Origin of the sequence: Deinococcus arcticus, from assembly GCF_003028415.1 — a bacterium.
Classification (GTDB): Bacteria; Deinococcota; Deinococci; order Deinococcales; family Deinococcaceae; genus Deinococcus; species Deinococcus arcticus.
In genome coordinates, this window is the sequence record NZ_PYSV01000017.1 from 1 (window position 1) to 57,671 (window position 57,671).

The 57,671-nt window shown below is 65.3% G+C and carries 32 protein-coding genes and 1 pseudogene (1 of these 33 running past the window's edge); 12 read left to right on the forward strand and 21 right to left on the reverse strand.

Going from position 1 to position 57,671, the window contains the following annotated elements:
- Positions 1–452: 452 nt before the first annotated feature.
- The 6 genes from C8263_RS15215 to C8263_RS15240 form a co-directional block, all read right to left on the reverse strand.
- Positions 453–1,592, reverse strand: a complete 1,140-nt coding sequence (locus C8263_RS15215; protein WP_107138990.1) for a hypothetical protein — start codon at positions 1,590–1,592, stop codon at positions 453–455.
- 1 nt (position 1,593) lies between these two features.
- Complete coding sequence (locus C8263_RS15220) at positions 1,594–1,830, reverse strand: hypothetical protein (protein WP_146160711.1); 237 nt, start codon at positions 1,828–1,830, stop codon at positions 1,594–1,596.
- 292 nt (positions 1,831–2,122) lie between these two features.
- Positions 2,123–4,171: a 3'-5' exonuclease gene (locus tag C8263_RS15225; RefSeq protein WP_107138992.1), complete on the reverse strand. Its 2,049-nt coding sequence runs from the start codon at positions 4,169–4,171 to the stop codon at positions 2,123–2,125.
- A gap of 10 nt (positions 4,172–4,181) precedes the next feature.
- Positions 4,182–7,028: a UvrD-helicase domain-containing protein gene (locus C8263_RS15230; protein ID WP_146160712.1), complete on the reverse strand. Its 2,847-nt coding sequence runs from the start codon at positions 7,026–7,028 to the stop codon at positions 4,182–4,184.
- Positions 7,025–9,604: a PD-(D/E)XK nuclease family protein gene (locus C8263_RS15235; RefSeq protein WP_107138994.1), complete on the reverse strand. Its 2,580-nt coding sequence runs from the start codon at positions 9,602–9,604 to the stop codon at positions 7,025–7,027. The genes C8263_RS15230 and C8263_RS15235 overlap by 4 nt, the downstream gene beginning before the upstream one ends.
- Positions 9,605–9,642: 38 nt before the next feature.
- A complete protein-coding gene (locus C8263_RS15240) occupies positions 9,643–10,215 on the reverse strand; it encodes a Rad52/Rad22 family DNA repair protein (RefSeq protein WP_107138995.1) in 573 nt (190 codons plus the stop codon).
- Positions 10,216–10,641: 426 nt separating this feature from the next.
- On the opposite strand from C8263_RS15240, the gene C8263_RS15245 reads away from it, so the two are divergent.
- Genes C8263_RS15245 through C8263_RS15280 form a run of 8 tightly spaced genes read left to right on the forward strand, consistent with a single transcriptional unit; the run spans position 10,642 to position 23,271 of the window.
- Entirely contained in the window at positions 10,642–11,103 is a 462-nt protein-coding gene (locus C8263_RS15245; RefSeq protein WP_107138996.1) for a hypothetical protein, read from the forward strand.
- On the forward strand, positions 11,100–11,780 hold the full coding sequence (locus tag C8263_RS15250) for a vWA domain-containing protein (protein ID WP_199188419.1): 681 nt from the start codon (positions 11,100–11,102) through the stop codon (positions 11,778–11,780). Before C8263_RS15245 ends, C8263_RS15250 begins: the two co-directional genes overlap by 4 nt.
- Positions 11,764–12,522, forward strand: a complete 759-nt coding sequence (locus C8263_RS15255; protein ID WP_158263825.1) for a protein phosphatase 2C domain-containing protein — start codon at positions 11,764–11,766, stop codon at positions 12,520–12,522. The genes C8263_RS15250 and C8263_RS15255 overlap by 17 nt, the downstream gene beginning before the upstream one ends.
- The gene (locus tag C8263_RS15260) at positions 12,519–13,883 is read left to right on the forward strand and encodes a protein kinase domain-containing protein (RefSeq protein ID WP_107138998.1); all 1,365 of its coding nucleotides are present in this window, start codon (positions 12,519–12,521) and stop codon (positions 13,881–13,883) included. Before C8263_RS15255 ends, C8263_RS15260 begins: the two co-directional genes overlap by 4 nt.
- Positions 13,880–17,197, forward strand: coding sequence for a DEAD/DEAH box helicase (locus C8263_RS15265; protein ID WP_107138999.1), 3,318 nt, complete (start codon positions 13,880–13,882; stop codon positions 17,195–17,197). The genes C8263_RS15260 and C8263_RS15265 overlap by 4 nt, the downstream gene beginning before the upstream one ends.
- Positions 17,175–18,740: a hypothetical protein gene (locus tag C8263_RS15270; protein ID WP_107139000.1), complete on the forward strand. Its 1,566-nt coding sequence runs from the start codon at positions 17,175–17,177 to the stop codon at positions 18,738–18,740. The genes C8263_RS15265 and C8263_RS15270 overlap by 23 nt, the downstream gene beginning before the upstream one ends.
- 8 nt (positions 18,741–18,748) lie before the next feature.
- A complete protein-coding gene (locus tag C8263_RS15275) occupies positions 18,749–21,166 on the forward strand; it encodes a hypothetical protein (RefSeq protein WP_107139001.1) in 2,418 nt (805 codons plus the stop codon).
- Complete coding sequence (locus C8263_RS15280) at positions 21,163–23,271, forward strand: hypothetical protein (protein ID WP_107139002.1); 2,109 nt, start codon at positions 21,163–21,165, stop codon at positions 23,269–23,271. Before C8263_RS15275 ends, C8263_RS15280 begins: the two co-directional genes overlap by 4 nt.
- A gap of 51 nt (positions 23,272–23,322) precedes the next feature.
- Here the strand turns inward: C8263_RS15280 and C8263_RS15285 are convergent, their stop codons facing one another.
- The 4 genes from C8263_RS15285 to C8263_RS15300 form a co-directional block, all read right to left on the reverse strand.
- Positions 23,323–24,624: an McrC family protein gene (locus C8263_RS15285; RefSeq protein ID WP_107139003.1), complete on the reverse strand. Its 1,302-nt coding sequence runs from the start codon at positions 24,622–24,624 to the stop codon at positions 23,323–23,325.
- Positions 24,624–27,947 carry a DUF4357 domain-containing protein gene (locus C8263_RS15290; RefSeq protein ID WP_107139004.1) on the reverse strand — a complete coding sequence of 1,108 codons (3,324 nt, stop codon included), beginning with the start codon at positions 27,945–27,947 and terminating at the stop codon, positions 24,624–24,626. Before C8263_RS15290 ends, C8263_RS15285 begins: the two co-directional genes overlap by 1 nt.
- 17 nt (positions 27,948–27,964) lie before the next feature.
- On the reverse strand, positions 27,965–28,474 hold the full coding sequence (locus C8263_RS15295) for a Fic family protein (RefSeq protein WP_158263826.1): 510 nt from the start codon (positions 28,472–28,474) through the stop codon (positions 27,965–27,967).
- 61 nt (positions 28,475–28,535) lie between these two features.
- Complete coding sequence (locus C8263_RS15300) at positions 28,536–29,135, reverse strand: Panacea domain-containing protein (RefSeq protein WP_158263827.1); 600 nt, start codon at positions 29,133–29,135, stop codon at positions 28,536–28,538.
- A 290-nt stretch (positions 29,136–29,425) separates the two neighbouring features.
- Between C8263_RS15300 and C8263_RS15305 the strand changes: the two are divergent.
- Positions 29,426–30,624 (forward strand): annotated as a pseudogene (locus C8263_RS15305) (IS3 family transposase).
- Between the two features lie 175 nt (positions 30,625–30,799).
- Positions 30,800–31,003, forward strand: coding sequence for a hypothetical protein (locus C8263_RS19505; protein ID WP_199188421.1), 204 nt, complete (start codon positions 30,800–30,802; stop codon positions 31,001–31,003).
- 204 nt (positions 31,004–31,207) lie between these two features.
- Here the strand turns inward: C8263_RS19505 and C8263_RS19015 are convergent, their stop codons facing one another.
- The 8 genes from C8263_RS19015 to C8263_RS15345 all read right to left on the reverse strand — a co-directional run bounded on the left by C8263_RS19015 (position 31,208) and on the right by C8263_RS15345 (position 49,620).
- Entirely contained in the window at positions 31,208–32,587 is a 1,380-nt protein-coding gene (locus tag C8263_RS19015; RefSeq protein ID WP_158263828.1) for a Piwi domain-containing protein, read from the reverse strand.
- A gap of 673 nt (positions 32,588–33,260) precedes the next feature.
- Positions 33,261–33,800, reverse strand: a complete 540-nt coding sequence (locus C8263_RS15315; protein WP_233218847.1) for a hypothetical protein — start codon at positions 33,798–33,800, stop codon at positions 33,261–33,263.
- A 32-nt stretch (positions 33,801–33,832) separates the two neighbouring features.
- On the reverse strand, positions 33,833–34,273 hold the full coding sequence (locus C8263_RS15320; RefSeq protein ID WP_107139009.1) for a helix-turn-helix domain-containing protein: 441 nt from the start codon (positions 34,271–34,273) through the stop codon (positions 33,833–33,835).
- A gap of 1 nt (position 34,274) precedes the next feature.
- The gene (locus C8263_RS15325; protein WP_199188420.1) at positions 34,275–34,673 is read right to left on the reverse strand and encodes a type II toxin-antitoxin system RelE/ParE family toxin; all 399 of its coding nucleotides are present in this window, start codon (positions 34,671–34,673) and stop codon (positions 34,275–34,277) included.
- A gap of 52 nt (positions 34,674–34,725) precedes the next feature.
- On the reverse strand, positions 34,726–38,700 hold the full coding sequence (locus C8263_RS15330; protein ID WP_107139011.1) for an Eco57I restriction-modification methylase domain-containing protein: 3,975 nt from the start codon (positions 38,698–38,700) through the stop codon (positions 34,726–34,728).
- Positions 38,697–41,507, reverse strand: coding sequence for a DEAD/DEAH box helicase (locus tag C8263_RS15335; protein WP_107139012.1), 2,811 nt, complete (start codon positions 41,505–41,507; stop codon positions 38,697–38,699). Before C8263_RS15335 ends, C8263_RS15330 begins: the two co-directional genes overlap by 4 nt.
- A 3-nt stretch (positions 41,508–41,510) precedes the next feature.
- Complete coding sequence (locus tag C8263_RS15340; protein ID WP_107139013.1) at positions 41,511–46,619, reverse strand: DEAD/DEAH box helicase; 5,109 nt, start codon at positions 46,617–46,619, stop codon at positions 41,511–41,513.
- A gap of 301 nt (positions 46,620–46,920) precedes the next feature.
- Complete coding sequence (locus C8263_RS15345) at positions 46,921–49,620, reverse strand: DUF262 domain-containing protein (protein WP_107139014.1); 2,700 nt, start codon at positions 49,618–49,620, stop codon at positions 46,921–46,923.
- A gap of 376 nt (positions 49,621–49,996) precedes the next feature.
- Between C8263_RS15345 and C8263_RS15350 the strand changes: the two genes are divergently transcribed.
- Complete coding sequence (locus tag C8263_RS15350) at positions 49,997–50,299, forward strand: HNH endonuclease (protein WP_107139015.1); 303 nt, start codon at positions 49,997–49,999, stop codon at positions 50,297–50,299.
- Positions 50,292–51,413, forward strand: a complete 1,122-nt coding sequence (locus C8263_RS15355; protein WP_107139016.1) for an HNH endonuclease — start codon at positions 50,292–50,294, stop codon at positions 51,411–51,413. Before C8263_RS15350 ends, C8263_RS15355 begins: the two co-directional genes overlap by 8 nt.
- Positions 51,414–51,625: 212 nt before the next feature.
- Here C8263_RS15355 and C8263_RS15360 read toward each other — a convergent pair whose 3' ends face one another.
- The 3 genes from C8263_RS15360 to C8263_RS15370 form a co-directional block, all read right to left on the reverse strand.
- Positions 51,626–52,300 carry an SMI1/KNR4 family protein gene (locus tag C8263_RS15360; RefSeq protein ID WP_107139037.1) on the reverse strand — a complete coding sequence of 225 codons (675 nt, stop codon included), beginning with the start codon at positions 52,298–52,300 and terminating at the stop codon, positions 51,626–51,628.
- Positions 52,301–52,426: 126 nt separating this feature from the next.
- Positions 52,427–53,773, reverse strand: coding sequence for a hypothetical protein (locus C8263_RS15365; protein ID WP_146160714.1), 1,347 nt, complete (start codon positions 53,771–53,773; stop codon positions 52,427–52,429).
- A 7-nt stretch (positions 53,774–53,780) separates the two neighbouring features.
- A protein-coding gene (locus tag C8263_RS15370; protein ID WP_107139018.1) for an eCIS core domain-containing protein crosses the window boundary here: on the reverse strand, positions 53,781–57,671 show its 3' portion. It continues 12 nt past the right edge of the window; only the last 3,891 of its 3,903 coding nucleotides appear in the window; its start codon lies beyond the right edge, outside the window; it ends in the stop codon at positions 53,781–53,783.

Sequence of the window (57,671 nt, forward strand, 5' to 3'; positions counted from 1 at the left end):
GTGACGCTGGGTTTACGGGCCCTGGTTCGCGCCATCAGCCGGAAGGTTGATCACGAAGAGGTGCCCCTCTTACGACTGATTGACCTGTTCATGCCGTCCAAGACGCACATCTGAGAAACTGTCGGGTACTGAGGGCGGCGACGTTCGCTTCTGTGACGGGTGGGCCAGGCTCGTTCAGGACGACGGGTGTCTCCACGCCCAGCAGGGTGACTCGAACCATGCGGCGATGATCCCACATACGGCGAATGCATCTATGACGCGTCTAGGAACGGCGCTCATGACGCTGATCAAACTGAATGGCGCCGGCGCTCTCAGCGGCAGGTGGTCGAATGTGGGGCGAAGCCCCACTGTTCGCGCTGACGGTATTGACGGTGGCTTCAGCTCCTCCCGTCGAGTTCAACGCTGACGGTATTGACTGCTGTCGAGAGCGTGTCTGCGAGCATGAGGCAGCTCTATTCCAGGGGATGGGAAGGCGCGACAAATGGAAGGTCGACCAGCGTGTTCACCTGAAATCTCCTGACTTCAGAAAACGGAATCACGCTCCACATATTGCTGGTGGGGTACTGATAGGCCTCGGTGATCAGGACCCGCCCACTGCGGTCTACCAACACGCCGACCGGCTCACCCGGATTCACGGTGAGGCCCGCCACCTGCAGCTGTGAAAGACCGCCCAACGTCCGCCGCACGACCTCTGGCCGGGCAGTCAGCCAGTACGCATCAACCGGTTCCGGCGTGAAGGCGTCACAGTTCCACCAGACGTACTGACAAGACCACTGCTGGGCATCGTCACCTCCGATGAATTGCAACCAGTCGTCGAGGGTCTTTCCTTCTTCAGACAGAATGGCCTGCACCACGGGTATCAGGTCAGGAGCGAGGGCCAGGCCGACCAGCCGTGGCCACCGGTAGGGACAAGCCCGCAAAGCGGTTTCAGCCTCTGTTCCCAGGTATTCCAGACTGGTTCCACCCACTTGAGGCTCGTCATCGTCCCAGGTGAGGTGGTTGACCAGGGTCCAGTAGCGGGGCCGGCCCCTGAGGTGGGTCCGCACAATGGCGGCGCGGCCCCCTTCACCCCCGAACTCGAGCACGTACTCCAGCGTCTGATATTCCTCCGTGAACGGTGAGGTCTGACGCCACTCGTTTGTCAGGGCGGCACTCTCGGGCACAGAGGATCCGGACGTCAGCGCGTCTTCTGTGAGTTGAATCCCCTGCAAAGCCAGCACGTTCGCCCGGGACTGCCGGAGAGACCAGTCCAATTCACCCTGCTCGAGGGCCTCCTGCTGTGAGAGGAGTTTCTCGTTGCGCAGCATCACGCTCATCCGCACCGCGTCTCGCTCGCGGTGCTCCCCGCGCAGATGCCACACCTCGTGCTCGAGGCCATGGCCCTCGACCCGGTACACCACGTAGTGCGGGTGAAGCTCCTGGCCGTACCGGTCCAGCCGCACCACGCGGTAGGGCAAGGTGTACCGCTCCCACATGGCCATCAAGGCCTGGTCGACGCCCCTGGCGTGCTCCTCAGCTCCAGGAGCCCCCCGGCAGAACTGAGTGCGCAGGGCCTCGTACTGCGTCATGGCCACGTCGATGGGCAACGTCAAATTAGTCCCAGTGATAGCCTTCCCCCTCCTCATTGATCTGCAGCGCCGCCGAGCACACCGGGCACTGTCCGGTGTAGGGCTCCCAGTGGTGTGCGGCATTCTTCGGGCAGCGCAGCCGCAGCTGTTTCCACTGAAAGGTCGACTGACCCTGAGCCTCCACGGCGAACTTTGGCTCCAGCCAGCCCACGTCGTGCAACTCCTCACAGTCCTGGCAGGAGATGGTCAGCGTATAACTCATGGCCATCCCCACATCGGGGCCGCCCGATACGACGGCCTTATATCCGCACCTGGAACAGAAATGCTCGCGGCAATACCCCATCAGCAGCCCCTCCCCCACTGCTTGAGTGAAACTCTGGCTGGCACACCCGGCCAATGCAGCCCTTCAAGTCGGCGCCCGGCCGTCAAGACGCTGCCGCAGGCTTGACGCGGACACGCCAACACCTGCGGGGCAGACCCGGTCCAACGGGTCCATGAGCAGCTTCCACTGTCTGGTGCACGGCGGGAACGTCTGCCGGTCACGACGCCAAGTGTCATGGCTCAGCCTGGATGAAGGGACTGGCGGCCCCGACGTGGGTGATCAGGAGCTGCTCGCGCGCGCGGGTCGCTGCCACATAGAGCAGCTGCCGTTCCTGCTCCAGCACCGCCTCACGGTCCGCCGGGTCCTGAACGTCCTGAAGCGCCGCGGGTGACGGCAGGACGTCTGCACCGGCGTCCATCAAGACCACCGCCCGGAATTCCAGGCCCTTGGCCCGGTGCATGGTCGTGACGGTGAGCCGGTCCAACTGGTGCGGCATGTCGGCCTCCAGCGTTTGAATGTCGGTGCCCAGCAGGCGCAGCAGGGCGTCTTCCCTTGTTGCGGACCGCGCGCGGGTAAAGACCGCGACCTCCCCCGCGCGCAGCCCCTCGCCGAGCCGGGCCTGGATCCAGCGGCTGACGCCGTCGAGCTCCGCCTGACGCGTGTCGAACCGGCGAACGTCGGGGCGCGGCCCGCTGAAGCGGTTGATGGTCCGCCGCGCCTCGGGCAGGTCCTCTTCGGAACGCACCTCTCCGAGGACGCGGTCGGCAAACTGCCGGATCTCCCCGGAAGTCCGGTAGTTGATCTTCAGGCGGCTGGCTCGCCCGCGGACGTCGATGCCGCTCGACAGCCAGGAGCTGCGCGCCCGGAAGATCCGCTGGGCCGGGTCGGCGCACAGGAAGAGGTCGTCCGGCCCAGCGGCCACCAGGGCGCGCAGCAGGCGCAGTTCAGCCGGCCCGAGGTCCTGCGCTTCGTCCACCACGGCATGGTCGAACGGCGGCCCCTGGGTGGCCAGGGCGTCGGCCACGTCGTGGCACAGCAGCCCCCATGTGGTCTGACCCTGACGGCGCAGTTCGGCCTGCAGGGCCTCAAACACCTTCCAGATCGCCAGGCGCTGCCGCGCGCCGAGCGCTACGCCACGGCCCGTCCGGGGGGCCGCGCGGTACTCGTCCCAGGTGCGCAGCCCGCGCGGCTCGACGACCGCCTGCCACTCGGCCCGGAGGAAGGCGAGGGGCAGGTCACTGGCGACCGCCCGAGCGGCCCGGGTGAGGGCGCCCGTCAGTTCCTCGTCGGCCAGGAGCCGGTGGGGCAAACTCCACTGCCGGCCGAGCCGGCTGGCGAGGCGGTGCAGGTTCATCACGGTGACCTGGGCACGCTGCCGGTCATCTGGCAGGAGCAGGGCGAGCTTCTCGTCCAATCGGGATGAGAGGGTTCGACTGAAGGACGTCAGCAGCACCCGGGCCTGCGGGTGCTGCCGAGCCAGATGCGCGGTGCGGTGGAGGGCCACCACGGTCTTTCCGGTGCCGGCGCTCCCGGTGACCCGGGCAGGACCGCTTTGCCGGCGCTCCGCGAGGTGCCGCTGGGCAGGATGAAGGTAGATCATCCATTCTTCCCAGCGGCCGTTGAGGGCGGCCTGCAGTTCGGCCTCGTCGGTGGTCACCTGGAAGTGACGCTGGGCGTCCGGATGATCAAACGGATCACCGCCGGCCGGCACCGGCATGGGCGGCAGCACGAGTTCCCCGTCCATCAGGGCCAGGAGCCGTTCGCTGGCCTCTTCGGGCAGCACTTCGAACAGGGGATCGAAGTTCTCCTCGGTGGCGTGCCGGACGGCCTCCACGTAGGCTTCCGGGACCCCCAGGGACATCAGGTAGCGCGGCTCGTACTCACGGAAAAGGAAGGTCTGCGTCTGGGTGACCTGTCGGGTGACGATCTGCGTGACCTCCTCGATGTCCACGAGTTGCATCGCGCCGGTTTCCGGGTTGGGCTGCAGGCGCCGCCGGGCCGCCCAGTCGTACGCCGCGTCGTGATGATGGGCGTACAGGAGAACGTAGGTTTCACCGGTCTGGTGCAGGATGACGCGCAGGTCCGGGCTGGCCGACACGCTGCGAATACCGGGATCACGGACGGTGCGGTCGAGCTTGTGAAACCGCAGGCCCGGGCGAGGTTTTCCCTGGCTGGCGAGGTCGAGACACAGGTCCATCACGGTGGTTTTGATGAGGTTCTGGGACTGGGCGTCCAGTCGGTCGACGCTTTTCTGGAAGGTGCGGGCGGGAATCAGGCGCATGAGAATCCTTTCACTGGAGGGCGTCCTGCAGCTGCCGCGCGACCAAGTCTGGCGGGTCGTGCAGATGCACGGTCAGGGCACGGGCCAGCGGCGACGGGGCCTGGCCTTCGAGCAGCAGCACGTCACCAGCGCTACGGCGCCACAGCATCAAAGCGCTGGTGCCGGAGACGCGGCCGTCCACGGGCAGGTCCACGTGAACGTCACTGGGTGCCGGCACGCCGCAGTCCGCGAGAGCCTGTGCCCAGGCTGTCCAGGCGGGATCCAGAAGGTCCAGGATTTCTGCCCAGTCGTCGGTCAGGACGTCAGTCAGGCCGGCCACAACCGGCGCGGGACCCGGCACAGGGTGAAGCTCCACCGGGTCCGGCCAGAGGGCTGCGGGCAGGGGAGCGGCCGGAGGATCCGCTTTCACGGCGCGCGCCGGATCCCGCGCTGGGGCGGCGAATTCCTGAAGGTCCACGCCCGCCGCCTGCAGACCAGGGGCAAGCAGCCCCAGGAGCGTGCCGGGCTTGGCCGGTCCGTTGGCGCTGAGGATCAACCGGTCCCGGGCGCGCGTGAGGGCCACGTACAGCAGGCGCCGCGCTTCGGCCTCTTCCCGGGCGCGCCGCCGGGCGGCCATCAGCGTCCAGGCCACGGTGGGCGTCTCGTCCTGCCGCAACCCGACCCCGAGTTCCGCGTCCAGTAGCACGTCGCCCGACTCACCCGGCGCACTCCAGTTCAGATCGGCGACCAGCACCACCGGCCACTCCAGGCCTTTACTGGAGTGCATGGTGGTCAGGATGACCGCGTCCCCCGCTTCCAGCGGGGGGCGGGGCACGACCACGTCCGCCTGAATCATCTCCCGCAGGGCCTGCACGACCGTGAAGGTCTCGTCATGGCCCCGTTCCAGCTGCCGCACCAACTCGGTCAGGCCCCGCCAGTCCGCGAGCCGGCGCTCCGCGTCCCAGAGGTTCGCCAGGACCGCCGTGTACCCGGTGAGGCGATCGGCCTGCTGCAGCAGCACACTCGGCGGCTCCTGGCGGCACAACCGGCGCAGCTCACCCATCAGATGCCGGGCGCGCTCGAGCGGCGGCGCGGTGGAGGTCTCCAGCGCCCGGAACCAGTCGCCGTCCTCGCCGCGCGCGCGCGCCAGGTCCCAGATGACCGCGTCATTCACGCCGCCCAGCGGGGAGCGCAGCACCGCCACCAGCGCGGCCGGGTCGTGCAGTGCGGTGGCCGCCAGGAGGGCCAGGCCGTCACGCGCTTCCTGCGTGTCCAGCAGGGAGCCGCCGCCCGCTTCATGCACGGGAACGCCCGCCTCGGCCAGCGCGCGGCCGATGGGCCGCAGGGCCGCCCAGCCCCGGGTGAGGACCGCGATATCGCCGGGACGGACTGGGCGTTCACCGCGCAGGTGCGGGTCGTAGATCAGGGTGGGTTCGTCCAGCAGGGCCCGCACCCGGGCGGCGAGGTGGGCGGCTTCCGCCATGCGCGCCCGCGCTTTGGGCTTGGTGTCCTCCAGGTGCCACGCTTCCACGGCCGGGCCGGGCGGCCCGGCCCGGTCGGCCGTGAGTGGCGCGTGCAGGGGACCAAGCAAGGTCGCGAACACGCGGTTGGCGGTGTCCACGAGGGCCGCGTGCGTGCGGAAACTGCGGTCCAGGGACACGGCGGCGCCGCCCGACGACGCGATGAGGGCGCCGGCCGCGCGGAAGAGGGCGGGGTCCGCCCGGCGAAAGCCGTACACACTTTGCTTCTCGTCCCCGACCAGGGTCCGCTGCGCTCCTCCCGACAGGAGGTCGAGCAGTTCAGCCTGCACCGGGTTCGTGTCCTGCGCTTCATCGATCAGGTAGGCGCGCCAGCGCCCGTGGTAGTGCGCGCGCACCGCCGGGTCCTGGAGGGCCTGCAGGGCACGGACCTCCAGCGCCGCGAAGTCCAGCAGGCCAGCCTGGCGCTTGAGCCGGGTCAGGGTGTCACGCACCGCCACAAACGCTTCGCGCACGTCCGGGAGGGCCGCGGCCAGCCACTCGTCCGCGGCGGACGGCGTGAGGGTGAGCAGCCCGGTCTTCTGCGCCGCTTCCAGGTGACCCCGCAGCGTTTTGACCGCTTCTTTCACCTGGGCCAGGTCGCCGTTCGGCCAGGCTTTCGGGCTGCCCCCGGTCAGTTTGAGCTCCAGGAGCCCCGCCACGGCGGCCATGAGGCCTTCCCCGGTCAGGGCGGCGAGGTGGGTCAGGGCTTCGCGCCGCACGGCCTCCATACGGTCACCGGGCGTGCCGCTGCAGGTCTGCAGGACGTGAACGGCGGCCTGCCAGCTGGCGGCGCCAGTCAGTTCATCCAGCGCCTGCGCCCTGGCCTGCGTGGCCCACGTTTCCCAGCGGTCCCGGCCGACCGACAGTGCACGCTCCGCGAGCAGGGGATCGTCGAGCAGCGCCGGCAGCAGGCCAGCCATTCTGGAGAAGGACACGTGGGTGAACAGCCGGTCTGGCAATTCAGCCAGCGCGGGGCGCAGATGCCGGGCGCGCCACACCCTGGCCTGCCCTTCGTCGAGAATGGTGACGTCAGGCCGCACGTCCGCCGCCGCCGGGTGATCACGGACGATGCGGGCGCACAGCGCGTGGATGGTGCTGATCTGCGCCGCTTCCAGTTCCGCCAGGGTTTCGAAATCGTCCGGTCGGGACGCCTGAACCCCACGCCGGATCCGGGCGCGAAGTTCGGCCGCCGCTTTCTCCGTGAAGGTGGTCGCGACGATCTCCAGCGGCGAGAGGGTCTGCAGGTGGTGCAGGTACCGGGCGACGAGCATGTGGGTCTTCCCGCTGCCGGCGCCGGCCATCACGGCGACGCTGCCGGGCGCGTGGGCAGCCTGCTGCTGGGCGTCTGTCAGGCTCACCGGTGCACCTTGCCTTCCAGCCGCTCGCCGCCGCGGCACACGCCGGTCCACTGGCAGGTGCGGCAGGTTTTGAAGTCCGTGTCCGGCCGGGGTGGAAACGCGCCCTGCGTCAGGGCGGTGCGGACGCGGTCACCGAAGGCGTCGAGCTCGGTGGGTGAGAGCTTCAGGCGGCTGAGCACTGTGCCGTGCTGCAGCGAGAGGTACAGGGCGCCGCCCAGCCGCCCTTCGGGGTACAGCGCCGGCAGGGCCGCCTGCGCGTACAGGGGCAACTGAATGTCGAGCCCCAACCGGCCGGTGTCGTCCTGAACGCCGAGCGGGCGACCCGAGCCGCTCTTGTAATCCACGATCAGCAGCCGCTCACCCAGCTGATCGACCCGGTCGACCACGCCGCGCACCTGCAGGCCCTGCCACTCGCCTTCGAAGGGCTGCTCGGCGGCCAGCGGCACGGCGCCGGTCTGGAGGAACCCTTCGGCCCGCACCGCCTGGCGTAGGCCGGCGAGCACGTCCCGGCGTTCATGCGCCCACTCGGGCGTCTGGGGCCAGACTTCTGCCTCCTCCGTGTGACGCAGCCCCTCATCCAGCGCGTCCAGCAGCGCCGCGCGCAGGTCGGCGGCGGGTGGTTGGGCGGCGCGTCTGACCGCAAAGGCCAGCGCCCCATGCCGGAGCCGACCCAGGCCGAACGCCTGGTCGTCCACCGTCTGATCCCGCAGCTTCAGGCCGTACTCCAGCCACCAGCGGAACGCGCAGCGGCCGAGCACCGAGAGTTGTGAGGCGCTGAACACCAGGTCGGCCGGCGCCAGCGGCTGACCGGTCAGGCCGTCGTGCTCGTCATACGACGGCTGTTGAATGCGGCGGACCTCCACCTGGTACGCGGCGCGGATCGCGGCCAGCGCAGGATCGACGTACGTGCCTTCACGGCGGACCAGGCCACGCCGGACTTCCTCAGGGCTGCAGGCGGCGGCTTCCAGCGCGGCGGGCGTCAGGGGCAGGCGGGCGAGAAACGGGCTGGGCTGCTGCTCGCCGGCGCCGCCCAGGCGGGCGTAGCTGAGCGTACAGGTCTCCCCTGCCGCGTGAAGCAGCGCCCAGAAGGTCACCGCGTCACGCCGGGCGAGTGCGGCGGCAGTATCGAGGGCAAAACCGGCGCGGGCCAGGCGGCGGCGCTCCGTGAAATCCAGCGCCGGGTCGTCCTTCATCCGCGCGGGCAGGCCCCCGTCGACCGCGCCCAGCACGAACACGTGCGGCACCTGCGCCCCCACCAGGGACGGCGGCGTGAGCAGTTCCACGCCGCGTGAGCCGGGATCCGAGGGCACCATCACGAGCGCCAGCACCTCGCGGAGCTCCTGAATGAACGCCCCTCGTGGGAGTCGGTCACCGGGCGGGGCGGCCAGGACCGCCAGTTCCGCGCGCAGGAAGTTCAGGGCCAGGAGGTCCTGCGTCCGGGTGGCCCGGTCCGCAAGGCCCCGGGCGACGATCAGGGTGCCGACGCGCTCCACCCAGTCGGCGCGGGACGCCTGCGCCGGCCAGTCAAACCCAGCCGCGTCGAGCCCCAGGGCCTGCCACTCCGGCGCGGCCTGCGGGCGCCGCGTGCGGGCCTGCTGCCACACGGCGCCGTCCATGCCGGCGTCCAGTGGGTGCGCGAAAACGCGGCTGAGCGCCTCGAATGCAAGGCCTTCTTCCACGGCGGTCAGCACGCGTTCCAGCCAGCGGCCAGGTCGGGTGTCCGCCAGCGGCACGGAGGTCGAGAACTGCACGGGAATTCCGTATTCCCAGGCCACGGCCCGCACCCGCGGCGCCCACAGGTCGTCATCGTTCACGACAAGCGCAATGTCGGCCGCCGCCACGCCGCGGCGCAGCAGGCCCTTGACCTGCCGCAGGGCCGCGCGCAGTTCGTCGTCCTCCGACGCCGCGATATGCAGGGCACCGGCCCCGGTTGAGCGGCCCAGGAACGCGCCTGAGAGCCCTTCAGACTGGTCCTGGCGCCGCTCCACGGTCCAGCCCAGCGCTTCGAGCTTCGATGCCGCCTGCAGCGTCTCCTCGAAATAGGGATGATCTTCCCAGGGCAGCGCCACAACGCTGCCCTCCCCCGCCGCCGCGTCCAGAAACAGCAGCTGATCCGGGGACAGCCGGGAGTACCCGAAGACTGTCAGCGGCTCCGGCACCGCGAAGCGGGCGGCGAGCCGCACCGCTTCGACGGGGTCGATGACCGCGTGGTCGCGCAAGGCGCGCTGGTAGAGGGCAGCCACGCAGCACAACCGCTGGACCTGAGGCGACTCGTCCTGGGACAGCAGGGCCAGGTCGATGCCGCTGCGCAGCAGTTCACGCACTGCGCTGCCCAACGAGCGGGCAAGCAGCCCCGGGTCGCCACTCCCGAGTGCTTCCTGGACGGCGCCGGTCAGCAGCCGGTGGGCCAGGGTCGGGGAGGCCACCGCCTGCCCTGACTCCAGCAGGACGCGGTGGGCGTACGCGTCAAGCCGCTGGGGGCGGGCCCCCAGACGCGCCGCAGCCCGGCGGTTCAGGGCCAGGACCGTGCCGCGCGCTTCGGGCGGCGTGCCCGTCCCCAGGATGACTGTCCTCATAGGCTCTTAGGATGCACTGCCGGCGCCTTACAGGCGTCCTACTGTGCCGCCGCGTCAAGGGCCGCCCGGACGTGCCGGTACACCTCGCGCAGCTGGCCGACGTCCTGCGGGAGCCCAGCGCGCAGGGCGTCCAGGGTGCCCAGGACATGCGTGGCCCCGTTGGGGCGCTCATCCTCACTGAGCGCCCATTCCGGCAGACGTGGCAGTTCGGCAGGCGCGCGCCGCTCCTCATCCCACGCCACCCAGGGGCTCGGCAGGTCATACAGGTACCGTCCAACGCCAAAATGCACGGCGCAGCGCTTCAACGCGTCGCTCGCGGCGGCCTTGAGCGTGGCCGCGTCGCCTTCACCCGCTTCGCCCACGTCACACCGCGTGAGCCCCAACACCGTGAGGCGACCGCGGGCGGCGGGCAGTGGACCGGGCAGGAACTCCACGTCAAACTCCCAGGCGTCCGGGCAGACCTCGTCCAGCCGGTCCATCACGGTCCGGGCGTCCACGTACGCGACCATGCGGGCGGTCGTGCGGTCGCGTGAGAAGTTCTGCGCCCGCCACAGCACCCGCCGCGCTGGAAAGGGTGCAGCAAGTTGATCCTTCACTCCGGCATAGGTCATGCCAAGAAGCTAGCGGAGCGGTGAGGAAGTTCGTTCGTGCACCAGAGTTAGAGGCGGGTGGACTCCACACTGAACGGACCTGCAGCAGCGAGCTGAACAGAAAGGAAACTGTAGGGAGCCGGAAGACCAGCTTGGTGCCGGCGTACGCCCAGCGATCGTCACGGTGGCGGTGTGGCCACGCCTTCCATACGCTGTTCCCGAGTGTGCTTCTCGATCCAAGTTTTCAGCCGGGCCGCGATCTCACCGACTCTTCTGCCAGCACTTTGATGCGCGCTCCTCTCACGATATGCCCGCTTCCGTTTCTGCTCCCGGATGTACACATGCCTTCAAGCAAGGCTGTCGCTACGCTGAGCGCCACTGATCACCTACCAGGGGTAGACGAATGTGAGGCGGCGATAATTCCAGGTTTGTTTTATCTTGAACGAAATGGCGAAATGGTCGGGCAAAGTGTTCTTCCCCACGATGGGTCAGGCCAGCCGCGCTATGGCGTATGGCCGCGCGCCGGCCCTTCCCTTCGAGGTTTGGAAGCCGCGACCGGAGCGGCAGCGGGTGCCCGTCGCCAAAGTCCGCATCGAAGGTGTGCTGGTCATGCTCGAGTACGGCGTACGCGTGATGACGGACGCCCGGCTGAGCAGTCTGCGCGGCGTGCTTCAAGACGAATTAGAGAGGAATGCAGGGCGCTGCATTCCACAGGATTGTGGTGCGGTGCAGCGCGGCGTGGAGCGGATTAAGCAGGAGCAGCGCCGTCGCCAGTCAATTCTCAACTCTTCTGCAGCCCTCCGGCGGTGGGCGCTTGCGCCCTCGTCAGCCACCAACTGGACGCAGGAAGACGCCGAACGGCTCCGCAGCGGCTGGGAGGCAGTGGTAAAGGACGAAGACGGCTCGTGAGCAGCGGGAGGCTGACCTTAAAGGACATCACGGTGGCGGCGCCGCGGCCGTTGCCGGTCCTCCTGCTGCTCGACGTCAGCGGCTCGATGGCGGAGGACGGCAAGCTGGCAGCGCTGAATACAGCCGTGCGTGACATGTTGCACGCGTTCGCGCAGGAACAGGCGGGCGGCGCGGAGATTCATGTCGCGGTACTGGCGTTCAGTGGGCGCGAAGCGCGCGTTCACGTGCCGCTGAAACCAGCCCGGGACGTCAAGTTTGAAGCGCTGGACGCCAAAGGCCACACCCCCCTCGGCTCCGTATTGACCTTGACCACCCGGATCCTGGACAACCGCAATCTGGTGCCTGGGCGGGCCTACCGGCCCACTGTCGTCTTGGTGTCGGACGGCGTGCCCACAGATGAGTGGGAAGCGCCGCTGGAGGGGCTCCTGACCTCCCCACGGGCTTCGAAAGCCGTCCGGCTGGCCCTGGCTGTTGGGGAGGACGCTGATCTGAAGGTGCTGACGCGATTTGCTGGGGAGGATCATGTGCGGCGGGCAGCGGAAGCGCGCCAGCTCCGGCGGTTTTTCAGGTTCGTCACGATGAGCGTGACGGCCCGGTCCCGTTCGGCCACGCCCGATCAGGTGGTGACTTTACCTGACCTGGGCGCTGATGACGGGTTCGATGACCTCGACCTCTGAGCGCCTGCGCGGCGACCGGGCGTTCGGCGCTTCAGTGGCCGGTCCTGCGCACGTCGCAGCTGACCTTGCCAATCAGGACGCCTGGACCTGGACCCGATGGCGGACCAATTACGGGACCGTGCACTGCGCGGTGGTCTGCGACGGACTCGGGTCCCGCCCGCATGCCCGGGAAGGCGCGCGGGCCGGCGTGCGGGCCGCGAAACGAGCCGCGCGTCAGTGGAGCCGCGCGCCGGGTGCACCTGTCGGCCTGCTGGTGCGGCTCCTGGAAGTCCTCTGGCGGCTGGAAGTCGCGCCGCTGCCGGCCGACGACTGCGCGACCACCTGCCTGCTGGCCCTGGCCCTGCCGGACGGCCTGGAGTGGCGCCTGATCCTCCTGGCGCTCGGGGATGGCCTGGCGGCGGTCGACAGTCCGGAGGGGCTGCGGACCCTCGGTGGCCGCGCGGAGGAACACTTCACTAACACCACGGTGGGGCTCGGCACGCCCCATCACATGAACGACTGGCAGGTACACGACATGAAGACGTCCGGGCAAGTCCGCGTACTGCTGCTGTCAGACGGGATTGCCGATGATGTGCCGGAACACCACGTCCCTGACCTCCTGCAGTGGCTGACCGGCCTGGAGGATCGCCCGGCCGCCGCCCGGGGGCAGGCCCTGCGCCGCGCGCTCAGGCAGTGGCCAGTACCTGGACACAGTGACGACAAGACCGTGGTGTACCTGCGGATAGGGGGAGTTGAGGCGTGAACGTGAAAGACGATGGGGGACGAACCCATGAACTTGTCGGTGAACTGGGGACGGGCGGCCAGGGCAGCGTGTACGCCACGCAAGACGAACGGTACGTGGTGAAGGTGCTGCGGTTGCCGGACGAGGCGGCCCGAGACCAGTGGCTGCGGCGCCTGAGTGCCGTCCGCAACCTGCCGCTCGAGGATCTGAAGATCGCCCGGCCCATCCGGTTGCTGCAACGCCCGCACGTCGGCTACGTGATGGAGCGGGTCCCCGGCGCGCAGCCGCTCGCGTCCCTGTGTCAGGTGCCGCACGTGGAGGCCACGCCCGGGGAGTGGTACGTCAGGACCGGTGGGCTGCGCCGGCGCCTGGCGGTGCTGGCCAGGACGGCGCGCCTGCTCGGGCACCTGCACAGCCGCGGGCTGGTGTACGGGGACCCCTCACCGGCCAACGTGCTGTTCAGCGGCGACGACACCGTGTCCCTGATCGACGTCGACAACCTGCGGTACGCGTCCAAGCCGCTCAGCGAGCGGGTGCTGACCCCGTGGTTCGCGGCGCCGGAGGTGTACGCCGGTCGCAGCGGCGTGAACAGCCTGACCGATGCCTTCGCGTTCGCCGCCATGGCATTTCAGACCCTGACGCTCGTGCACCCGCTCCTGGGGGATCAGGTGTCACAGGATGAGGCCGAAGCGGAGGAAGCCGCGCTCAGGGGGGAGTGGCCGTGGATCGACCACCCGCACGACGACCGTAACCGCAGCTCGACAGGTCTGCCCCGGACGCTGGTGCTCACGCCGGCCCTGAGGGCCCTGGCGGAGCAAACCTTCGGCGAGGGCCTGCTGGACCCGTTGGCCCGCCCTGGGCTCAGTGCGTGGGAAGAAGCGCTCTGGGAGGCAATGGACCGCCTTCTGGCCTGCCCATCGTGCGGCGCAGAGGCAGACCACACCCTGGCGGAGTGCCCTTGGTGTGAGGTCAGTCGGGGCCCCTACGTGCTGGCCGGGGTTCAGGTGACAGATCAGGAGGTGACTGACCTCGCCTCAGCCCAGGGCGTGCCTGCCCCCACCATGAACCTGGGGACTGTTGTGATCGGCACAGACGGCGCCCGGTACATCCAGCCGCGCCACTTCACAGGAGAGGCGCAGGGCGCCAGTCACGTCGAACTGACCTTCAGAGACGGCCGGCTCTCCGTGCGTTCACTGGATAAGGCGACGTACACCTTGCGCCGCGAAACGCGGGACAAAGACGACGTGCCGGTCGAGCAGGAGGGCAAACCCAAGCGGTTTCCCCTTGCGCCGGGCCGCAGCGCCTGGCAGCTGCATCTCGGCGCTCTGGCCGGGCAGCACCGCCTCGTCACCTTCGACCTCGTCGAGAGGGCCCAGCAGTGAAGGTTTCGGATCTGCCGCTCGCCTTTCAGCACACCTGGACCTTCTCGCAGGACCTCACGCTCTCTGAACCTGGCCCAGCCGAACCTCGCGTCGAGGTTCGGGACGAAGTGCGCTTTCATTACTCCGAACTGCTGGAAGAAGTGCGGGTCACCACAGGTGACCTGAGCTGGCCAGTCACGGCCGCCGCAGATGAGGCGGAGGTCAAGCTGCTGTTGGGGCGCGGCCTGCCGTACATAGCCTGGGTCACCAGCCGGCAGGGCCCGTCTTTCACCGTGCAGGTGCATGTCTTCCCCGTGAGTTACCGCCTGCCAGAGCCCTTCGCGCTCGGCGTGGACGACGCTGTGGTAGACCGCATGCGAACGCTGACCGGCGTGAATATCCCCGCCGAGCGGGCTGTGGAATTGCTCGCAGATGACCTTGCGGTGCCCGCCTTGCCGGGCGGCTTGCCCCGCTTCCTATACGTGGGGTCGCCCAACCGGCACCCGAACAGCGAGTCGTTTCTGCGCCTGCTGGGCCGGCGTTACAACGTCGACGTGGCGTTCCAGGACGGTCAGTGGCTGGTCGTGTTCGTTACCATGATCAAGAACAAACGGGTGACGAACAAACCCGTGACCCTGCTGGAGGCTGCCTGGACCTTCACAAACGTCACGCTGGCTGCCAAGGACCGTGAGCGGCTCCAGGCCCTGACGTCCGCCGCCGTACAGGACCAGCGCAGTTACCTGAAACTCTGGGAACAGTATCAAGCGGTAGAGCGGCGCCGAGGTGAGCAGCTGGCCCGGCAGCTCGGCGCCATGCCGTACACCGAACGTCCCGAATACCGCGCCGGCTTCTGGACGTTCAGGGCGAGCGCCACGCCGGAGCAGCTGGCGACGCTCCGGCAGCAGCCTGGCCTGACGCTGCGCGCCACCGAGCTGCGCCCGGTCGATCTGGACACCGACCTGGCGCCGGTCCCGGGCCGCCGTCCACCGCAGGAGTTCATCGGGGAATTTTCAGGGGAGCCGCACGGCACGGTCCGGGTGCTTCCCCTCAATGGGGACGAGAGCATGCCGCCGCCGTCCGGCTGGCTGTCCCTGAGTCTCGCTGGGGATCAGGCGCAGTTCGAGCGCCGGGACCGGGCCCGCCTCGCGATCGAGCAAGCGAAAACCGCCATGCCGCAGCTCGCCCTCCTGCTCGAGGGGCAGGAGGTGCCTCAACGCCGCCTCCACCGGGAGCCGGCCCTGCCGCCGCGCAGCCAGGCGGCCGCCGCCTTCCGCGGGACGCCCACCGCGCGCCAGGTTGAGGCGCTGGACGTCGCGCTCAACACGCCGGACATCGCGCTGATTCAGGGACCGCCGGGGACGGGCAAGACCCGCGTCATTGCGGCCCTTCAGCAGCGGCTGGCCGATATCGCCCAGGACCGCGCCCACCTGCCGGGTCATACGCTGCTCACCAGCGCGCAGCACGCCGCGGTCGAGAACGCAGCGGCCGCCACGCAGGTTTTCGGGCTGCCCGCCGTGAAATTGGGGAAGAGCCGCCGGTTCGCAGAAGAGTTCTCGGATGGGGTCGACCACTGGCGGCGCAACATGATCAGTCAGCTGCAAGCCCGGCTGTCCGACGCTGCGGATCAGCCGCTGGAGGTGAAATTCGTTCAGCTGCGGGACGAGGTGCTGCGCGTCACCACAGCGCCCAGTCCACGGGACGACCTGCGGCAGGTGATCCGGAAGGTCCTGGACACTGGCGGTGAACACCTCAAGGCCAGCACGCGCGATCAGCTGCAGGCGTGGCTCGACAAGTTCAGCCCAGGCGAAGTCGACCAGGAGGAGCGCGAGTACCTGCTCACGGCCGTCCGGGCCCTGCGCACCGTCCCGGAGGCCTTTGAGGACGACGGCCCGCGCATGGCCCGGCGCTGCTTACGCCGCCTGGACGACACCAGTCTGCCGCTGCCGTTGACCGCCGAGGACCGGGCGGTCCTGACCGCCAGCGCCGGGTGGGAGGCTGACGCGTCGCCGCCCTTCCTGCCGGGCCTGGCAGAGTCCAAAGCGCGACTCCTGAGTGCCCTGCAGCCCGAGTTGGCGCCCCCGAGCCTCCAGCGGGCGGAGCGGGCCACTGTGGAACTGCTGAACACCGCGCTGGAAGACCTCCGCCAAGCCGCGCGCAAGGAGAAAGGAGGCCTTCAGACCGTGCTGCACGATATGCTCGCCACACTTGAGAACGACCCGGATGGAGCGCGGGCGGCCGTTAAGAGCTATACCGCCGTGCTGGCCGCCACGTGTCAGCAGTCCGACTCGTATACCGTGCGGCAGATCCGCACGTCGCTGGGGAATCAGACGCGGGTGTTCGAGAACGTGGTCATTGACGAGGCGGCCCGCGTGCATCCGCTTGATCTGCTCATTCCAATGGCTCAGGCGGAACGGCGCATCATTCTGGTCGGGGACCACCGGCAGCTTCCGCACCTGCTGGAGCCAGATGTCGAGCGGGAACTGCAGGCCGACTGGCAGGATCAGAGCGTGCGGCAAGCCAATGAGGAGGCGCTGCATCAGAGCCTGTTCGAGCGGCTGTTCAGGATTCTGCAGGAACATGAGAAACGCGACGGTATCCGGCGGGTCGTTACCCTCGACCAGCAGTACCGCATGCACCCGGTGCTGGGACAGTTCGTCAGCGATACCTTCTACGCCGCCCATAACCCCAGTGAAGCGTTCAGCAGTGGCCGCCCCGCTGAGGATTTCAGCCACAACCTGAGTCCGTATGAGGGGGCTGTCGCCGCCTGGCTGGACGTGCCGCACGCGCGGGGCAGCGAACGTGGCCGGCAGAGCAAGTCCAGGCCGGTCGAGGCGCAGGTCGTCGCGAAGGAAGCGGCCCGCCTGCTGGAGGCCAGACCCGACCTTTCGATCGGGGTCATCTCGTTCTACGCCGATCAAGTTCGGGAGATCCGTAAGGCGATGGAGCCGCTGGGGCTGACCGAGCGCGGAGAGGACGGCGAGTACCGCGTTCACCCGAATGTCCAGGAAACCTACGACCTGCAGGGCCGATCACGCGAGCGGCTGCGGGTCGGGACCGTCGACGCGTTTCAGGGCATGGAGTTCGATGTGGTGCTGCTGTCCCTAACCCGCAGCAACACCCTGCCCGGCCAAACGCCGGAGCAGCAGCGCCGCCGGTACGGGCACCTGACGCTGGACAACCGCCTGTGCGTGGCGATGAGCCGCCAGCAGCGCCTCCTGATCCTGGTGGGCGACGCCGGGATGCTCCCGTCGGCTGAAGACGGCAGCGCCGTTCCAGCGCTCGACCGTTTCCACCAGTTGTGCAAGGGGGCGTATGGCCGCATCGTTTCCGCGTGACGCCCGCATTCTGCGCTTTCATCCGCGCGCCCCGCAGGGATACAAGGGCCGCCGCCGTGACCTGCTCTGGCCAGTCCTGGCCTACCGGGTCGGTGTCCCGGTGTCCCCCCGCGCCGAGCAGCTGGATCTGTTTCAGCGCGCAGTGTTCGGCGTGCTGCTACATGGAATCAATGACCCGCAGCAGATTGCCGACATCCTCAATCTGCATCCCGACTTGGTCCGGATCGTCAAATCCTTCCTGGTCGACCGCGACCTGATCGACCAGGACGACATCGTTAAACCGGACGCGGAGCGCCGCTACCGGGAGGCCCGGTCCGATCTGGGCCAGCGCGCCGACGGTTTCACGACCGGGTACGTGTTTCAGGACCCCTTCAGTGGCCTGCTGCTGCCGCGTCTCGTGGAGACGCTTGAAACGGCCGACTTCACAGTCCAGGAAAGCGGGTTTCCTGAACTGCACCGTGGTGAGCGCGTGTTCCGCCCGTACGTGGAGTTCCTGCCTGCCGAGCGACCGGCACCGCCCCACGCTACGGACGTGATGCGGGCGTTTGAAGCTTCACGCAAGGCACAGAAGGGCCGCTGGGAAACCGATGATGACGAGGAAGGCGCCCAGGCGAGGTTCCTGAACCGCGTAAAGCGCGTGAACTTTATCGAGCGGGAGCCGGAAGTGATGTATCTCTCGACCTTCATCTTCGGGCATGGCCTGAGTGGATGGGAGGTGGCCGATCCCTTCGGACTGCCCACCAGCCCCCTGACAGCGCTCGCCCACAGACGGCTGACCACGTCCAAACACCTGCGGACATTTGTGCAGCATCTTTCAGAGGAGAGGGGCGCAGCAGACACCCAGCATGACCCCTTCGAGGAAGCGCTGGCAAGCCTGCAGCATGAGTTCGGTCCGCAGGTTGACGATCACCCGCTGCTGCAGCCCCTCTTGGACACTGAACTGGCCGTCACTGAGTTCAGGGCCGCGCCGGGCAATCAGCGGCCGCGCCGGGCCCGGCAGGCGCTCGGGGCCATCCGCGCCCTGGCCGAGCATCTGCTGCGTGAAGTGCGCTCCCGGCACAGCGCCGCAGGTGCCGAGCGGCAGATGATCGACCGCGACGCCCTCTATAACCTTCGGCGCATCGAAGCGGCGGCCGACGCGCTGTCGTTCACGCTGCCGCTGCCGGCCACGCTGACCAGCGTCAAAGCCACTGACGTGTACTGGATGGCCAACCGCGAACAGTCCGGAAAGCTACGGCCGCTGCTGGTCAGCCTGCTCCTGAGTGCGGGCGCGCGTCCTGATCATCCGTTCCACGCCGCAGCCCGCAGCGCACCGGACTTTCTCCAGCAGTTTGACGAGATGCTGGGCTGGTGTGGCGAGGCGGCCCATGTGGGCCCAGCACCTGCAGAGCTTGAATCTCGAGTGGAACCTGCCCTGGAGAGGGTCTACCGGGCGACCCATCTGCTGCTTACGGCGAGTGGCCCGTCACCAGCCTCCCCTCAGGCCACGGTTCGCGTGGCGCCTGAACCTCAACACCTTGAATTCGATGACCTCGAGCTCTGAAGGAAATCATGTCCAAAAAGAACAAGAATAAATTTAACCCGCGGTCCACGTCCGGTCAGCCGGCCACGACGGCGCCCGCCGGCGCAGCTCAGGTCCCGTCGTTCAATCAGGCGCTCGAAGTCTTCTCCCAACAGTACGGTGACCTGTTGCGAGACACGCTTCCGGAAGAGCAGGTCCAGCTGGCAGCCGTTCCGACGCCGGCCCTGCCAACAGCCGAACCACAGGCGGAACTCGAACGCCGGTTCAAGCAGGTGGCGGAAGCACTGGTTCTGCTTGAGGGCCGCAGGCGCACGCTGGACGCCAAGGTGGCTGAAGCCGAAACGAAATCGGGCGCGGCAGAGAAACGTGGGGACGAGCTGAAAAAAGAGCGGGCCGCGCTCGACACCGACCGGCAGGCGCTGCAGGCCGAACGCCGTCAACTCGACCAGGACAAGCGGCATCTGGTGCAGCGCGAGGAGGACCTGGTCGGGCGGGAAGCCGATGCCGAGGCGGGATTCCTGCAGAAACGCGAGGCGGCCGTGGCTGAACTGCGCACGGAAATCGAGCGGCTCACCACGGAAGGGCGTCGCCTGCACCAGGACCTGCTGACCCAACGGGAGCAACATGAGAAAGCGCTGCGCGAGGCCCGGGAAGCCCATGCCAGCGAGCTGCGACGCCGTGAAACCGAATTCGAGTTGAAGGTCAATGAGGCGCGCGGCGCCGTGGGCCGCGACATGCAGAAGCTTCAGGCCCGGCAGCTCAAGCTGGAGCGCGACCTGCAGCAGCTGGAATTCGAGAAAGAAGATCTCGAGGAGGAACGCCGGCACCTCAAGACACGGGCCCGGCAGGAAGTGGCCCGTGACCTGGAGAAATTCGAAGCCCAGATCCGTGAGCTGCAAGACCGGCTTCAGTCCGCGCGCGGCGAACGCGACACGCTGGCCAAGATGCTGGACGCCCAGGTGCAGGCCACTTTGCAGTTCGGTGGCCGCACGCCCGACGATGTCCTGCGGGAACTGCATACCCTCCGGTCGGAACGCGATCAGCTGCGCAGCCAGCTCAACGCCCGGCCCTCCGAGGACACCGTGCAGCGGCTGCGGCTGCTCGAGACGGAACGCACCGACTGGGAAGCCAAGCGGCTCCAGGACGGCCAGACCATCAGTGAGCTCAAGCAGCGGCTGGAACGGGCTGGCATCGCCGTGACGGAACTGGAGACCCTGCGCGACCACAAACTCAGTCTCGAAACGCAGGCGACCCTGCTGCGCACCGCCTTACGGGAACTGAAAGCCGACGTGGACAAGCACATCACTTCATCCGAAGGCAAGGTTGTCTTCCCGGCCTGCACGGACCTCGATTCCCGGGAAGCCCTGCACGAGATTCCTCCTCTCGATGAGCAGCTGTCCGACCTGGGCGTCTTTGTCAATGGCCTTCAGGTGCGCATGGCGTCGGATGAGCAGCAACCTCTTCAGTACAGCCTGCACACCTTGCGCACGTTCGTGGCCGGCTTGGCCATGAGCCGACTGCACCTCCTGCAGGGCATCAGCGGCACTGGGAAGACCAGCCTGCCGCTCGCGTTTGCCCGCGCCACCGGCGGCCTCAGTTCACTCACTGAAGTGCAGTCTGGCTGGCGGGACAAAGCCGACCTGATCGGGCACTTCAACGCGTTCGAGCGGCGCTTCTACGAAGCGGAGTTCCTGCAGGCGCTGTACAAAGCCACGCTTCCCCGCTACCAGGACATCCCCGTGATGTTGGTGCTCGACGAGATGAACCTGTCGCAAACGGAGCACTACTTCGCGAGCATCCTGTCGATCCTGGAAAACCCGGAGCGCAAGCAACTCACCCTGATGGAAGCCCCGGTCAGTCCTTCACCCAGGAACCTGAAAGACGGCCGCATTCTGGAACTGCCCGACAACGTCTGGTTCATCGGCACAGCCAACCATGACGAAAGCACCAAGGACTTCGCCGACAAGACCTACGACCGCGCGCACGTGATGGAACTGCCCCGCCACCCGGCACAGGTCCAGCCGCAGCGGGTGACGGAGCGGCTCCCCCTCTCATATGCCGCCCTCAATGAGGCGTTCCGGGCCGCCCAACGGACGCACGAAGCGGCGGCCGATCAGGCTTATTCCTACCTGGAAACGGAGCTCGGCGGCGTCCTGCACGACCGGTTCGGGCTGAACTGGGGCAACCGTCTGGAACGGCAGATGAGGGCGTTCGTGCCTGTGATGGTGGCTGCAGGCGGCACGGTCGCGCAGGCGACGGATCACATTCTGGCCAGCAAAGTTCTGCGCAAAGTTCAGAATCAGTTTGACGTGCGGCCGGATGACCTGACGGAGCTGCAACACCAGCTCCGAACAACCTGGCCGAAATTGGGCGGCCTCCCCGAGCAGTCCAACCGCTGTCTCGAACAGGCGCTGCGCCGACTGGGTGTCAGCACCGTCAGCGCATGAGCGGTCAAGCCGTCAGCCGCCTGACTGGCGCAGCGGCCCCGTTGCCGGGCTTCGGCCTCTCTGGCCTCTGGATCAGCGCCACCAGTGGGCTCCTCAATGGTCTGTCGGTTCCGGCCAGGACGCCCCTTCTTCCGGACGCACGGGGCGTCCTGACCTGGAGCGCCGCCCCGGCCGACCCGGTCACCGTGGCATTCCCGGCGCCCCATGAGACCCGGGCGCCGCTCGGCTCGCTTGAGGCGGCGCTCACCGGACTGGCGCTGGACACGGGTGGCTGGGCAGACTGGCTCCAGGTGTCACCGCTCGACCGTGACCTGACTGACGAACTTCACCGGTATCCCCTGGAAGACGCCATGGAGCGGGAACTCCCGCACCTGGAAGAGGTGTGCCGAAAGCCACGGACGCATCTGGAAATTTTTGAGGAACGTCAACTGGTGAGCCGCGCCCGCCAGATCCCGGTGCGGGCCGTCAACTACCTGGCGTCCCATACGGAAGACTGGGACGCGCGGACTTTACGGGGCGTGCGCCCCAGACGGGTCATCACCAACGTCCGCGATGACCTGTATGACATCTACGAGAACCGGGTGGCGGCGCGGCTGGTGGATCATCTCACCCAGTACGTTCGCCGGCGCCTGGCCCGGGTGAGAGAATTGCTTAACGGCTTGGACACCATTGACCTGAACGCCCAGGCCCCCCCGAGTGGCATGCACTGGCGGCAGCGGCGGGTCTACCGGCTCTGGGGCGAGTCCCTTGACCTTACAGAGGCCCAGCGCCTCGGCCGTGAACGCCTGACAGAACTCGACCAACTGCTCTACCGGCTTGGACGGCTGAAAGCGAGCCCGCTCTACAGCCAGGTGCCGACCAAGAGCCAAGTTCCTGCCCAGCTGCGCCTCACCAACATTCTCGGAAACGACCCCCACTACCGCCGCGTCGCCCGCCTGTGGAGATCCTGGCACCGCCATGCCCACACCGGCCACGCCTCCGTTCAGGAGCAGCAGCAGACCGCGCAGCACGAAGCCGCGCAATTCGACCGCTACGCGCTGCTCCTGACCCTCCACGCCCTGCAGCAGTTTGAGTTCACGCCTGTCGCCGACACTGCCCTCCACCCTGGGGCAACCCTGTCCCTGCGAGGCCCTGAAGGCCCCACTGAGCTGACGTGGCAGCTCGACGGCACTTGTTCCCTGCAGCAGGCGGGGACGTCCATCCTCCGGGTGGTTGCCTCACCTACTCCATTCGGTGACCTGCGCCGGGAGGACGTGAGCCGGGCTGTTGCCGCCCTGAGAGAAGAGGCCAGGGCCCTCACCACCCGAACGCTTCTTCTCTACCCGGGCAACGCGCAACAGACCCTGATTCCCGAATTGCAGGCGGTGTCGAGCGATCCCGTCCGGCTGCACCCGATGCTCAGCTGCCTGCCCGTTTCCGCCGTAGATCTGGAAAGTGTTGAGCGGCTGGCCCGCGTGTTGCGCCTGGTGCTCACCGGCGCCCGCTTTACCGCGTACCCACCCACCTTCGAAACCGGTGCAGCCGTGCCGCGCGCTGAGCTTCCTGACGTGCTGCAGCCACGCGGCCCAGGCGGGTGGGCCCTGCTCGGCCCCCTGAGAACGCGACCAGGCTCCTGGACGGAAGAAGGCCGCCGCCGTCAGCAGGTCCTTGAGGACGTGAAGCGGCAACTGGCCACCCATAATGCCGATCGCCTCACCCAGCGCCGCGCCCAGCGCGAGGTGGAACGCCTGCAGGCCGAGTTGGATGAGTGGACCACCTTCCTGACCGCTCTTGAAGCCAGCGAAGAGCACTTGAGCCGCCTGCGCCGCTGCCCGGTCTGCGGGACGGAGGGCGCTGAGTTCTCTCATTGGCAGGACGATCAGTTCCACTGCGAATGCGGCGACTGCGGCGCAGCCTGGAGTTTGAGGCGGTGCCCGGCGTGCCAGCAGCGTCACCCGTGGCTGCTCCCACATCTCCACACTGTCCCGACACTTGAGGCTGACCCTGGCTGGGCCGACCGCCTCTACGGCCGGGACGTGCTGACGCTACCGGACCCCTTCGACCTGGACAGCTTCATTTGTCCGGATGCCCGGTTGTCAGTCGAAGGAAGACACGACGCACCCTGACGCCTGAAGAAAGGGGGACGGCCGCAAAGAACGCCTGCCGGTTCACCTGAATCACAGCGCCTCAGGCCACTGCTTCTCCAACTCCTCCTGCCCAAGGTCGACGGTGATGATCTTCAAGGACCGCCCCCCTCGTAAGTCGATGGATGAAGCCACGGCGGGCAGGCCGGGCAGGCGAGGGTAGATCAGCCACAACTCCCGCGCTGGTGCAGGGTCCACACCTTGAAAGACGTGACTGTACGCGAGCATCTGGTACACGTCCGCATTGCTGACATCGTAGATAGGCGCCTTATCCGGCCTGAGACGTTTCCACTTGGTGTCCGCAACGATGAGCGCACGTCCAGGCAGATGAAGCACCAGGTCTGGCCGCAGCTTGAAAGCGGGCGTGCCCGCCACGTCGCCCAGCGCACGGTCCGTGACCTGGGTGTCCACACGCCAGTCGGGGTAAAGGGCCGCGAGGAGCTGGGCCACGTACGCTTCGTACACCGCGTTCATGTCGAACAGCAGGGCGTTGGCCCGGTTCTCTGAGCCGGCCGCCACTGGGTTGAGGTCGTGAAGCACCATGCGACAGATGCCTTCGAGAGGCGCGAAGTGCGTGTGGCTCCGCCCAAGCCGCCAGGCGGAGAAGTCCGGGGCCACGTTCCGGCTGGGGGGCACGTCATCCAGGGTGGCGAGCAGCTCCCGGGCCAGGCGTCCACTGCTGGGGACGCGTGTGAGCGAGGCGAGCCGCTCCACGGCCAGGCGGGTCAGCCGGGTTTCTGGCCGGTCAGGCAGAAATTCGTCAAAGGTCACGTGGAGCAGGTGCGCCCGGTGAGGCGGCTGCCGCACCTGGCGCGGCAGGTCCAGTCGGCCCCGCAGGCCCTGGCGCTCTTCCTGAACTGGGACATACGCATGGGGAATGCCGCGCCGCACGGCCGCGCGAATGCCTTCCAGGGCGTAGCGGATGACGACTTCAGAGAGAGGCATCTCTGCGGTCTGAAGCTCCGCTGGAGGGGCCACCCGAAACCGCGCGTCCGTGGCAGCCAGCATCCGCACAAGAAGGGCGCGACTGCGGCGGAGTGAGTCGGGCTGGGCACGGTGGCCAGGGCGCTCATGGGTCTTCGGAAGAATCTCCACGGTTGCGCCGTCTGGCGTGCGCACCACGCCCACCCACTGCGTGAGTTTCAGGGCGGCCTGCCCTGAAAGGCGCGTAGGCGTTGCGACGGGCTTCAGGTCGTAGGCGGGGTCCAGCAGCACCGCCTGCACGGCATCGAAAGTCTCTGGTGGCAGGGCCGTGACGTTCGCCCCTGCCTCTGGTGGCCGGGCTCCTCGGACCAGCGTGTCGTGTTCACGGACCTCGAACCGCTGACCATTCATCAGGCGTTAAAGGGGAAATCCGCATCATTCACCTGCGCATAGACCCCGGTGAACGCCTCAATGTTTCCAAACGCCTGCGGATTGAGACGGTACCGAATCTCGCTGCCTTTGCCAATCTGGTGAATGAACTGCGCTTCGAGAGGTTTGCCCGGATCCCCGAGAACCTCGCGGATCTTGCTCCAATCCTCGAAGAAGTACTCCTCAAGCAGGGGCAGGATGCGTTCACGGACGGCGCTGGCAACCCCCTCCAGGGTGGCTGGCAGGCCCAGCAGGTAGGCGTGCCCAATGACCTGCTCACGGCTGAGGAGACGTTCAATCCGGTCATTGATGACGAAGAGGAATTTCCTGAGGTCCAGTCCAGTGTGCTCCAGGGTCAACACAGGAAGGAGTTCAGGTTCGGGCCAGACGGGTTTGAACACGAACCGCCGGCGCAGCGCGGCGTCCAGCAGGGTGAGGCTCCGGTCGGCGGTGTTCATGGTGCCGATGACGTACAGGCTCTGCGGAATGCTGAGCGTCCGGCGACTGAGCGGCAGGGTCACGCTCAGCGCTTCGGACGCTCCGGCGCGTTTGCTGCTTTCCAGGAGCGTGATCAGTTCGCCGAAGATCTTGGAGATGTTGCCACGGTTGATCTCATCAATGATCAGGACGTGCGGCTGAACAGACGGACCAGGCCGCTGCAGGGGTTCGGGAGGGAGGGCGAGACCAAGCGCCTTCAGGACCTGCTCAGGGCTGACGCCGGTCACCCGTTGCAGGGTGGGCGGGGCAAAGGGCTTCCCTAAGGTGCCGGTCGCACTGAGGTTCAGGCCGGTCGCCAGCCAGTTCACGGACCGGGCGTGGGCATAATCGGTGGCGAACGCCGGATCGCTGTGGGGATCGAAGAGGTAGTCCCCCGTGACGATGCCCACCGCGCCGATCCGGTCCACGCCTGTGGCCAGCAGCACGAGGTCACCGGTGCGCATGCTGTCCTTGAAGAGCAGTTGACGGCCACTCAGTTCCTCCACGCCGAGGTGGGTCAGATCCCGGGGTTTGGTTTTGAAGCTGCCCATCCTCAGTTCGCCGCGCGTGAGACTCAGGTCCCGGATGCGACTGACTGGCACTGAGCCGTCGATGTACATGCGCCAGACCTGTGTTCCTGGCTGGGCCTGGGGGACGGCGGGCGTCGGTTGTTCGTCAGAGGTTGGGCTGTCCAGGTGCCCGCCGGCTGCCCGGACTGCCTTCAGGAAGACGCCGTCGTCCAGGCGGTAAGACAGAACACCACCCGTCATGACAGGCTTGATGCCTTCAATGAAGTCCTCGTACCCGAAGGACTGGTGGAAGGTAATGAACGAGACTCGTCCCTGGGCCACCAGCCCGTCGTACCGCGCTTTCCGCGCGGCGCGGCCCTCACGTCCGGCATGGTCCGCGAGGAACACCGGATCAAGAACCGCCAGGGCCTCTTCCACCACGCGGTAGGTCTTCCCCGTGCCCGGAGGCCCATAGAGTATCTGGTTCAGCGGGACACCCGGAACGGGCTGAAAAGCCTGCGGCTCGTGGGCCAGGGTCTGAGTGCCGGCGACCTCAATGACCGGCTCCGCGCTGCCCGTCGCCGGTGAAGCGGTGGGCGGGGACATGAGGCGGTCGAGCAGGGCGAGAAGCTCATCGATGTACGTCAAGGCCGCGTCGAGAAGATCCGGAAAAGCGTCTGACGTCAGGTGCTGCGGGTGCAGGCTCAGCCCGATGCGCAGGCGGCGATTGAGCCCCGTGCCCTGCCGGTAGCGTTCCAGAGCTGTCTCGGCGTCCTGCCACTGCGCTGGCCCCAGGGGCAGCAGGGTCAAGGCGCCGAATTCTGTGTTCAGGGTCAGGGTGGCCTGCAAACCTTCAGGCAGGGGCGCGTTCAGGAGGGCCAGCAGGTGCGCCCATGTGTCCGGGTCCTGCAGGGCCTGCCGGGGGCCGTCCGCCTTGCCGTCTGGGAGGCCCGCTTCCAGGGTGAGTCCGGCAGGGAACGTCACGTACTCATACCCACCGCCATCGGCGAACAACAACGCGCGCGCGAACGCCCCGCTGTCCGTTTTGGCGCCGCCACCAAGACTCACCTTCACCGCGAGCTGCTCGCGGCCGCTGTAGGGCGAGCGGGACGGCTTCAGCGCCGTCCAGTTCCCCGCCATCAGGTCCAGCAGCAGCGGCGCGTACTTGCGGTCAAGGACCAGGTTGCCTTTCACGCGGTCACCCACGTACTGCCCGGCATCCGCCTGATACTGCGTGAACGGGAAGTGGTCGCTGTCCATCACGGCCACCTGGTTGCCGCTTTGCGCCTGGAGCCAGGCGGCGTGTGACAGCGCAGGAAAGTCTGCATTCAGCCGCCGGGCTAAGCCCAGCACGGTGTCGTAGTCCGCCAGGGTCTGAACCTGCCCGGCTTGTGCCACGCCCCGCCCTTGCAGGTAGGGCACATTCACGCCGTTCAGGGCCAAATACCGCTCTGGATTGAGCCAGAACAGGCCCTGCGTGAGTTTGGGCAAGGCCACTTTCCTGATGTTCAGGGCCGCCTCGAAGGTCTGGGCGTCAAGGTTGCCGTCGACCGCCTGACGGGCCAGCTGCCAGAGCGTCGGGACGTCCCCAGCCTGACGCTTGCTGCGGTAAGCAAAGAACCAGGCGTTCATGGGGTTGCTCCACGGCACGCCGTTCAGGTCTGTCGGCACGTCCGCCTGGATCCCCAACGCTGCGCCCACCTTGGCGAACAGGTTTAGGGCCGAGCTGTTGGACGTGTGCTTCAGAATCAGCGAGAAGAACGTGAAGGGATCCATCTCGGTCAGGGGTTCGCCTTCGTCGTGGTTGATGGCGATGCCCGCAGTCCGGAGTATCTGAATCAGTTCGAGTTGCCGGTCCTCGTAGTCCAGCAGGCGCGCTGCCAGCTCACGGAAGAAGGGCTGCCAGGTGGTCACCATCCCGCCTGCGGGCAGGTGGTCCGTTGGCCCCGCACTCCCGGCCTGGGCCAACCAGTCCCCGTACGTCACCTCTGGCTGATCCTCCCGCTTCCACTCCAGCTTCCCATTGGCCGTGCGGCCCAGCACCGCGACCGCAGCCGCGCTGGGCGACGCGAAAGGCGTGTCTGCCGTGAAACGAAGCTGGCCCGCGCCAGCCTCGACCAGCTGACCTGTGGCGCGGAGGTTGGCGCGCAACTGTGCGTACGTGTGATTCGCCAGGGACGGCACTTCCTCCGCCCGGGCCGTGCTGCCCGCCAGCACCACGAACTGCCCAGCTCGCACCTGGGCCTGGGCCTGCACACCAGAGGTGTTCAACTTAAACGTTGGCCCGGTCGCAGCGCCAGCAGGAGCAGTGGTGTCCATTGCGGCGATTCTATGGGTTACAGGAGGTCGAGGATGACCTTTTTCAGCGGGTCCAGCGCAGGGCAGTACAGGTCATCCGTGCCCAGGTGGTTGTACCGGTTCAACGCGGAGAGGTACACGTCCCTGGAGAGGCGGCTCAGGTTTGGCGGGTCGAACCCAGCCGTGAGGAATTGCCCCGTCAGCACGAGGCGGGCCGTGCGGCCATTGCCATCCTCGAATGGGTGAATGCGGATCAAGCGCGCGTGAACATACGCGCTCACCATCACCACGCCTTCCAGGCGGTCCGCGGCGTCTGGAAGGTAACTCAGGTAGTCCAGATGTTCATTGGCGTGGGCGTAGGTGGCGTGCACCGCCGCGTCAATCTCCGATGGTGGCAGGCCATAGTACGACCCGAAGGTGACGTCACCCGTGCGCCAGGCCCCTGCCCGGATGCCCAACGCGGCCCCCAGCACTGCGTGCCACGCTTGGAGATCGCTGACCTGCAAGGTGGCTGGGGGCGCGTCGAAGAGCTGGTGATGGAGCAGCAAGAGCGCCTGAGTGGTTGCTGGAACCTGCTCAGGCGCGTCGTTTTTACCTCTTGGACTCTCGTCACCCATGCATGCCGGGGAGGGAAACGGCAAGGCCTTCCAGGCGCTGCGTGGCGATCACCTGCTGATCAATGAAGGTGCGGCGGTCCACGCCCCTCAAAGTGCCCTGACGTGCCTGACGGTGAATCACAAGCTGTGCCTTCGCCCGCGCCCATTGCGCGGCTGTGGGGGGGACATGCACCCACTTGCCGTCTGGCCCTTTGGCAAGCTCACGGCCCAGGTAGAACGCCTGCATGGCCTCCTGGGAAATGATCCGGTCGCAGTTTGCCCCGGCGGGCAGATCACCGCGGGTGTCTTTCCACGGCGCGTCCTCGTGGCTCAGGTCGCTGAGCTCGTACGCCGTCAGGTGCCCGTATTTTGCCCAGGTGGCGCGCAGGAGCTCGACGTCCGCAGCAGGCAGTGGAGCGGGCATGACCTGCCCGTCCCAGATGTCACGGTTCACCGGGCCGTGCCGCCACGCCTGAAACTCTTCCGAGAAAAGGGGCAGGCCCCGCTGCACCAGCGCCGCCGCCTGCGCGTAGTACAGAATCTTCTGGAGTTTCATGCCTTCGGCCCCGAATTCCTGTTGGAGTACCGCTGCTGCCGCTGCAATGGTCGTCATGCCCTCACCCCCTGGGACAAGCAGTATACGCCTCCATTCTGACGGGAGCATAACGAAGGTTTGGAGCGGAAGCTGTTGAGGTGTCCGGATAGACGTGAGCATCTTCTGGTGCATGGCCCTGCAGGGAGGAGGTCAAAGACCTCGTCACTCCACCTCACTGTGCTGTTGCAACTATGCCTCCAACTCGGCTTGCCTGGATTCAAATGTCTGCAACGCCGCGTCCACCAGCTCCTGAGGGTGACCCGGTTTTGCGCAGGTGGAGATAAGCCTCAAAGATAGGAGGCGCCATCATGACGAACCGCAGAATTCATACCGCCGAGTTCAAGCGAGATGCCGTGCAACTCGCCCGAACCAGCGGCAACCTCTCGGGCACCGCCCGCGACCTGGGCATCAATGCCTCACTGCTGCGAAAGTGGATGAACGCCGAGGAGGAGAAGGGCGAGTCGGCTTTTCCTGGTCAGGGGAAACAGATCCTGACCCCAGAACAGCAGGAGATTCAGCGGCTGTGCAAAGAGAACGAAATCCTGCGCCAGGAGCGTGAGATTCTGAAAAAAGCGGCGGCCTGTCTTGGGCAGAACAGCACCCGTATGGGGCTTGCCCGCTTCTTCGCCAAAGAGATCACACGCTGAGGTACCGCTTCATCCACGCTCACCGCACGCACTACCGTCTGGACGTGATGTGTCGGGTGCTGGAGGTTTCGGTGAGCGGGTACCACAGTTGGCGAAGAAGGCCGATCTCGAACCGCAAGCAGCAGGATGCGCTGCTGGAGCAGCGCATCCTGGACGCTCATCAGCGCAGTAAGGGCAGATATGGGGCACCACGCGTTCACGCAGAACTGCGAGCCGAAGGCCTGCGGGTGTCTCGAAAGCGTGTGGCTCGCCTGATGCGCTCGGGGGGGCTCCGGGCCAAAGGGAAGCGCCGCTGGGTGCGAACCACCGACAGCCACCACACCCTCTCGGTCTGCCCAAATCTGCTGGAGCGCCAGTTCGAGGTCCACCAGCCCAACCAGGTCTGGGCGTCCGACCTGACGTACCTGCCGACGAGAGAAGGCTGGCTGTACCTGGCGATCACACTGGACCTGCACTCCCGGGCTGTGGTGGGCTATGCGATGGACGCGTCCATGCCCGCCACGTTGCCGCTGGCCGCCCTTCAAATGGCCGCAGGGCGCCGCCTTCCCCCACCGGGCCTGCTGCATCACAGCGATAGGGGCAGCCAATACGCCAGCAGGCTCTTTCAGGAAGAACTGGCCCGCCTGCGGGCCAGGGGCAGCATGAGCCGCAAGGGGGATTGCTGGGACAATGCCGTCGTGGAAAGTTTTTTCAGCTCCCTGAAACGGGAGCTGTTCGAGGAGGTCATCTTCGAGAGCCGTGCTGCTGCCCGCCATGCTGTCTTCGAGTACATGGAAGTCTTCTATAACCGCCAGCGCCGTCATTCCACTCTGGGGTACTTGACGCCCCTGGAGTTCGAACGCCAAGCGACAGCCGCTTAACTTCAACTACGCACAATCGGGGCAGGCCCAGTGCTGCGTCATTCAGACCGCCACGGTCGCCGGTCAGCCACTGCTCCTGCTCCAGCGGCGTCACCACCAGGTCCAGGTCGCGTTCCCCTTGCACGACGCTCATCAGTGAGATGTTGCGCAGCCGCAAGCCCCGCGCCTCCAGCGTATGAATGCAGTGGCGCTCGACCTCGTTCAGCTCCGCCTGTTTCACCCGCTTGAAGGTCATTTGCGTGATGTCCGTGTGGTTCTTGCGGTGATCGTTAAATCGCCGCACTACATCCACGGCCTGGCCGATGTACCGTTCACCGTTGACAAACCCCAACACGTAGATGCCGCAGCGTTCCTTCGGCTTATGCCGGTCTGCGATTGAAGAGCGGCCTGTGATTTCCTGCCACTCTGGAAAGCCCAGCGCCCAGAGGTGATCGTCGCCCGGTTGGGCACTGGTATTGGTCACCAAATCCTCCATTTGTGAGGCGATTTTGCCTTTCTCTTACCTCATTTCGGGAAATTATCCACGATGCTCTCTACCTAGGGATAGAACCGAACAGTGTCGAGGTTACCCACGGCCTACGAGTTACGCTCGCCATCCGGCCAGGGGAACTCGCTTTCCAGTGCGGGCAATCCCGTTGGCCCACTCCACGGTAGACGGGTCACCCCCTGCGTGCTGAGCATTATTCATAAATACCCGTGTCAGCCAGAACACTTGCTCTGTCAGTGTAGATAAATCCGCACGGTCACTATGCATGACCTCCAGCTCAGTGGGGCGCGCCACAACTGACTGGGTATTCGTAACGAGCAGGCAACGCCGGGAATCCAGTGCCAGCACAGTTCCCTCTTCAGCATCCGCCACCATGCTCAGGTTGCTCTTTTTTACAGCCAGGAGGGTCACGCAGGGGATCCCCAGGTCGTTCAGAGCAATCATGAAGTCGTCCACTTCGCCGTCCAAGAATCGCCCATCTCGGTGAACAACGACTTGGTCAGGTCGCTTGCCTCGAAGAAGCTTGCTAAAGCCCTCTTTCAACTCACCCAGGCTTAAGCGCTCATTTCCAACCCGCTTTCGGAGAGTGACACAGTTCACTGGACGGCCCCTGAACTCGTGTAAGGAAAACGCGGGAACACTTTTTCCTTCGCGGTGGTCGTGACCTAGGTCTACGCCAACGAAGAACGTTCGCTCAGTGATTCCGGGAAGATTCACTACATCCCAAGGTATTGCCCCAGCCTTCTGCGCCAGTTTCACGGCGACATTGACCCAGGCCATGTACTCGCTCCGGGGCCGGTTCAGCATCTCACGGCTGATCGGCAGCAACTTGCTCACACCCAGCCGGCCAAGTTGTCCGAACAGAGCGTCCCGTTCCTCGCGCCTCATGGTTTGTGAGAGGATCACCAATCCAATCAATTGACGGCCTGCCCTGTCCGCCTCGGCCGCAACTCCATCAAGCTCCTCTGGAGCCAGTAATCGACCGTTCGTCGATTCATACTTGTGCAAGCCTTTGACGAGGTCAAACGGCTCCAACCCCAGCTTTCGGTAATCTCCAGCGCTCCAGAAGGAGTAAAGCGTGTCATCCGATTCCCGGCGATTCAAGTGCTTTCTCAGACCTTCAGAAGCATCTGGGTGCCGGAGGACCACCTCGCGGGGCAACAGATGCGCCAACAACTCCTGTCGAAGCTGTTGATTCGCAGGCAGGTCTTCCAGTTCTGGAGGCACTACCAGAAGCCGCACTGGGAGGGGCGGTGGCGTAAGAATGCCCCGCTTATGTACTTCAGTGACATCACGCCCAAAGCCACGACCGAATCGCAAGCGTTGCCCTTCGATTACTTTCCCGTCGACCTCCAGCGGCTCTAATGAGGTGACGAACGGTTGCCACAAGCCCGGAAGTTGGACAAGTTGCCGTACTTCAGCCATGCTCAAGGCTGAGCAGTGGTGTGCATCGCCGGAGAGATTCAAGTCGCTCAATGCCTTTGAGGAGAAACTGAGGTGCCACAAATCCTCTGCCCCACGCTCCGAACGACGAAAAACCCAGTTGTCTGCTTCCCTAAGGAGCCGCTCCCGCTGTCCAGAACGGAGGCACACGGCATGTAGCTGAGAAACACTGTGGGCTAAGGTCGAGCCCCACGCCTGCATGGCTTCAGTTGTCCAGGGAAGCGCCGAGAGGAACGTGCGTCCTGGCCGCAGCACCAGCCAGATCTGACCAGAATGCCGTTCCAGCTCCCACTCCCAGCGGAGATGGGCATTGACTGGGATGCCAGCGGCAGTGCGTTTGGGTGTTTGGAGAGGCGCACGCTGTTGGGTTGGGTGAATGGCCGCTCGCGCTCGCTCAGTCAGCACATAACCTGACTGGAGCAAAGCTCCACGGATAAGGGACGAAACCCCACGTTCAAACGCTGGGTCTTCTGGCATAAGCCTTTTAGATAGATCCGCCACCGCACCCCGAAATTCTGGCCGGGGTAGGCCGTGATACACACTAACTTGCCCATCCCGTTGCTCCGCCGTGAAGCCTTCGCGGCGAACAAACCCCAGGAGGGCACGTGGATTTTGGTGCCGGTAGGATGTCCTAAAAAGCGGAATGTCTGCTCTGAGGGGAAAATGGTTGAGCCTCAATCTCTCCGTATCCTCTGTGAATTCCTGGTCAAGCGTCCGATTTCGGAGCTGACCTTCGCGGCTTTTTGGCAGGCACTTTGCTTGTGTTGGTTGTCTCAGCGAGGTGGTTAACTGAGCCGCCCTGACTTACGCCACTTTCGACTACTGCGGCAGCCGACGGTATAAAAAAACTAGGCAGCACAAAGCCTGTCCAACCAAAACGCTGCGTGAGATTTAGCACTAGTTCGCGCATAAAGGGCCACACGTGAACTGGTGCATTGCGCCGTGTAAATTCTTCCAGCACTGAATCTTCGAGCGCCTCCGCCGACAAGTAGGAAAGGTGATAGAGACAAATGAACCGACCCACCTCGAGTCCCTTATCGGTGAGGAACTGCATTTGCAGACGCGCCTCGATATCGAAGGTTCGGGCCTGGGTGTTGCTCTGCACGCATCCCATAGTGAATTTGGTATCTACCCGAACATTGAGTTCTTGCAAATTGGAGGGTTTAGCACTCGCGTTGACTTCGCCTAGCTCAATGCGGGTGGGTTGCACGCCCGCTACGAAACGGTTGTAGGAGGCGGCATTCATTGCAGGAGGGGTTTTAGTGTGGGCGCGTGGCATTAGCCGTTCCGGACTTTAGGGAGCGGCGGGCAGGGGTCCACAATGACCTGAACTGGAATGGGCGGTATGAAGGGGATGTTTGGAGGGGAGCGCCTCAGCACATTCTCTGTAGAGGTGGAAACTTCGAACTGAACGTCAGCGTGTCTGGACCTCACGACCACTTCGACTTCGCAGTCCAGGAACCCCAGCAGTCGCGTGAGCCGCTCAATGGAGAAGCCCTTTAATTTGCCGCGCACAATATTAGAGACATCAGACTGAGACACGCCCATAACGGCGGCGGCTTGTGCCTGAGTCCACGCCCTTTCACGCACTTCACGGGCGATAGCCAGAGCCAGATCAGCTTGTATGAGACTCTCACCTGGATTATCCAAGCCCAAGTCGGCAAAGATGTTTCCACTGCTCTTCTCGAACTCAATTTCGCTGCTAGCGCCTTTTTTCATTTTATCTACCCTTTTTCTTTGCTACTTTTCGCACTTCATTTGACTTGTCTTTTTCTGCTAACAACTCTTCATGTATTTGCTTCGCCTTAGAAAAACGTGCCGCAACCATGTCCTTGTCTAACTGGGATGTTTTTATTCCTGTAGACGATTTTTTCTGAAAAGCGTGTAGCACATAAATTCCGGTAGATAGATTGACTAGGTATACGGTACGAAACGTTGAATCGGAGTTGCTGATACGGATTTCGTATACACCAGCCTCGCCCTTCCAAACCTTGATAGAGGAATGCTGACCGCCATTTTGGACAGCCCGTAAGACGAAGCCAAACTCACGAATCACCTCCTCCGGCATTTCCCGCAGATCCTTTTTGCTGGATCCAACCCAGAACAGATCGCGGCTCAACTGGTCATCACCTTACCAGGAACTATAGCAGATCTACGATAAATTGATTGGCTCATGGCACCCATCCCCCGGCCACCTGCCCACCTGGCACGCGGCTGCGGTACTTATGCAGGTAATCCAGTCCGAGCGCGCTCAGTTCGTCGAAGACCGATAGGATTGCCTGCTTCGTGCGGTACGACCTGTGAGCGGCCACATCTTTGCGCTTGACGATGGGGAACGTCTCCATGATGTACTCCACTTCGTCTTGCTTGATCCCATAGAGGATGAAGTACAGCGCGTCCAGTTCGGCGCGTAGCCAGAAGCGGCGTTCGTCCTCCCAGGTGAAGGGGCCGCCCGCATAGCCCAGGTCGCGGGCAAAGCCTCTCAGGTCATGCGCGGTGTACGTGAGTTCCAATACCCGAGGCGTGATGAAGGCCAGGAGAAGGGGAGTGAAGGCGGAGGGGGGAAGAACGGGGAACTGACGGGTTACGTTGTACTTCAGGTGCGTACCGCCGACTTTTTGCCTTACAGCAAAATCATGAGCGAAAGAGTTCAGCGTTCCGAGCAACCCCGGAATCTGTGCAACTGAACAAGACGGAAACATTTGCAGGAACGTGTCGCCTGCTGCTCGCCTCGGATAGATCGCACCAATGAACGTTCTTTCATCCGTGCTGCGTGCAATATCACGCCATCCCATCAGCCAGTCGCGGGGCCACGCCCAGACCACACGCCCATTCTTATCGCGCTGAATCAGCCGGTCTTCCACCTCTCCTTCCGCCACCCAGTACCTCGGCAGGGGCAGGCAAGTGGGATCAGCCTTTTCCGCACTGGTCAGGTCGCGCGTGTCGCCGCTGTCTGTGTAGGTGGCATAGCGGTGGTCAAACTGGTGCATCAGTTTCGCTTCGTACAGAGGCAGCATGCGGCGTTCGCCCTGGCGGTAGCGGTTGCCGTCCAGGGCCCAGCCTTCGGCTTCAAGTTGCTTCGCTGTTCTAAAGATGCGTGAGCCTGTATTCATCATGAACATAAGCATGAACTTGATGCCCCACGGGTTTTCCTCCGGGACGATGACTTCTTCGCCATTCTCTACGCGGGTGGTCGCCTCGCGGAACAGAATAGGAATGCGCTGGTATATCGCTTTAGTGAGCTCAGCGTCCTTACGACTCCGGAAGACCGGCGTGGTGCGGGTATTGGGATTCAACAGCGCGATGTCGATGGGCGAAAGTTCAAAACGCTTTTCTGAGTCTTGCACGTCGCTGGGCTGCAAGGCGAAGAAGGAAAATTGCGCCGCGTCTGTGGTGCGCTGCTCGCCGCCCACAGTTAAGGTGCAGAACTTGAAAGAACGGTGAACGCCGGGAAACAACGCTTCTCGGTTCTCGAAGTCAAAGAGGCTGATAAGCCGTCGCGAATCCACCAGCGCATTGAAGAAATATTGGTTGAAGGAATCAGTGGCAATTCCGGTCGGCACAATAATGCCCATCGCGCCCTTACCATTGACCCACTGCGTTGCGAGCTCCGAGAACAGCGGAGCGGTATTCAGGCGTCCAAAGCTGGTCGTGGGATAACGTCCCGAGCTGTGAAGAAAGTGCTGCACGCCTTCAAGCTCGCGCTTGGCATCAAGGTAGGTTTTGAAGGCAGTTGGGTCGGTATCTTCCAGTTCAGCAATGAGCTGTTCGCGAGCGGCCATATTAGCGGCGTTTGCCACATCTGGGTGTGTTGCCGCGAAGAATTCCTGCGGGTCAAGCTGCACTTGCTCCCACGGCGGGTTGCCCAACACGCAGTCAAAGCCCCCTTTCCCCTGATCCCCGAACACATCGGGGAATTCAATGTGTGGATGCAGAAAGCGGTACTGACGGGCCGTTTCAGTCACAGCCTGCCGCAGCGCAGGCAGCGCTTCACCCGCTTGGAGGCGGTACAGGTCAGCAGTGGTCATGGCGGGGGCACCCGGCACTTTTGGCAAGACAAAGGCCGCACACCACGCGTCAGCCAGCGCCTTACGCCGCAGGCGCTCGGTATCGACTTCGATGGCCTGAAAGGTGCTGGCCTGGGCCTGCACGTCCTGCAACGTGTTGGGCTCAATGCGGTTCAGGGCCCCCAGCTTGATGCCCAGGCTAGACGCTCCCAGCAGCGTGGGCTGGTTGCCAGCGGCAGGGGCCAGGGCCTTGCGCTCCTGCTTGTTTCGCTTTTTCAAGTCGGCTACCGTCTTTTTCTCGTCGCCTTCCAGCACACTGAAAGCCTCGTCGGTCAGGCCCAGCAGCCTGACGACCGTTTCCTTGTCAGTGGTACGGGTCCTGGAGGTATCCTTCAGCACCTCCTCAACCTGCATGCCCTCTTCTGTGATGCCCAGCAGGCTGTTGCCGACCCTCAGACGGTGGTCTAGGAACGCCAGAGGTTTCCCGGCGTCCTGGCTTTCCAGCCATAAGGCCACTTTGGCCAGTTCAATGGCCATGGGGTTGATGTCCGCACCGTAAATGCAGTGCGCGATGACCGTGCGGGTGGCGCGGCGCAGGGCGCGGGGGCTGGGCTGAGAGGTTTCTTCCTCCAGTTCCGCAAGCCGGACCCCGATCCGGCGCGCGGCAGCGATCAGGAAGTGCCCGCTGCCGCAGGCCGGGTCAATGACCTTCAGGCCTTTCAGGGCGGCCATGGCGTCTTGCGGCAGCTTGTCCCGCACGGCGTCGTCGATCACAGGATCCAGGGCGCTATCGAGCAAGAGACCAATCAGGCTGCTGGGCGTGTAGTAACTGCCGGTACTCTTGCGTTCGTTGCCAGGCAGCACGGTCAGGGAAAAGCGTGGGCCGGGTTCGATGCGCGGCACCAGTTCGAGCAGGCTCTCGTAGATGCTCCCGAGCTCCTCAGAGTCCAGTCCGGCGTAGTTCACAGGACGGAGACTGCCGTTCACACTGATCTCGCTCAGGGCGCGCACGGCGTTGTAGAAAGCTTCGTTGCCCAGTTTCAGACCGCTCAGGAGATTGGTCTGGAACAGCAGGCTCCCCAGTGCGGGGAGGCCCAAGGAAGGAAACCCGGTCCGCAGGTGGTCCAGCAGCCGTTCCCAGCCCACGTAGGCGTCGATGTGCGTGGGGTTGCCATGCAATGCGCCGGCCTTCTGCCGCAGGGACTGGGTCAGGTAGTGCGCGGCGCGGGCGCGGGTCTGCGCGTCGGGAACGTACTCCCCTTGCTCGTCCCGGGCGAAGAGCAGGTCGCGGTCCTCCGTCACGAACAGGAACACCATCTGGTACACGGTGGTGAGCGCTGCGCGGTAGAGGTCCTGCGCCGTCACCTCACCACTTCGGGTGCGCTCCAAGAGGCTCGGGTTGTGCTGCAGGAAGCCGGTGCCCAAATGCTCAATGGCGAGTTGCACCCCGTCGCGCAGGGTGTCGTTCGCCCGCTGCCCAAGCGCCTTGCTGGCCTCGTTCCACTTCTCCAGCACGCCGGCTTTGCCGCCGCGCAACCGGGTGCGGTGCAGCAGCAGCCACAGCACGCGGAAGGCGCGGGCGTCCTCGGTGCGCAGCATCTCCCCGATCTGGAACTCCACGTACGCCGGTCGCGTGACCTGCGCGTTGTCCCGCAGGAGGCGCAGCGTCTCCCCGTTCGTCACCAGTCCCCAGAGGTGCTCGGGCATAGCGTTCAGGTAGCCCTGCATCAGGCCGTGTGGACTGACACGCAAGCCGGTTTCGTCGGTCACCCGGTCGAGGTCGGGCTGCTTTGTAAAGTGCAGCGGCACGTCCCCCGTCTCGCTGAGGTGATTCACGGCGTATTTTCCACCGGTGGCCCCACCTCCTGGGAACGAGTAGTCCAGGGCCTTGAGCAGCGGCCGGATCCACCCGGCCCAGGTATCGGTCCCGTGCGCCGTGTATTTCAGCCACGCCTTGCGCGCGTCGGCCCAGGCGTCCCGAATGGCTTCCTCGAGGCTGGTGCGGGGCGGGAGGTCATAGCTGACCGGCGTCGCGCCCTCCACCTTGGCGGTTTGCGCCCGGTCGGAGAGTTGCAGCAGGAAGTCGTCGGTGAGGCCCAGGCCGTGCACGCGGACGTGCTGGAGTTGTGTGGCGCTCATGCCAGCCCCACGAGTCTGGGCATGGGCAGGAACACGTAAACGCCAAGCAGGTCTGGGGGCCCTGGGGGCTCCACGGTGTAGGTGACGCCCTGGCCTTTGGCGGCCCCGCGCACACGTTCGTGGGCGTCGAGCAGCGCCGCCGCACGGTCACGGGCGCGGCCCATCAGCACGTCATCCATGCCGCCCAGGTCGGTGATGGCCCGGGTCAGCCGGTCTTCTTTTTGCACGGGGTCAAGGTTCCCTTCCGGCGTGAGGGTCAGCAGGGCGCGGGCCTGCTCAGCACTCAGCCAGCTTGGGTTGTCCGCGCGGCCCGCGTAGGCCATCAGGTCGAGCTCTTCGGCCAGGGTCTGCCAGGTGCGGTTTCCTTTACGGCCGGTGAGGTGGAAGCGGTGGCGCAGGAGCAGCAACGTGGTCTGCGTGCTCACCTGTGAGCTACGGATCACACCGACGCGTTTGGCGGCGGCGGTCTCGGCGGTCTCCAGCGCCTGCCCGAGGACCGTGCTGGCGAGTTGCTCGACCAACGGATGGTTGCGGGCCAGCGGCGTCACGCCCCGTTCCGTGCGGGCGTCAAAACGGAAGCGACGCGCGCCCCGCAGGAAGTCGCGGAACTCCGGGCGCACGTCCGCCTGCGCGGGATCCGCGTCGAAGCTGCCGTCCAGGCGTGGAGTCACGCTGACCCCTGCGCCTCTCAGGGCGTCGAGCACGAAGTCCTGGGCGGCATGCGCGTCCCCCAGGGCTTCGCGTACGGCGGCGAGTTCCCCCGCCACTTCTTCCGGGCGGATGCTGTTCTGTGCAAAGCGGCTGCGGGATTTCTTCTCGCTCTCAGCAGCGTCGCGCCACTTCAGGTCGAAGGCCTGCACGTCCTCGAAAAGGGACGGCTGTATGGCTTCGCGCCGGTCGGCGTTCAGCACGCGGGTGAGCAGCACGTCCAGCAGGCTCTCCGCCTCGTCCGGGGCAGGCACGCTGGTGCCCAGCGTGGCGCGGATGAGGCGGTGCTTGCGGACGAGCACGTCGAGGATCAGGGTGTCGATGCGGTTGTCTTCGCCGTACAGGGTCAGAACCCGCACTTCTTTGGACGCCTGTCCATAGCGGTCCACACGACCTTCGCGCTGGTCGAGACGCGTCGGGTTCCACGGCAGGTCGTAGTGCACGACAGCGCTGAACGCCTGCTGCAGGTTGATGCCTTCCGACAGGCAGTCGGTGGCCACCAGAACGCGTTTTTCCGCCTGGGCGAGTTCGTCCACACGCACCACCCGCTCGTCGGGCGTGAGGCGGCCCGTCACAGCCGCGACCTCCACGCCTTTCAGTACGCCTTTGAGATGCTCAGCGACCGCTTCGGCGGTGGCGATGAACCGGCAGAAGACGATGGGGGCCAGGCCAGCCTTCACCAGTTCCTGGACCTGCGCGGTGAGCAGGGCGAGCTTGCGGTCCTTGGCGCCGGCCAGCAGGTCCGCACGGTCCGCAAGAGCCAGTAGACGCCGGGTGGTCTCGCTCTGTTCGGCGTCCACCTGCGCCCCTGGCGTGATGTCCAGCGTGCCTTCAGCGCTCTCCTCCGGGTCGAAGACGAGTTCCCGGCCCAGGCGCTCGATCACAGCTTCGTCGGTCTCGCCTTCCGTCCCGGCGCGCTCGCGCAGAGTGGCTGCGGCCGCCTGTGGACTGCTCGCCAGGGCGCGCAGCAGGCCCAGTGCGGCCCACCAGCGGATGCGGGTGCGGCTCTGCGCTTCCCCAGGCACGTGCACGCTCTCCCGCGCGTACGCAAGGACATCCTCGAACAGGGCGGCGTACTCCGGGTGCAGGGTGTACTTGAGTTCCGCGTCACGCCGGGTGGGGAACGGCGTGTCCTCCCGCAGGTAGTCGCTGATGTCCTTGCGCCCGCGCTGCACGAGATGCCGGGCGAGCGTGGCGCGGGCCCGTTCGTTCTGCGCGCCACTGAGGTCAAGCGGCAGCGTCGCGAAATCCGGATTCAGGAGCCTGAGCAGGCTGCGGAAAGCGTCTTCTTTGCCGCTGTGCGGCGTGGCGGTCACGAGCAGCAGGTGCCGGTCTGGGTTCCTCGCCAGGTCTTCGAGCAGGCGGTAACGCTGGTGCCGCTTGGCGCCCATTCCCTCGCCTTCCGCGCTGGCGTGCGCCTCATCCACGATCACGAAGTCCGGCGCGCCCTGCAGGAACTCCTGCCGCCAGCGGTCACTCTTCACAAGGTCCAGACTGACGACCGTGAACTTGTAGCGGTCAAAGACGCTCTGCCCCGGGTTGCAGCCGCGCTCCAGGCGCCGGGCGGTGCCAGGCAGCACGGCCACGGCGTCAATGCCGAACTTCACGCGGAGTTCTTCGACCCACTGCTCCGCGAGGTGCGGGGGGCACAGGACCGTCAGCCGGTCGATCTCGCCGCGGTCCAGCAGCTCACGGGCGATCAGGGCCGCTTCGACGGTCTTGCCGATCCCTACGTCGTCGGCGATCAGGAGCCGCGCCGGGCTCTGCCGCAGGGCCATCAACAGAGGCACGAGCTGGTACGGGCGGGGCTCCACGCCCAATCGCCCCAGGGACCGGAAGGGGCCCGCTCCACTGCGCACCGCGAGGCGAGCAGCGTTCAGCAGCAGCCGCGCGCCGCTCGCCGTCCCAAACGCTGTTGGGCTGGGCGGGGCAAACGCGGCGGACGTGACCTCTTCTCCCCCGTCGCCGGCGTACACGCCGGTGATTTCCGCGTCACTGCCGCCAAGCGGCTTGAGCAGCAGGAAGTCCGCGCTGCTGTCGGGCAGCACCACCCAGTCGCGCCCGCGGGCACGCACCATCGAACCGATATCGAATGCCATGATTTAGCCTTCCCCAAAGACGAACGCGTACCGGGCCAGGTGCGCCGGCCAGGTGCTTCGGTCGTACGTGAATGAAATAATGGTGTAGCCGGCGAGCTCCAGGTCCTCGCGAACCCGGGCGTCCCGCGCCGATTGCCCTGGCCCGTCGTGGTGCGGACCGTCGATGAACACCAGGGCTGAGTGCGCCGCGTACGCGAAGTCCGGCCGGGCATAGTGGTCCGGCACGAGCAGCTGCGCGTGTGACGGCAGGCGCCGCCCCTGGCCCTGCAGGAAGTGCAGCCACTCACGCTCCAGGTCACTGCCGCACTGCGCGAGCAGGTCACTGAAGTGGGTGTCGGCGCTCTCCTGAACCGTGACCCGCGCCCCTTGCAGGGCACGGAGCAGGTCCCTAACCAGAAAGCGGTCCAGCAGGTCGTGGAAGGTCTGGTTGCCGTAGGTCATCAGGCAGTCGTAGCAGGCGGCCTCGCACCGTTCTGTGGCGTGCGGGGCGTGCCCCTGGTCCTCACCGGTCAACGGGTCGAAGTGCAGCAGGTTCAGCGCTGCGCCGGCGACGTCCGCGAGCGCCCCAGAACGGAACACCAGGTCCTGCAGCACCCCGGCGCCCCCCTCGGACGCCTCGTACAGCAGGATCTGCCTCGGCTGAAAGCTGTCTGGGAGGAGTTCAGCGGCGAGTTCACTGTCCTCAAGCTGGTAGGTGAGCTGGATGGCGTTTTTCAGGGCGCTTTGCAGGGTCGCCAGGCCGGAGGCGTCCATGGACGCCCCCGGCTCGATGAGCAGGGCGTTGCGGGTGTCTTCCACGTACGGAATCACGCGCTGCACCGGCACGTCCCGGCCGCCGGCCGCCTTGACCTTGCGCTCGTAGCCGACGGCGCTCAGCCACTGGGATGTTTCCGGGTCGAACAGGAAGCCCAGCTCCTGCTTGTTCTCGCGGTTGCGCCAGCCGTAGTTGATGCGCCACAGCGTCGCGCCGTCCCCGTACGTGAGGTTGAGGAGGGCGTCTTTTTCCGTCCGGGCCACGACCGGGACACGGTCGGCCTGCCCACCGCGCGTGGCGAAGCGCAGGCCGCTTTTGATGTCAAAGCCGATCCGGCGGCGCTCCTCCTCGTCACTGCCGATGCGTTCGCGGCGGCGCGTGGCGACGGACGTCATCCGGAACAGGTTCGGGCGCGGCGGCGCGAGGGTCGCGCTGCAGTTCTCGCACACGTCCCGCGCGGCCGCGGCGGCGCCGTGATGCAGGTACCCGCACGCCTCACAGCGCTGGGCGCTGACGGTCGGGAGTTCACTCGTCTCCCCTCGCGCGGGCACAATGACCTTGTGTGCCTCGTACTTCGCGCCGTTGTGGTACACGATGGCGTTCGGCCCGAACTCGGACAGGGCCAGGAAGCGCGGCCGGGACAGGTAACTGTCGTTCCGTCCTTTGGCGCCGCGCCGTCCAGGAATGAAGGCGGAAAGGGGCAGGCGCGCGAAGTTGTACCCGGGCAGGAAGCCTTCCGACGCCAGGTAGCGGTAGGTGTAGAAGTCCGAAAGCTCACCTTCCGGGCTGCGCAGCAGCCCGAGCTGCGTGTTCGCCTCGGCATGAAGCCGCCGCGCCTGCTCCTGCAGGTGACGTTTCCCGGCGTCGGCAAGCACCGCGTTGTTCAGATGCAGCTGCGACAGGGCGCTGCGGTACAGGCCCCGCCAGCGGTCGCACGCCCGGTCGAACTCCCGCCCGGCGTGCCGGACGGTATAGGCCAGCCACTCCTCGCTGTACCAGCCGGTATGCGTGAGATCGACCCCCAGGCCAGCGATGAGCTGCCGCGCCCGGTCCAGGGTACGCCGCCCCACGCCCTCATCCTGAAAGGGCGTGAGCAGATCCGGCAGCAGGGTCAAGCTTGGCTCATCACCGTTGACGTCCAGCAGTTCGGCCACGGACGGCGGCAGTTTCTGTCCCGTCTCCGAGAGCCAGATCGCATGGACATGCGAGCGGACGAGGGCCTCGTTGCCCAGTTCAATCCGGGGCGTGGACACGCTTCCGCCCACCATCAGCCCCGGGCGGCGGAAGAAGTACTGGTCGTGGTTGTTCCCGGTGGTGGCGTACGTCATCACCAGCGCCGGCTGCCCGCTGCGCCCCGCGCGGCCTGACCGCTGCGCGTAGTTCGCGGGCGTGGGCGGCACGTTGCGCAGGTGCACGACGTTCAGGTCACTGATGTCCACCCCAAGTTCCATTGTGGGCGAGCAGAACATGGCGGGCAGCGTCCCAGCGCGGAAGTCCTCCTCGCGTTTCTCGCGCTCCTCCGCGCGGATCTGCGCCGTGTGCTCCGCGCCGTGCAGGCCCACAAATTCCGAAGCTGGCTGCTGGTACAGCGACAGGAAGAACGCGTTTACCCGCGGCGCGTCACTGCCTGCTGGCCGGACGACCCGCAGGGCGTCCATGGAGGGCTCCGTGCCAGGACCGGCATGCCAGGTGAACGAGGTGCCCTTGAGCTGGTACGCCCCCGGCTCGACCTGCTCAATGAATTCCGACAGGGCGCCTAACAAATCCTGCAGAATGGCGTCAACGTCGCCCCGTGTGAGGTTTTGGCTCCAGGCCAGCGTTTCCGGGCGGGTCAGGTATCGGCCGACGGCCCCCTGGGCACTGAGGGAGAGCCGCGTGAGATCGCGTCCCTCATCCCGAGTGGCCGTTCCCAGCACCACCCGGCGCGCGGTGGTCAGGTTCTGGGCCTCTTCGGCGGGCAGATAGAGCGGGCTGTCCTCACGGATCAGGCCGAGGTTGAGGACCACGGCGTTCAGGTACTCCGCGTCGAGATACGGCGCCTTGATCGCGAGGTTCTGGCGCATCCAGTCCAGCAGCGCCCGCGCCGCGCGTTCGCGGGCGGCCACGACGCCGTGACGCACCACCGCCAGGGCCGGGTGCGTCCGCTCCCAGAGATCCTGCGCCTCGCACACCTCGCGCAGGAAGGGGTACTCGAAGCGCACGAGGTCCACCCCTTCGAGGTTGGGCAGGGTCAGCCGCCGCCCCTCGGCGAGGTCCGTGTAGAGCGCGTACCCAATCAGGTTGTGTGCGGTTTTCAGTGTGCGCTCCCGCTCTCCGAAGCGGACGTTCGGATCACTCGCGAAACTGGCCAAGTCGAGTTCCAACGCGGCAAAAACCTTCCTGGCCACGTCCTCGAGGGTGAGCGGTCCAACCTTCAGGGCGCGGGCGAGGCCCGCGCGCAGGGAGGCCACAAAGACGAAGTCATTGAAGTGCCCGGCTTGCAGCGAAGCGTCCTGGCGGTTATCGGTGAACGACAGGATCTTGCGGGCGGTGTTCCGCAGGTCGGATTTGCGCAGCCCCTGCACGGCCGCCATGCTGAGCAGCGTCGTGGCCGTGGACCGGCCTTCACTGCTGAGCGTGGCGAGTTTCGTGAGCTTTCCGGTGCGGCCCAAGTAACTCACGCCGCAGCACAGGCAGAAGCGGAACTCCCCCTCGATGAAGGCCGCCTGGACGCCCGTGCCATCTCCAGTTTCGCCTGCCCCCGAAACGCGAAGGGGGCGCGGCAATTGCTTGCGCCGGCTCGACTTCACGCGGAGCGTGCCGTTCTTTTCCTCCACCCAGCCTTCCGGCAGGCGGGGCATCATCTCTTCCTCGGCAGAAGGCCACGGGGCGTCCCCGACGAACAGGTACCCGTCGTCCGGCGTGCTCTCCTGCCGGACGTCCCCGCCACGCGCCACGAACGTCCACCGCCCCGTGCCGTGGTCCTCGACCTTCCGGACCGAGTAGTACTCCTGACCGCAGTTTCGGCAGAATTCCAGCGGGTACAGCCGCAGGGAGCGTCCGCTGTTGGGCGCGTACAGCTGCCCCCGCAGGGTGAGGTGCTCCAGCCGCTCTGATGGAGGCAGCAGCGGGGCGTACACGGTCGCGGCCTTGCTGATGAACTGGTGCAGGCGGAACGCGAAGACAGGCCGCCCCGTCGCCGGGTGGCGCAAGGCGTTCCCCGCCAGCAGGCGGCCCTGCAATGCCTCCAGGCACTGCGCGGGGAGCAGTCCCGTCTCGGCCGCCAGCTGTGCCGCCAGGCCAGCATCCCCCGCAACCGCCTGCGGGGGCTGACGGTCAAACCGCCCCGCAGCGTCATCCCAACGGAGCCCCACCCGGTTTTCCAGCCACACCACCAGGGCGTCCTGAATGAACGCCTCGAACGTGGCGGGCACCGGCTGCGCGGCCACGTCACGCAGCTGTGTCACTGAGGGCACGCCCGACGTGACGCGCTCCAACGTCTCCCCGATCACCTGTTGGGGCGTGATGTCTACCCCGAAGATCCGCGAAGCGACCTGCGCCACGGCCGCTTGACGTTCCGCGTACACCGGACTGGAAGACATGGTCGCGCTTGTCCCAACACAGACTGCTTCAGGCGCGCGCAGACGCTCCCGCAACCGCCGGATCAGCAGGGCGACGTCCGCACCCTGCCGGCCCCGGTAGGTGTGCAGTTCGTCGAACACGATGAACTGCACACCTTCTGCCGCGCGCACCAGAGCCGCTTCGTCCTGACGGGTCAGGATAAGCTCGAGCATCATGTAGTTCGTCAGCAGGATGTCCGGTGGGTTCGAGATGATGCGGTCTTTCTCCTCCCGGTCCTCCTGCCCGGTGTACCGCTGGAATGTCACTGGGCCCGCTTCGCCGAGGAATTTGGTAAGTTCCTCCATCTGGCTGTTCGCCAGGGCGTTCATGGGGTACACCACGATGGCCTGCACGCCCCGGCCACTGCCGCGCCTCAGCACGTGATCCACGATCGGGAGGATGTACGTCAGGGATTTCCCGGACCCGGTGCCGGTGGTCACCACGTACGACTGACCCTGGCGGGCCAACTGGATCGCGGCCCGCTGGTGCGCGTGGAGATTCAAGGCGGCGCGCGGCTCTCCCGCAGCGAACAGGTCCGCACACGTGGGATGCAACGTCCCTTCACCGACGAGTTCGCTGACGCTGCCACCTGGTGTGAAATTTGGGTTCAGCTGGGCCAGCGGGTCTGGCCAGAACACGCCGCTTTGCATCTGCGCGTCCACGTAGGCCCGGATGTCCCGGTCACGGATGTGGACGAAAGACGAGACGTACGACTGGTACTGCCGGATGACGTCCTGACGAAACTCGAAAATGTTCATGCGGCGTTGTTCAGAAGGGCATCGGGCAACTTGACCATGGACGCTTCAAGAATAGGTGATCGTTCAACCCTAAACTGCATCAAAGTCGTGCTGGCACCCTTTTTGGACGCTGGGACTTCCCCCATGCCTCAGGTTGATGGGACAGGCCACCATGACGCCGAAGCCAGGAGAAACGCCATCCCGCTGTACCGCGGCCTGAAGCGTCCAGTCCCCAAGACGAGGCGCCTGATCTCTGGGGATTAAACTGAAAAACGTTCATGGGCACACCGGCAACAGACCAAAAAGGAGCTGGACCGAAAGATCACATCTCATCAGGCTGCATCAAAGGCGCCACAAGAGGATGGAGTGTATGAATCAGGGTCACCAGGGTGACAGCGACATCCTGCGTATGTGCCCGGGTCCTGACCGGCACCGTGATCAGAATTCGGCTCAATTCTGACTTTTCCTCAATCGTTACTTTCCGTGCGGGAAAAGCCTCCTTCGCCTGCTGAAACAGCTGAGGCCAGATGGACTTGAGCCGTGCCTTTGCCGGATGGGCTGGATGGAGCTCTTCGTGAAAGGCGACGATCACCTCGTCCGCCTTGGGACGGATTTCAAAGCGGAGATAGGTCTCCCAGCCCCCGTGACCGACCTGTTGATACGTACTTCCATCCCGCATGTTGCGGCTGTGCAGAAAGTATCCCGCAGGCAGCAGCGGCTGGACTGCCGCGACGACGCCTGGGAGGGCCCAGCCAATGCGCCGGGACCGTATGTAAGGGGCAAGGGCCAGCTCGACAGGCGCTGTCGTCAACAGGAGGAAGCGCATCACGGCACTGACCAGTCGGGACGCGGACGTGTCCTCGGGGAGAAGGATTTCGATGCTGCTCGGTGTAAATTCGACTTGATATTCACCGAAGTGCAGTGCCACTTGTTCGGCGACCTTCACCAGTGCCTTGCCCACATCTTGCTTAAAAGGTTCCGACGACGGCACAAGATCGTAAAGACCCAGTCGAAAGTACTCCCCCTGGTCACCTTCTTCCACGAGAAGCTGATACTTCAGTGAACGGGACCAGTGCCTCATCAGCAGCTGGAAACCATCAACCACCTCTTCAAAATAAAAAGTCTTCGGGAACCACTGTGCGAGAAGTGCCTGCGCTTGATCAAGCTGAGTGGTGGCGTTCGTCAGGCTCTCGGCTTCGGTTGCCGCCTGTACGATGTGCGCTTCATCTGGGGCTCCCCAGATGATCAGGGCGTGCTCTGCAAGGCTCTTGCTTCTGGCCTCAATGACAGCTTCGTCCCACTCCTGCTGATCTTGAAAGAAACGGTTGAGCGGCAAGCGGCTCTGACGCGCGAGCTCTACCCGTTTCCTTTTATAGGGTCCATTCGACAGGCCACTGTTGAGCTTCCCCGTCACGAGGGTCAGGTTGCCCAGTGTGTGTAGCAGCGCGTCGCGGTGGGCATCTGGATTCTCGATGTCCGGCGTGGCTTGCGGCGCGGCCCAGTATTTCCTCCAGCTGCGGGGCAGAACGTGCTCTACACTGAGCGCTTCAGCGATGTGCAGTTTCTCCTGCTTGCCGCTCAGCAGCTGAACATCGATGGCTTCGAGAACCATGCTCACCCCGCGGGCGCGCAATTTGCGGTACACCGGACTGGTCACCAGATTCCGGTGGAATTCAGCGTCATCCGGCCAGCGGACGCTCTCCCCGGCGCCACGAGACAGAAACGTACGCAGGACAGACCGGTTGACGCCATGCCGCCTGAACTCTTGAAGCAACTGCAAGAAGAAGCGGTTGTAATTCTTCGTTCCCAAGTTCGAAACGAAACGTCGGACAGTGTAGGACTCCAAATCCTCCCACAATGGAACCAGCCCAGCTTCATCTAAGGCCGACTCGGTGAGGAGATACAGCAGAACAGGGGTCAGCGTACTGATGTCCATGGCCTCCAGGCGCCGAGTCAGGATGCCGAGACGGGTCGTTGCAGGCGCGTGGTTGAGCTGATCGTACGTGGCTGCGTAGCGGCTCAGTTCGCGCAAGCCGAGTTCCGCCGAATCCGGCTGGTTCACTTCCGGCCGGGCCTGCCACCAGCGCTTGAAGGCGTGGAAAATCGCCGAGTCGGCCACTTCCTCATTGAGTTTGACCGTGAGGAAGGCCGATAAAAACCAGGCCAACTGGTCACGCACCAAGCGGCCACGTGCGGCCGGTGTTCGCCAGAAACTCTTGTCCTCGTCGAACTGAACCCAATAGGTGTCATACAGGCGCTGCTGATGCTCATTCGTTCGCGCCGCATCATTGAAGATGAAGTTACGGACGAGATCCGCAGGTTGCAGAGGTTCGCCGCGGGCGTTAAGAGTCTCGAAGATAACCTGCGGATCGTCATCCTCCTCCAGATCGATGGTCACAACCTGTAAATGTCGTCGCAGCGCCTGAAACAAAGCGTCGGCACGCTGCACAGGATCATTTTCCATAAGCCAGTCACGAATGGCACCAGCAAAATAGACGTAGCCCGCAGCAAGGGCAGAGACGTGCTGAAAGGCAGTGCGGGCCTGTTCCACAGAGGCGGTCACCATGGTCACGTCACGTGCATCGAGAATTTGCTCGAAAGCTGGCTGGTCGAAGCGGGTCGGCCAGACTTTAAACCGCTCGAACTCGTGTTCCCGCATCCCGTCATTGGCCGTAACACGCTCCAACTCGCGGTGAATGTCCGGGTCAATGTCAGCAGTGACGTCCCGGAAAGCGGCCAGCAGGATCTGAAACGTGGTGAGGCGCTGCTGGCCATCAATGACTTCGTAGGCAGGTACTTCCCGCCCTGTGGGACGTACATACGACCAGACCACAGCCCCCAGGAAGTGAGGCCGCACTCGCCTCTCCCCTGACAGGACGGCTTCTGCACGGTGCTGCACATCTGCCCAGAGGGGCTCCCACTGTCTTTGCCTGGACCAGACATAGCGGCGCTGATAGAGTGGAATCACATAACGCTGAGGACGCTCAAACAGTTCCAGCACACCACGCTTGTCAGGACGCATCCTTTTGACTCTATTCGCTCAACTCTTTCAAATTCAGCTCAATAACGCTTTGGCGTTCAGACAACACAGAACAGCCAGTGACCCATGTCAACACGGTTGGAGAAGCCGACCAGCCCTGAGGTCAACCTGCGCCGCCATGTCAAGCAGCTGACGTTCCTACTTGAACACCGCACATTTGTAGGAAAAGAATATGCCCCCTACGACAGAGGGCCGGTGACTGACCGCCTGCTGACCGTGCAACAGGCAGCAGATGCGCGGCCTGTCACGCTTGCGGCAGGCAACCCCCACACGTTGGTGCGTTGCGGATCAACCGATTCCCGCCTGGCCCAGGGGCGTTTCGAGCCGTGGTGACGAACGCCGATGTACCTTGACTAGAGTGAAGCTCCTGCCAGTGCTTGAAGCGGCCCAGGTTCAGCCGTACGCATCGGGCGGCCCGCACGAGGTCGGCAATGGGCTTCTGCTGCGCAGCGACCTGCACTGCCTGGACGATCAGGGCTTCGTCGCAGTGGATCCGGATGACCGGCGCCTCCTGGCGAGCCGCCACGGCCAGGAAGAGGTCCACGATGGCCACTACTGTCACGCCCTGGCAGGCCAGACGCTCGCTAAATCTCAGCGCGGACTCACTCCTCCGAATCGGGAGCGGCTGCTGGATTACGCGGAGCCCCCCTCCTATGCGTGACGGCCGTGACGTGCTTGCGACCCTCCTGCGTCACGAGGCGAAGGCCAACACCTATAAGTTCGCGCTGGTCCGCGCCCTGAATGATCTGGCGCTCGAGTACCCCTGGTGGCCGCAGCAGCCTGTCATCGTGCCGCTGCGCCGGGTGGCGGAACGCTGGCTGGTCTCCTACTGGCCGTTTGTTGGTGAACAGGAAGTGCAGCAAGGCGTCCGCCCCATCCGGGGCGGCGTCCAGCGTCAGGACATGAGCTTCCGTGCGGCGCTGACCCGGCTGCGCCACGCCTGGGACGCGCTGCCCTACACCCGCGGCCACCCGGCCGACGGCGCCCTCCTCCTGGCTGAGTACCGGGCGGGCCGGGGCCGGCTTGAGCCGCACCTCCTCACCCTGACGGAGCAGGCGCTGGACGCCACCACACAGGCCGTGAAGCAGCCGGTGAAGTACGCCGGGACCAGCGGCGCCTACGGCCTCTTCAGTGCACCCGCGCCGGTCCGGACCCTGCCGGGCCACCCACTGCCCGGCGCGCAGCCTGAAGAACTGGCGTTCGTCGTTCCAGCTGATCTCTGGCAGGCCCTGCGGGACTTGTCCCTCTGGGTTGAGGCGCTGAGCCTGCACGAATGGAGCCTGTTCGTCGAGCGGGTCGATCAAACCCCCGCCGTCACCCGCGGCGAGGTGTTCACCCTGCTGACAGCTGCTCCAGAGGCCCGGGTGCCCCTGACCTGGGAGCGGAACCAGGTGAGGATGCTGCTCCTCGAAGGCCACGGATTGACCTGTCCCTGGACCGGGCGTGCCCTCAGGGCGGAGGGCTTCCAGCTCGACCACCTGATTCCAGTCTCGGTTCATCCGATCAACGAATGGTGGAACCTGATCCCAAGTGATCCGCAGCACAACATGCATGTCAAGCGCGCCCGTATTCCTGGGGAAAGCAGGCTCCATCAGGCGCTGCCCATCCTCACGCAGACGTACGCGGCATACACGGCGGTGCCCAGCCTGGCCACCAGCTTCCTGAGCGACGTGCAGGGACGATTCGGCCACGTGCCGGCCCCTGCGCATCTCGCCCAGGAGGTGGTTCAGCTGAGCCACGCCGTGGCGCAGGCGCGGAATGTGCCGCGCTACTGACGCCCCGCCGGAACGCCGACGTCGAACCTCTGGGCCCCCCAGCTGATTCGGCAGCCTCTCAAAGGCAGGCAGGTGGCGCGGCGCCAGGGCCGGTCCACAACGCCGGAACCGGCGAGCCCCCGTGACCTCCCGGGTCCCCTGGCCTGCAGCAGCTCACACCCAGTTTCGCCAGGCTGTCGAGAGGCCAGACGCGCCACCCTGGATCAGGGCCCTCAAAACGACACGCGCTGCTGGTAGCCCTCGTACTCGTACAGCCACCGTTTTCTGGCGTCTGACTGCCCCTTGGTGGCCAGAATGAAATTGAGGTACGACCGGACATCTGTGCCCTTCGACTCGTCCCAGATCCCGTAATGATCGTCGAGCAGGAAAACCGCCGGGTCTTTCTTCCGGGTGAAGGCCAGGATGCACGCACGGTACTCGCTGAACAGGTCGAACGGCCGCATGCTCTGGTGAAAGTCCTCCTCGCTCAGCGCCTGACCGTGAAAGCCCAGCTCAGGGTCGTAGTACACCTCGTCGCCCCACGGCCGGGTCAGCACCTCCCGAAGCGGCAGAATGTGGATCGCCGCCGAGGCGAACGCATCACTGCGGTTCTCGACGTCCATCTCCGGGGACGACAGGAAAAAGGCCTGACGTTCCTGTTCACTGAGGTCAGGGTTGAGAAACCACTTCAGCCTGACCCCATTCATCTGGCCGTAGAAGGCCCGAAGATCGGCCGTCAACGCGTAACCGGTTTCGGTCTCGAGGGCCTGAATGTCGGCGGCGGACAGCGCGTCCCCCAGTTCGAACCGCTCCACCGTGAAGTGCGGATTCCCGTGAAGCTCGTCGGCCATTCGCGTGAAAGCCTGCCGGTAGTCGATCCAGGCTGAGGAGCTGTTCTCCACCGTCATCTCGTTCTCCACGCTCGCAATGGTTTGATCGCTTGGACAACCGTCAGCTGCTGAGCGACCTGAAGGGCGCCCTCAGCTCGGTAGGCCCGTACCGTCTTCCGCAACTGCCCGTTCATCCAGCCGGTATCAGGCTGGGCGACGGGCTGCCCAGACCTCCAGCATCGCCCGCGCAAAGGCCTGCACCTCCAGGTCTTTGCCGCTTACTGCCTCGTCCTCAGCGGCGTTTTCGAGCGCAGGCAGGAACACCGGATCCATTGAAAACGTCGCCCCCAGCATCGCTGCCTTTCGCTGCACTGCTGGGGCGAAATTCAGATGACCATCGATGAAGCGCCGTTTCCACGCTGGATTCAGCGTGGCGGCCGTGATACCCAGCTGCAGCAGCACTTCGTTCAGTTCCGCCCCCAGGGTCGCTTGCTCCGCCGCCGTGCGCAGCTCGTCCTCCGTGTACACACCCTCCAGGAGCCCGATGCCCCGGTCGATTTCGGCTTCGTCGTTCCCATAGAAATCCACGAAGGTCAAGCCCAGCGTCTGGATCACTTCCGCCCGCACGTCAGGGCTGCCGGCACTCACGTACACGTACCGCGCGGCCAGGACCTCGTGGTCCTCTTCTTCGATCTCCCAGTCCACCACCGTCCAGCCACCGGCCCGCAGAAACAAGCTGGCACTCCAGGCTTCGGTGTTCACCAGCACGCGGCGATGGGGACGCACCCAGAAGGACCCCTGCAACCCCTCAGATGTCCCTTTTGCCAGAGGGCTGATCCAGGTGGCGGTCTCCCCCACCGGGGCCGTCAGGGCCGCTTGAATGAGGGCCTGGCGGCGCTCGGTCAACCGGTCGGCAACGGGTTGTTCCGCGCTCGGCATGTCTGCTGGACCGGACAGACCGTTGGTCTCCTGTGTCGGGTGGCCGCCGGTATTCAAAACTTGCAGGAGCCCGGCACTGTACGTCTGTACCTCAGGATCCTCGTCCTGCGCCGCCGCCTGCATCGCGGGCAGGAAGACCGGGTCGACCGCGAGGGTGGCCGCCAGGAGCGCAGCACAACGGGTTTCCCGGGCCCCCTGACGGATGTGCTGCTCGATGAAAGCCTGCTTCCAGGGCGGGTTGTGGGTCAGGGCGGTGAGACCCAGCTTCAGCAGCAGCGCTGGAAGCTCGTCCGGGGCCTGCACGTGCTCCGCCGCGCGTTGCAACTCCGCTTCCGTGTACCCCTCAAGGTGTTCAGCGGCTGCCTGAATCACGGCCGTGTCCTCGCCGTAGAAATCCACGTAGTCCAGCCCCAACGGCTGATCCTCTACCGCAATCGCCTTGAGCGCTTCGTTGTTCCGGAAGACATGAATCATACGAGTCGTGACATTGTTATGTTCTTCCGGATATTCGACATGCTCTAATTTCCAGCCGTTGTACCTCAACGTTTGGTGCGCTTCAAAGTAATCTGTGCTTCTGAGAAGCACCCGACAGGATGGCCGTTCCGAATTCATTCGCACCTCAGTCGATCTGCTCAACAAGCCAAGAGACAAAGACTTGCTTGGAAGGGAAGGCCTTCATTTTGGTATGTGCAATCCAGGCACGTGCCAGGCTGGCTGTTCTTCGCTCAAACTCCACAGCCTGAGGCGTGGCTCTCGGTTGAGTGGCGCTTCCGCTCGCATTCGAGGGAACCCCCTTCAAAATGGCGGTCAACCGTTGCTCAAAGACACGCGCTCCACTTTCCCCACTCTGCATCGAGAAAGGATAGGCCCCGCCCCCGAAGCGAGTGAACTGACGTCCCTCAAACGCTTCCCTAAAGGTCATTTTTCCGGCGCCGATCAAATCCAGCATCATTCGCAGGGACATGATGTTCGTCGCCCCGCGCGATGATTCAGCGCCTGACAGCACACTCATCAACGCGGTGATGCCTCCAACAGACGACCTCAGCTTCGGTGCGAGTTGCCTTGTCTGCGAAAAGATGAGGAGTTCCCGACTGAGCTGGCGCTCGCTGATTCCAGCGCTCTGACAGATCGTTTGAATTTCTCTACACATGAGGTCCGTGGGCTTGTGGTGCCCGCCCGAGTTCTTGACCGAGTACGAACCGCCTTTGGTCACGAACAGGGCAATCCGCTTCGCGAAGATCTTGCGGGCATTGGAGATCACGAGTTCCATCGTCGGGGTCGTGGCCTGCGCCGTGGGTTGATGGTGAACGGTCACCTGCACCTTCAGGTTGAACTTCACGGGCAGCTCCTTGGCCGCCTTGTAGATGCCCTCGAACGACTCGCCTGGGCCCAGGTGAACGGTGACGTTGGCCATGGCCTGGTTCTGCCCTGTACCGGTCCCCAGCTGGCCTTGAATCTGGCCGGTGTGCCGTGCGGTATCCGCCTGAAGCCTTGCGTACGCTTTCGAGCTATGAACGGCCTGCAGGATCAATTGGTTGAGCACGCCGTCCGTCACTGGCGTTCCATTGATCGTCACGACCGCAGACCGGTGTTGCGCCTGATCAAGCGCTTCATACACGGTGATCAGGGCTTGACGCACCCGCTGCACCACACTGTTGGCCTGCTTCTTGGGATCGGCGGCGCCGGTGCCGACATGCGAGGTCGCGACGGCCGGGCCAACCGCCTGAGCCATGCGCCGCTTTTCCTGATTGATGACGGTGGCAGCGGTGGCCAGACCAGCCCGCACGCCGGGTTGCGTGTGAACCCCCAGCTTGATGCACTTCTGCCGCAGCTCTGCGAGGTGCGTCATGGCGTCGGCCGGCGTGGACGCCACCATGATCACCGGTTGACGGCCCTTCATTTCCACCCAGACGCTGTGCTTCTCTTTCCCGACCTGGAACTTCTGAATCGGCGTAATGATGCCTTTCAGGGCCGTGATGGCTTGACGGGCGGCTGCCCGGCCCTGCTGCATGCCGTTGGCCGCTAAGGTCTTCCCGGCCCCCACGATCTTTTTGAGCCGTGCCATGACGGCATCGATGAGCTTGTCGATGCCCAGCTTCCGGCGCATGCCTCCCACCAATTTCCTGATGCGCGTCCCGAGGTTCCCGATGCCCAGGAAGTTCGCCGCGAAGCTGAACATCACGGGCAGCGCTTTCCCGACCGTCTGCTCCACGTACCGGGCCGCGCCCGCCACGTTTCCGGCCGCGATCTCCCGGACACTGCTCAGCGCGGTCATGATCACCCCCATGATCTGCCGGCCCCTGTCGATCACGGTCTGGATGGTGCTCCAGGCGGTCATGAGCGCGCCGATCGCGGCCCCCGCCGGATTGAACATCAGGGCCACGCGTTGAATGCCCTTTTTGACCAGCGTTTCCGTCACCTCGGTCTTGATGCCACTGATGACCTGCCCGCCCAGCTGGGGGGCCACAGCCTTCAGCTCCGGGGCTTTGCCCACGTTGCCCTTGAGCTGCCCGAGGGCCCCGCCTGCCCCTTCCAGGAAGGCGATCTTCTTCTCTGCTCCCGGCCCCAGTTCCTTGAGCAGGCGGGCCCGCAGCGCGTCGTAGCCCAGGTCCATGATGCTCAGGGCCGTCATCAGGACGCCTTCGACATTCAGATTCCTGGGGAACTGGATGTTAGCGCTGCCCATCAGCCAGTCGCCCAGACCCTTCTGAATCCACTGCCCGGACCGCCCCACGAACCCCATGAACCCCTGCTTGAGGGCGTTCATCAGGTTTTTGGCGAACTGGCCGGGGTTCTTCAGCACCTGGGTGATGACGTCGCCCGCTTGGCGCAGCTGCGCCATGATGCGCTTGCCCGCCGGGCCCAGCCCGGCGGTGATGGCGCTCAGGGTAATGTCGGCCAGCTTGCGGGCCGACTGCACCACCAGCGCACGGACCTTGTTCGTGGCGGCCACCAGAATGCCTTTGGCCTTCGCGAGATTTGGCAGCCCGCTCAGGGAAGCCTTGAGGTCCGTCACCACCTTGCCGAGCTGCAATTTGGTCAGCTCGCCTTTAAACCATGTCCAAGCCTTGCCCAAGAGGTTCTGCTCGCGCACGACCTTCACCATGTCTCTGAAGGGCCCCGGCACGAACTGCCCCAGGGCGGTCAGTAGGGCATTGGGATCGGCTTTGACGGCCCTGCCGGCCACCGGATCGAAACCGAGGGCCATCGTCAGCGGCTTATAGCCCGGGATGTTGCCCGCCAGTTCGCTGAGCTTGTCACCCACCACGCTGCGCTGGATCGTCAGGTCCGGGTGCCGCTGCAGGGCACGCAGTGGGGTCAAGAGGGCGTGACTGGCAGCGCCGTCTTGCACGCGAGCCAGGGCGGCGCGTGGACTGTAGATCCCTGGGGCGTATGGGCCATCCTGGTGAGGCACAGGCGGCAGGAGGCTCTTGGGGCTGGGCATAACCTGGGCGAGTTTCGCCCCCGTCCGCTGCGCCTCAGTCTCCAGGCCGCGGTCGGGGTCGATGCCCGTACCCACACGGCCCTGGCCCTGCTGAACCACGTGCGTGACCTCGTGGGCCAGCAATTCAAGACCGCTCTGCGTATTTGGATCAAATTTCCCGCTCTGGAAAAAAATGTCCGTGCCTGTCGTGAACGCGACCGCATGTACGCCTTTGGCCAGCGTGTCGGCTTCGGCGTCATCGTGGATCCGCACCTTGCTCAGGTCATGGTTCAGGCCCCGCTCCAAGTGCCGGCGGATGGCTTCAGGCAATGGACTACCTGCCCCACGCCGCGCCTGAATGCGGGCCAGCACCGGTTGCGTGGCCTGCGCATCCAGTTCGGCCAGTTCACGTTGTAACGCCAGGCCCTGCAGGACCTCAGCGTCCTGGCGCGCCTGCCCCTCGAACCGCTGCGCCGCCGCGTCCACTGCCCGCTGCAGGGCCAGGCGCTCGCCTGCCGGCACCATGCCCAGCACCACCCGCGCGATCGGGGCGCTGAGCGCCTGACGCTGCAAGGACGCCAGATGCTCACCGTAGGCGTCGTAGCGGGCCTGAGGCGGGCCCTTGTCGTGGCGAAACCCCTGGGCGAGCGTGGCGGCCACCTGACGCTGAAGGGCCGTGAAGGCGGCGTACGTCCGGGCATCCAGGGTCTGCCCTTCGACCGCCTCTGCCCGGGCCCGCATCACCGTCACCCACTCCGCCGGCGTCTGAGGCTGAACCACGGGGGAATTCGCAGGCTGGGTCTGCCGTTGGAGAGCGGCCTGCACGAGCTCTGGGGACGGGGCAAGAGGTGACAGTTGTGCCTGCACCGCCTCACGTCGGCTTTGGAGACGTTCAGCCTCCGCCTGTTCAAGTGCCGCGGCCCGCAGTGGCGCCTGCACCACCTGCCGCTGCGCAGCCACGGGCCGCCGGGTGTGCTGCTGCAGGGCCTGCTGGGCCCGAGCCTGCCGGACGTTCTGTTCGGCAAGCTGCGGTAAGACGGGCAGCGCAGCCGGCTGAACGGCGGCCTTGTGAGATTTGCGGCGCTG

Excerpts from the sequence above, each read along its gene's own strand:
- C8263_RS15220 (WP_146160711.1), bottom strand. The coding sequence starts at position 1,830 with ATGAGTTATACGCTGACCATCTCCTGCCAGGACTGTGAGGAGTTGCAC.
- C8263_RS15225 (WP_107138992.1), bottom strand. The coding sequence starts at position 4,171 with ATGCGCCTGATTCCCGCCCGCACCTTCCAGAAAAGCGTCGACCGACTG.
- C8263_RS15235 (WP_107138994.1), bottom strand. The coding sequence starts at position 9,604 with ATGAGGACAGTCATCCTGGGGACGGGCACGCCGCCCGAAGCGCGCGGC.
- C8263_RS15240 (WP_107138995.1), bottom strand. The coding sequence starts at position 10,215 with ATGACCTATGCCGGAGTGAAGGATCAACTTGCTGCACCCTTTCCAGCG.
- C8263_RS15245 (WP_107138996.1), top strand. The coding sequence starts at position 10,642 with ATGGCGAAATGGTCGGGCAAAGTGTTCTTCCCCACGATGGGTCAGGCC.
- C8263_RS15255 (WP_158263825.1), top strand. The coding sequence starts at position 11,764 with ATGACCTCGACCTCTGAGCGCCTGCGCGGCGACCGGGCGTTCGGCGCT.
- C8263_RS15270 (WP_107139000.1), top strand. The coding sequence starts at position 17,175 with ATGGCCGCATCGTTTCCGCGTGACGCCCGCATTCTGCGCTTTCATCCG.
- C8263_RS15275 (WP_107139001.1), top strand. The coding sequence starts at position 18,749 with ATGTCCAAAAAGAACAAGAATAAATTTAACCCGCGGTCCACGTCCGGT.
- C8263_RS15280 (WP_107139002.1), top strand. The coding sequence starts at position 21,163 with ATGAGCGGTCAAGCCGTCAGCCGCCTGACTGGCGCAGCGGCCCCGTTG.
- C8263_RS15285 (WP_107139003.1), bottom strand. The coding sequence starts at position 24,624 with ATGAATGGTCAGCGGTTCGAGGTCCGTGAACACGACACGCTGGTCCGA.
- C8263_RS15290 (WP_107139004.1), bottom strand. The coding sequence starts at position 27,947 with ATGGACACCACTGCTCCTGCTGGCGCTGCGACCGGGCCAACGTTTAAG.
- C8263_RS15300 (WP_158263827.1), bottom strand. The coding sequence starts at position 29,135 with ATGACGACCATTGCAGCGGCAGCAGCGGTACTCCAACAGGAATTCGGG.
- C8263_RS19505 (WP_199188421.1), top strand. The coding sequence starts at position 30,800 with ATGAATGCAGTGGCGCTCGACCTCGTTCAGCTCCGCCTGTTTCACCCG.
- C8263_RS15315 (WP_233218847.1), bottom strand. The coding sequence starts at position 33,800 with ATGAATGCCGCCTCCTACAACCGTTTCGTAGCGGGCGTGCAACCCACC.
- C8263_RS15320 (WP_107139009.1), bottom strand. The coding sequence starts at position 34,273 with ATGAAAAAAGGCGCTAGCAGCGAAATTGAGTTCGAGAAGAGCAGTGGA.
- C8263_RS15330 (WP_107139011.1), bottom strand. The coding sequence starts at position 38,700 with ATGAGCGCCACACAACTCCAGCACGTCCGCGTGCACGGCCTGGGCCTC.
- C8263_RS15335 (WP_107139012.1), bottom strand. The coding sequence starts at position 41,507 with ATGGCATTCGATATCGGTTCGATGGTGCGTGCCCGCGGGCGCGACTGG.
- C8263_RS15340 (WP_107139013.1), bottom strand. The coding sequence starts at position 46,619 with ATGAACATTTTCGAGTTTCGTCAGGACGTCATCCGGCAGTACCAGTCG.
- C8263_RS15345 (WP_107139014.1), bottom strand. The coding sequence starts at position 49,620 with ATGCGTCCTGACAAGCGTGGTGTGCTGGAACTGTTTGAGCGTCCTCAG.
- C8263_RS15355 (WP_107139016.1), top strand. The coding sequence starts at position 50,292 with ATGCGTGACGGCCGTGACGTGCTTGCGACCCTCCTGCGTCACGAGGCG.
- C8263_RS15360 (WP_107139037.1), bottom strand. The coding sequence starts at position 52,300 with ATGACGGTGGAGAACAGCTCCTCAGCCTGGATCGACTACCGGCAGGCT.
- C8263_RS15365 (WP_146160714.1), bottom strand. The coding sequence starts at position 53,773 with ATGAATTCGGAACGGCCATCCTGTCGGGTGCTTCTCAGAAGCACAGAT.